The following is a 57,432-nucleotide window of genomic DNA, read 5'->3' on the forward strand; positions in this document are numbered from 1 at the left end:
AAGACAAAAGTCTCAGGTAGCAAAAGACCTTCCGGAAAAAATTGAGAACGTTAAATTCTCCCGTATGACAGCCTCTCAGGAAGCCGAATATGAAAAGGTAAAGTCAAGCTATAGAAACATGATCCTTGAGTCTATAGAAGAGAAGGGCGTAGGCAATTCTCAGTTCCTGCTACTTCAGGGTCTTACAAAGTTAAGACAACTTGCCAATCATCCTTTGATGGTGGATGAGAACTATGATGGAGATTCCGGCAAGATGGAAGACGTGCTTTATATGCTTGAAAACGCCATTAGCAAGAATCACAAAATACTTATCTTTAGTCAGTTTGTAAAGCATCTTAGTATCCTCAGGAACTACCTTGATGAAAAGAAGGTAACTTACGCTTATCTTGATGGTTCTACCAAAGACAGAAAAGCTCAGGTTGATTATTTCCAGGACAATGAAGAGGTGCGAGTATTTCTGATAAGTCTGAAAGCCGGTGGTGTTGGTCTTAACCTGACAGCTGCAGACTATGTGTTTATCCTTGATCCTTGGTGGAATCCCGCAATTGAAGCCCAGGCAGTAGACAGAGCTTATAGAATAGGTCAAAAGAATAAAGTATTTACCTACAAGTTTATTTCTCAGAACACGGTAGAAGAAAAAATTCTAAACCTTCAGAAGAATAAGTTGAAGCTGGCTGAAGAGCTTATTACCACAGAAGAAAGTTTTGTGAAGAACCTGTCGAGAGAAGACATACAGTCGATATTTGACTAATGGAAGTTAAAAGTTAAGAGTAGAAAGTTCCAAGCATTGTAAAGCATAAAGTTGTATGCATAAAGCGAAAAGCTTTTCCTCAAATAGAATCCATTTACTGGTGTTTACCTGTCGATTGGTAAGCATTAACTTTTGTCTGAATTATTCTTAGTTAAAGACATTTTAACTTTAAGACATTAAGTAATCTCAGCATTAGAAACTTTTAACTTTCAACTTTTTACTTTCCGCTTACAAAGAAATATCAACTCCTTTTCTCCAAGCCCATATTTAACAGCAGCTGCATTCCCCACTTCTTCGGCCACATCAATTATTGAAACATCAAAACCTCCTCTTTGAAGGCTTTCATGGAAGTCTTTCCCATGTTTTCTAAAGATTTCCTGGTCCTCTGCATTGGACAATTCGGAACCTTCAAGAGTGGCTGAAATATCATTATAGATTTTAGTCATAATAATCACAGAGCCATCTGGTTTTATTACTCTTCTTAACTCTGATAATGCCTTTACCTCATCAGGAACATGCCCTAGAACATGACTACAGATAATAACATCAAAATGGTTGTCAGGAAAATCAATGGATTGTATGTCAACTTGCTTCATAGCAACCTGAGGATTGATATCTCCAGAGATATAGTGAAGGTTTTTCATTTTGCGGAATATTTTTTCCAGTCTGTTTTCCGGAGCAAAATGAAGTACGGCTAACTGATCATGAAAGAAATTTGTTTTATCTCTCAGATAAAGATATAGTACCCTGTTCCTCTCCAGGGTATTGCAGGAAGGACAAGCGGCATTTTCTCTTTTTACCTTTCCATAAGGAAGAAATTTTGTAAAGCTTTTATTGCAGCAGACACATGTTACTTTAGATCCGGAATAAAAATAACCTCTTATGGAGAATCTTATGTAATGAAGTTTTATCCGGGTTTTTTCGGAGAGGATAGATTTATAGATCTTCTTTATTATGAGCAACATTGACCAGAGACAAGAATTGAATTGTTAAGTTACTCGAAAGATCATCAAAAACGAAGCAATATGTGTTTTTAAACCAAATTTTAAGACAGCAATTATTGGTTCAGACTTCTAAGAATATCTTTAATAATTGGGGCTCCCAGGCCAGGTATAAAATATTCGATAAAATAATTAGAATTTTTTCGATTGTGGTTTGTGTATGAAAAAGTTGAAGTCCTGAAGTGGCATAACGATTTCCCTTGAAACTCATTTTTTATAGGGAAAGCAACGTACTGCTGCTGTTTATTAATATGGCTTTTAAATACTATTTTTTTTGAATATAAAAAATCATACTGATTCTTTATAAAAAAATTGTCATTAGAGTTTATCGTTTGAGACTGTACCCTGGCAGCAAAAAATAAGCTTATATAAATAATAGATACGATTTTTTTCATGGCTGTAAAAACCTGAATATAGGTATATATAAATATAAGTCCTTTTTTGTTAAAAGGTTACAAGTTTTGTTTTAAAATTCTATATTAATAAGAGGCAAGAGGGTCCATTAAACAACACCTAACGGATCATTTTATTTATTACCGGTTTTCCTTCCAGATTAAAGTCTCCCTCCAGATCAACCCAGGACTTGCAGCCGCCATACTCAGGTAGCAATGCAATAGTTTGAGGTTCGTTCAGTTTGTATATCTGGACAATCAGCAGATGTGCTCTTTTCTCCCATCTCTCAAAGCGTTCTTTGATAATAGATTCGTTCCAGGCATGGAAGGGAAATAACTTTGCAAGCTTATCCCATTCAGTTATAATTCTGCTGTCTGCAATTTCAGCAAAATACTCAATCCTTACCTTATCCTGTTCTTTATGAAATTTTTCAGGATCAAAAGCTTCAAACCAGTCACTTTTAACCAGGTCCTTTGCCTGATGGAACAGGGTAGGGAACAGTAAGAATTTTTTTGATTTAATTTCAAAATCAGAACCTTCTTCATGGATTCCTCCTTTACGTATGATGATGTTCTGTTTGCCTGTTCCAAGTGCTTCCACTATGTAGGACCATTCTTTAAATGCAGGAGTCATGATTTAAACTTTATAAGATGTTTACGAAAACTTAAGCATTAATTTTAGGCAATCGTTCTATAATGCAAGAATAAAAATAATAGAGGAAATGCAGATTTAAGTATTTTTATTCTCTAATTTATTTTTGAAATAGTAAGTTTGATTCATTAATACCTGTTCATCAAAACATTGAAAGATATCATCATCATAGGCGGAGGGCTCGCTGGGCTCATTAATTCTATATGTCTTGCAGATAAGGGATACAGTGTTTTGGTGATAGAAAAGAAAGAATATCCTTTCCATAAAGTCTGCGGAGAATATATCTCAAACGAAGTAAAGCCTTTTCTACTTTCAATAGGACTAAATCTTTCTGACCTCTGCCCATCTGAGATCAGCAGGCTTAAGGTTACTAGTCCTCTGGGGGCAGAAATAAATATGCACCTTGAGCTTGGCGGATTCGGGCTCAGTCGTTATAAGCTTGATTATGCTTTGTATGAACTTGCAATATCAAAAGGAGTAAATTTTCTCTTAAAAAGCCAGGTTGAAGATGTAATCTTTGAAAGAAATATCTTCAATGTAAAACTTCAGGATGGCTCTGGCAACTTGGCACATCTTGTAGTGGGTAGTTTTGGAAAAAGATCAAACCTCGACAGACAATTCAACCGTAAGTTTTTCTTTAAAAGGTCACCTTACATAGGAGTAAAATACCATATCAGAACTGACTTTCCTGATGATCTTATAGCTTTGCACAACTTCAAAGACGGGTACTGTGGTATATCAAAAATTGAAGATGATAAGTATTGCCTTTGTTATCTTAGTTCAAGAAGTAATCTGAAAGAGCATGGAAATATTGAGGATATGGAGAGAGAGGTCCTTTTCAGGAACAAGCATTTGAAAGTCATTTTTGAAAACTCTGATTTCCTGTATAAAAAGCCTGAAGTAATAAATGAAATAAGCTTTGAAAAGAAAGAAGCAGTATATGATCATCTCTTATTTTGCGGAGATGCTGCAGGTATGATTTCTCCTCTTTGTGGTAATGGTATGGCGATGGCTATTCATTCTGCAAAAATTCTGTCAGAGCTTATCTCCCTGAATTTTGTAAACTCATCTTTAAATAGAAAGTTGATTGAAGATCAATATTCTCGAAAGTGGAATGAAATGTTTTCAACCAGATTGTTTTTGGGAAGGCAAATACAAAAAATATTCGGGCAGGACCTGATGACAGAGCTTTCTCTACAATTCCTGAACAGTGTAAAGCCTCTTTCAAGACGGCTTATCAAAATGACGCATGGGGAGCCCTTTTAAATGTATTTTAGAATAGTAAGAAAGACAAAGAATGCAATAAAGCCCAATGACGACAGCATATTCAGCTTCATTGTAGATTTAAAGTTTGCGGCTTTTTCATCCTTTAGCACTTTTATAAACCAGGTTAAAAAGTATACCAACGTTGGCAGCATAAATAAAGGAAAAGCATATAGAGCCACGGTAAGATTTTTTGTTATGAAATAATACGAAAATCCTCCTGCCCCAATCGTAAAGACTGATGCAGTCCAGATGAAAGTTCCTTTGATTCCTATCATCCTGCTGAATGTCTGATCTCCTCTTCTTCCGTCTTCATTGTGCTGATATACTTGGGTCATAGGATATGATCCTAAAAGGATCAAAGTACAAAGGGAAGCCGGGAGCAATAATTCGTATAAATTTACTTCGGAATACGATAGACCGTTTATGGCCAGATAAGACATCAGATAAGTCCATATACCCTGGAAGAAAGAAACAATAAGGAGTCCCCCAATGGGATATTTTTTTAATCTTGTAATGGGATGACTGTATGCTTTACTTGCCATTGCTATTATAAAAACCATTAAAGCAAACTGCCAGTTAACGATAAACGCAAGACCAATTGCAATAAACTCAAATAGTAATGAAGTGTAATACAATTCTTTAGAAACAGGAGGTGGGTTTTCAATGCCTCCAATACTCTCTTCATCTTTATCAAAATAACTATTATAGCCATTGCTTGAAGGATAAAAAAAGAGATGAATTATAATGAATGAAAGGATCAAATAAGGTATATTGGGATTCGGAGACTGGCTTAAAGCAAAGATGAAGAAAGGCATTAAAAATATAGAGAAAGGAATTCTCAGATGAATTAATGTTGACTTTTGAATCATCTTTATTTAAGAGTTTTTTAACAAGATAGATAAATTTTTGTTTTTAAGGAAAAATGAGAAGTTTCATTACTGCGATAGGTACTGCAAATCCTGCACATGGTTTCCCTCAGTTAAAGATTGCGGAGTTCATGTCGGATGCTGTTTCCATGACTGAGGAAGAAAGACAAAGGTTATTTACCTTGTATCGCGCTACAGGTATTAAGCATAGATATTCTGTCTTACCAGATTTTGGTACAGCTTTTGAAGATTCCGATTTTTTCAAACCGGGAGAAAAAGCAGCAATGCCTTCTGTAGCTGAAAGAATGACTCTTTATAGGAAAGAGGCCCTTCCCCTAAGTATTGCAGCAATTGAAAATTGTCTTGATCAGTTAAAATCCTTTTCCAAAGACAAAATTACTCACCTGATCACTGTTTCATGCACTGGAATGTATGCTCCGGGCCTTGATCTTGATATTGTTCAGTCCCTTGGATTACCTCATTCGGTGAATAGAACCTGTGTTAATTTCATGGGATGTTATGCAGCATTCTCAGCGTTAAAAGTTTCTGACGCTATATGTAAATCGGATAAAAACGCTGTTGTATTAATGGTCTGTGTTGAGCTTTGCACTATTCATTATCAGAAAAGTATGAATTGGGATCACATTCTGTCTAATGCAATATTCGGAGATGGAGCAGCAGCAGTTGTCATTCAAGGAGACAAACCTAAAGGGGTGGCTTTAAGTCCGGAATTGTTTCATTGTGATTTGCTTCCGGAAGGTCGTAAGGACATGGCCTGGTCAATAGCTGACTTTGGCTTCGAAATGATTTTATCTTCTTATGTTCCTTCAATGATTAAAGGTGGAATAAAAGAATTAACCAGTAAACTTTTATCGAAGCTTAGTTACAATGTTGATGAAATTGATTATTTCGCCATCCATCCAGGAGGAAAGAAGATACTTGAAGTAATAAAAGACGAGCTGGAAATTAAGAAGGTAAAGTGTCAGCAGAGTTTCGATGTTCTTGCTGAATATGGGAATATGTCTTCTCCATCTATATTGTTTGTTTTGAAAAGGATTATGCATGATTTGCAGAATGATTTTTCCTCTAAAAGAATTTTATCATTCGCTTTCGGTCCTGGGCTTACAATGGAATCAATGGTTTTAGAAGTTGTGACATCTGGGTTTGCCAAGACTCTTGAGGGTGATAAAGAATTAATAAATATAGGAGCAGTATGAGCCGGTTTTTGCAAAGGTCAGCGGATCCGGAAATTATGGATGACCTTGAGTTTGAAGGGGAGGTTCTCGGTCGGACCCTGGATGAAATAGAGTTTATCAATAAGTGGTTGGGGGGAAATGCTGTAACTTTGGATGCAGTTAAAAAGGTCGTTAAAGCACGGCAATTACAAAAAACGGATGTTCCCATAACCATTTCTGATCTGGGATGCGGTGGTGGGGAAATGCTTTCCCTGATCTATAAATGGGCAGAGTCAGAAGATATAAAAGTTAAACTTACGGGCATAGATGCGAACGATTATGTGGTGAATCACGCAGCGAAAAAAGTGCCTTTGCAGGACTGTATTTCATTTAAAAAATACAATGTGCTTGACATAGCTTTCAAAAAGGAATCATTTGATATAAGTACATGTACACTTTTTTGTCATCATTTTGAAAATGATGTGCTGATAAATTTTTTGAAGCAGTTGAAAAGCCAAACTCGCTTCGCTATTATAATCAATGATATTCATCGGCATTGGTTTGCTTATTATTCCATTAAATACCTTACGAGTTTGTTTTCCAGATCATATATGGTAAAATATGATGCTCAGCTTTCTGTATTGAGAGCTTTTAAAAAGAGTGAACTGGAACTTATAATCAGTAAGGCTGGTTTTAGCCGATTTGAAATTCGCTGGAAATGGGCTTTTCGTTTTCAGGTGATTTTGTGGTGTGACTAATTTCCTCTTGATTGCTTTCCTTTAATTCATTTTTTTAAAAGATTCTATTTATTACTTTCTACTATAAGAATGCACCTATTTTCGTTAATCTTGGTTGATTATTAAAGGAACTAAAGGGAAAGATCGTATGAGCAAGGTGCATTTTATAGTTGGGTTAATAGGTGTCATTGTACTGATCATTGCAGGCGCTGCAACTGGAATTGTAACGATAGGTGAAGCCGCGATTATAGGTATCTTGGTACTCGTGGCTTCTCCTTTCATTATGAAGTTTGTTCAAATGACCAGAAAACATGATGAGCGATGACAGCTGTAAATAAGGTTTAATTATTGAAGATCATTCAATAATTGACCACTTAATCTTTGCAGCTCAATTTCGGCAGTTTTTGCTGTAAATTGGGCTGAAAGAAGGTTGTTCTCTGCATCAGTAAGTTTTTGCTGGGTAATTCGTAAATCTATATCATTTATATTACCTAGTTTATATCTGCCAACTGCAATATTCAGATCTTTGCGGGCAACTTCCACGTTTCCAACCTGGATGTTTACCAACTGTATGCTTGTGAGGTAATTGTTATAATATTTATACAAGTCATTTTTTAGAGACAGTTTCGTGTCTTCGTATTGGGAAGAACTTGATTGGTATAAAATCTTTGCATTCTGAACATTTAAATTAGTAACTCCACCAGTGAAAATATTCATGCTTGCAGTCACTCCATATGTTAAACCATTTGATCGGTTTAGTCTTGCGGGACTCACAGGGTTTTGAGTTTTTGTATAGTTATATCCTCCAAATACGCCGATTGTAGGTAAATATTGACTTCTATAAGACTCTATGTCATATCTTGCAATATTGGCATTTGCCCTGGATGTCAGCAACATTGCATTTTGACTTTCAAGTTTCTGAATGAGATCATTATATTCAAGTTTTGAATTAATTGGTATTTCTGGTCTTACTTCGAAAGAAGTGGTGATTTCACGTGCAAGAAGTCTGTTCATATCTGCTTTGGCATTCCGTATAAGAGCAGCTTGTTGAAGGAGTCTTGTACTGTCAGCATTAGCGTCTACCATTGCCTGGTAAATGGCCTGCTCTGACCCGGTTCCGATACTTTTCATGCTTTGGGCCAGCTTTAGTCTTTGAAGCGAAAGGCCGATTGCCTCCTGAATTACATACATCATCTTTTGTTGCTGCACAATTGAATAATATGTATTGATGATATTTGCAACAGTCACTTCAATATCTGTTCGAGCCTTTGTTTGTCCGGCTTTTTCAAGCTCCTGCAGTTTATTTTTTGTAATAAACATGTTAAAGCCATCAAATATAGTCCAGTTGACAAGTGCGTTAGCAGCAATGCTTTTAGGTCTGAGGCCGTTTGCATCTCTTGGAGGTGTAGGTGGCTGATATTCTACGTGAGTATTCACAAGATTGCCGGTATTATTAAAGTTTAAGTCAACCGTAGGTAAGAATCCGGCGTTCCCTAGAGTATTACTGTTTTCTGCTATCTTCTGAGTATTCCTTGCTATGATAATTGTATAATTATTTTCAAGTCCAATTTCAATAGCCTTTTCAAGAGTCAGAGTATCCTGAGAGAAAGCAGTTAAAAAGCTGGCTGTCCATATAACAGCCAGCATAAAAAATTTAATTTTATTCATAAGAGTATTCTATCTTTTTAGGCTCTTCTTTTATTTCTGTTTTTTTGATTTTTTTCCTTGACAGGTAAGTATACATCGCTGGAATTACATAGAGTGTCAGGATTAGAGAGAACAATAATCCTCCTATAATTACAAGTCCCATTGGAATACGGCTTTTAGCGCCGGCACCAATAGCAAATGCAATTGGAACAGCTCCAAGTATGGTTGCAAGGCTGGTCATCAGAATTGGTCTTAAACGTGCTGCTGCTGCTTCACGTGCTGCATCCATTACAGATAGTCCTTCTTCTATTTTATGATTCGCAAATTCCACAATCAAAATTCCGTTTTTGGTAACCAGACCAATTAATATAATGATACCAATCTGGCTGAAAATATTTATTGTCTGACCAAACGCATACAAAGTTATAAAAGCTCCGGCAAGTGCTAGTGGTACGGTTAACATAATTACCAAAGGATCTATAAAGCTTTCAAATTGAGCAGACAATATCAAATAGATTAGTACCAGTGCCAATGCAAAAGCAAAGAGAATATTCGATGAACTTTCAGCATAGTCCCTCGATGGCCCGTTCAGGCTGGTGCTGAAGCTATCGTCAAGGAGTTTTTTGGATATCTGATCCATTGCTTCAATTCCATCACCTATCGTTTTACCTGGAGCAAGTCCGGCAGATACAGTTGCAGATTTATATCTGTTAAAGTGATAAAGTTGTGGAGGACTATTGGTTTCTTCAATCTTCACTAAGTTGTCCATTTGAACCGGAACTCCATCTTTGTTTTTAACATAAAGCGAGCTTAGGTTTAGAGGTTGATCCCGGTTTGCCCTATCGAGCTGACCTATCACCTGGTACTGTTTTCCATTCATGTTGAAATAACCAAACCTTTGCCCACTGAACGATAATTGAAGCGTTTGAGCAATGTCGCTCACAGAAACTCCTAAAGCTTTTGCTCTTTCTCTGTCTGGTTTTACAATCAGTTCAGGCTTATTGAATTTAAGGTTCACGTCATAGCCCATAAATGTTGGATTTTTGCCGACTTCTTCCATAAACTTAGGAAGAACTGCCGATAACTTTTTAAAGTCAGAAGACTGAATAACATATTGTACTGGAAGTCCAGATTTAGAAGCACCTCCACCACCACTGATTGTCTGTTCCTGCACAACAAAGAGTTTGGCAGAAGGGAACGATTTCAGGTTTTTGGATAGATAATCAGCAATCTCCTGCTGAGATCGATTTCTGTCATTTGGATCAGTCAGTGCGATTCTAAATATACCGGTATTCATAGCTCCTGTCCCTGAAAACCCTGGTGCAGTAATGGTCATTGCAATTTTATTTTCCGGGACTGAATCTTTGATAAACTTAGATACATTGTCCATGTAATTAAGCATATAATCAAAAGAGGTGCCTTCAGGTGCAGTTGCAGAAACTCTTAATACGCTTCTGTCATCAAGTGGGGCAAGTTCTGATTGGAGATTTCCATTAATGTACCAGATGGTTCCAAATGACACAAGAAGTATGACAATTGCAATCCATCTTATGTTCAGGAATTTCCCCAATGAGTTTCGGTATGCATTGGTCATTCCCACAAAGAAAGGTTCAGACCATTCGTAGAAGCGAGTTCTCTTAGTATGATCTTTTCTTGCCATTTTTACATTCAGCATAGGTGTAAGTGTAAGAGACACAAATGCTGAAATGAGCACAGCGCCCGCAACTACAATACCGAATTCCCGGAATAGTCGTCCTACAAATCCTTCAAGAAAAATAATCGGGAGAAACACCGCTGCAAGAGTAACGGAAGTGGAGATCACCGCAAAAAAAATCTCTTTAGATCCTTCATGAGCAGCAGTTACCGGATCCATTCCTTCTTCTATTTTTTTATAAATATTTTCTGTAACAACTATACCATCGTCAACCACGAGACCTGTCGCAAGAACTATAGCAAGCAGTGTAAGTATATTAATAGAAAATCCTGCAACATACATGATAAAAAATGCTCCTATGAGGGAAACAGGAATATCTATCAATGGTCTGAAAGCAATTAGCCAGTCTCGGAAAAACAGATAAATGATGAGCACCACGAGTACGAAGGCGATGATTAATGTTTCCTGAACTTCAAGGATAGAAGTTTTTATGAACTTCGTGTTATCAAGCGCAATGTCTAACTTGAAATCCTCAGGAATATCTTTTTTTATCTGGTCGAGTCGCTTGTAAAATTCATCAGCAATTTCAATATAATTTGCTCCGGGCTGAGGCACTACACCAAGACCTATCATGGGGATACCAGATTCCTTAAGCATGGTGTTTTCATTTTCAGCACCTAAAGTAGCCCTTCCTATATCCGCAAGTTTTATAATTCTGGTCCCGTCATTTTTAATGATAAGGTTATTGAATTCATCTTCTGTGGTAAGTCTTCCCATAGTTCTTACTGACAGTTCTGTAGCATAACCTTCAATTTTACCACTTGGCAATTCAACATTTTCTTTGTTCAGAGCGCTCCAAACGTCGGCAGCTGTGAGTTGGTAGGAGGCAAGTTTGAAGGGGTCCATCCAGATACGCATGGCATATTTTTTCTGTCCCCATATCTGCACTGTACTAACTCCGGGTATCGTCTGTAGTCTTTCCAGCACTACGTTTTCAGCATAGTCACTCACTTCCAGCTGGCTTCTGGTATTGCTTTGCAAGGTAAGAGCTATGATAGCATCAGAGTTTGCATCAGCTTTGGTAACAACTGGTGGGCCATCTATATCTAATGGAAGAAAGCGCACAGCCTGAGAGACTTTGTCCCGCACGTCATTCGCAGCAGTTTCGAGATCTTCATCAAGGTTAAATTCAACAGTGATACTGCTTGTTCCAGTGCTGCTGGATGAAGAAATTGATCTGATACCGGCAATCCCGTTGATACTCTTTTCTAATGGCTCCGTAATTTGAGATTCAATAATATCAGCATTGGCACCGGTATAGGTAGTCTTAACTGTAATGACCGGAGGGTCTATGGACGGAAACTCCCGTACGCCCAGGTACTTATAACCGATGAGTCCGAATAGTACAATGACTATAGACATCACAGTTGCCAGAACAGGGCGGTTTATACTTACTGAGGAAATATTCATAGCAGATTACTTGGATAAGGTTATGTTTACCTTCAGGCTGTCTTTTAACTGCATGATACCTGAAGTAATTAAGGTATCTCCTGCATTCAGGCCATCAGTGATCTGAATGGCGGAGTCGTTACGCACCCCGGTTTTTACAATCTTGGAGATCGCATAACCTTGTTTATAAATAAAAACTTTTGAACCGTTTTGCATTGGCACAATTGACTGAGTAGGGGCCATGATCGCTTGTGCATCCTTTTGCAGCAGTAGATCAATTTTAATAAATGATCCAGGTCTCAGACTGAAGTCTTCATTGGAAGATCTTGCCCGCACTTTTAAAGTTCTTGTAGCTACATCTACCATGGGTTCTGCAGCATATACTGTACCTTTGTAGATCTTGTCGGATCCTGTTACAGTGAATTTTATATCAGAACCTTTTTTTATAAAAGCTCCATATTTCTCAGGGATATCAAATTCCAGCTTGATTGGGTCTATTTGCTGAAGCGATGCTATAACGGTAGTAGGAGAGACGATTTCTCCTTCACTCACATAGCGCAACCCAATGATGCCGTTGAACGGAGCTTTAATCTCGGTTTTGCGCAATTGTGCAGATAATAAGTCAAGGTCAGCATGTAGGGTACTTGCCTGGTTACTGGCAATATCGTACTCCTCCTGGCTGATACCACCTATTTCTAAAAGTTTTCTTTTGCGCTCCTCTTCTCTATTGGCCAACTCCTGTTGAAGTTTGATCTTTTTATATTGAGCTCTGAGCTCTTCATCAAAAATTTTTACAAGAAGTGTCCCTTTGGAAACTTTTGCATCTTCTTTAAAATGGATACCGGTTACTCTTCCGGAAACCTCACTTCTAAGGTCTACTTTTTCATTTGAAAGAATAGTTCCTATAATTTCTATTTTATTGTCCATTTCCTCAGGCTTCAATATCATGCCATTTATAGATAAAGGAGGCGTATCTTTTGGTGCACGGATTTCTTTGGCTTTGTTGCCAGAGAATGTGCAGGACCAGACAATGGCCAAAATAAAAATTGCGGAAAATGTGGTGGTTCTGGTACTCATTGTATTTGGTTTTACTTTACTTTTTTTATTCTGAGTTTTATGTCTATTTTGCTTGTATGCAGGTTTTTTAGATTGTTTCTTATCAGATCAAGAGTATTGTAGAAATTATCTATTTCCATTTCACTCATTCCCTTAAAAGCTCCCTGCTCCAGTTCAGTATATGTTTTCCGGATTTGAGGAATTAACTTTTTTCCTTTAGTGGTAACCTGCAAAAGATGTTCTCTGCGGTCTTTCTGGTTTATGACTCTTTCCACGAGTTCAAGTTTAGATAAATGGTCCAGATTGCGCAGGGTGGTAACTTTATCGCAATGAAGTAGTTCAGAAAGTTGCTGTTGTGTTATTTTCCCTGAGTTTTCATCCAAAACCAACAGCATATAGAAATATCTGTCCAATCCTGATTGCTCGAGATTTTCTACAAGAAATGCCAGGTAATTTTTAGCCAGATCAGTGCAGCATTTTCCCAGCGGTGGCTCTTTCGATGAAATAATTCTCATTTAAATTTAATGCAACAACAATAGTAAATTATGTTAATTGTTGACAATATTAACTAATTGGTTTTACAACGTAAATAAACAGACTAAAATTTAATTGTTTATCATGGTTCGTCTTTGATTTTCGTGAATTGGAATTCGAAAAAGTAGGAACACCAAATAAGAGGTAATAGTTTGAAAATATTTAGAGGGAATAAAATTTATAGAGAAGAGTTCAGATGTTTCGTTTTTTTACTTTTGCTCATTTTTTTAGACATAAAAATCACTTTAAAGATCAAAAAACAGACAATTGCGATTATAAAGAATAGTAGCATAACCAAAAAATTAAAGTGTTTAGGTATTTATACGTTATTTTTAATGGTAGTAACCTAGTTTTTTTGTAAAATTTATTTCTTTGATATTAATCACTTTATCTAATGCAGTGATTAGGGAGAACCTGTGTTAATACTTTTGCTTGAAGTCTTGTATACGTTGACTTTTAATTTTTTGATTATTAAACGATTATATAGTTTGCCTTTCGTGGTAATACTAAAATTTATTACAATTGGTCAATTTGTTTTGTTTTTAACATTTCTCCGATTAATTTTGAACCCTCCAAAGTCAATTACTCTGAACATGTAATTGATTTATAAAGAAGAGGGGAGAGAAAAGGCTCTTTGAACCTCTAGCAACCTATCCTTTTGAGATAAGGTGCTAATTCCTTTCCTAAGATATTAGGGCATATAAATTAATTATGATGAAGAAATTAATTGAATATTATTACACCTTTCTTTATACCTCTTTCCTTAAGAGTAAAGGCTTGTCTTTTAATTTCCTTTTTGTCTGTTGTTAGTTTTGTGCTGAATTTGGTGGTTTAATCTGGAGTTTACAAGTGGAAAATAAGACCTTTACATATAAGAATAATTTTGTTTTAGAGTCAGGGCAGGTTCTTGAAAACCTTACGATTCAATATTCTACTTTAGGAAAACTTAATAGTAGAAAAGATAATGTAATTTGGGTTTGCCACGCTCTTACCGCTAATTCTGAAGTTCATAACTGGTGGTATGGGTTGGTAGGTGAAGATAAATTTTTTAATCCTGAGAAGCACTTCGTTATATGTGCCAATATCCTTGGTTCCTGCTATGGAACAAGTGGCCCACTGGAAGTTAATCCTAAGACAGGAAAGCAGTATTTTCTCGAATTTCCTCAGGTTACAATAAGAGATATGGTAAATGCTCATATTGTTCTTAAAGAAGAATTGGGTATTACTAAAATACATTCTTGTATCGGCGGTTCTTTAGGCGGACAGCAGGCAATGGAGTGGGCCATCATGGCTCCTGATACTATTGAAAATTTGATTTTGCTGGCTACAAATGCCTTTCATTCTCCATGGGGAATTGCTTTTAACGAATCTCAGAGAATGGCAATAAAAGCAGATAAAACCTGGCAAGAGTGCAGAGAAGATGCAGGGCAGGAGGGCTTAAAAGCAGCAAGGGCAATCGCTCTTCTTTCTTACCGGAATTATAATACTTACGTTTCTACACAGAAAGAAACAGACGAAAACAAGCTTGATAGTTATAAAGCATCCTCTTATCAAAATTATCAAGGGGTTAAGCTTGTAAACAGGTTTAATTGTCATTCATACCTTTATCTTTCAAAAGCAATGGATTCTCATCACGTAGGTCGTGGTCGGGGAGGAGCTGAAGTTGCCCTGAAGGCGATAAAGTCAAATACACTGGTGGTAGGTATTAAAACAGATATTCTTTTTCCTGTTTGTGAACAGATTTTCTTGGCCCAAAACATAGTGGGAGCAGAATATCAGGAAATTGATTCCCTGTATGGTCATGACGGCTTTTTAATTGAAACTGAAAAAATTGCGCATATCCTCCAGGATTTTTATAAAAGAAAAACCGCAACCGGCCTTTTTTGATAATTTTTCTCTTATCAAGCATTAGGCATTGAAATTATTGTTTATCAAAAGAATTAATCACCTGATCATAACTTGTAATGGGGATTTACTTTGTTTTTTTTTTACATACCAAATTCCGATTTATTTTTCTTCCCTTAGCTTTCTCTGCAATATCTTTATCCGATAAATCGTATAGAAAAAAAACCTATATTTAGGACTCTTTGTATTTATAGTATTTATACAGAAATCTGACAGAAATCAATTAATTCAATTCAAATGAAAAAAGGCATTCTTATTTTTCTGGGGATAATAGCATTTTTATTTATCCTCCTGTTAACAATTCCATTCCTTTTTAAAGATCAAATCAAAGCTAAAGTAGATGAGCAGATTGCCAAAAGCGTTAACGCTACTGTAGTTTTTGATTCAGACAAACTAGGATTGTCACTTATCAGAAACTTTCCAAACGTAACTATTTCCATTGATGATTTTGGCATTATCGGGAAGCAGGAAGAGTTTAAAGGCGACACTCTTTTCTTTGCCAAGAGTTTTAAAGTGGTAGCCGATATCATGAGCGTTATTTCAGGAGATCAGATAAAAGTTAAAAGCATTTATCTGAATAAGCCAATTGTTGCAACATATGTAACAAAAGATGGAAAAATGAGCTGGGACATTGCCATATCAACTCCTGAGGATACTGTTCAAAAAGCTCCTGAAGAACCTTCTAAATTCAGTATCGCACTTGATAAGTGGCAAATTGAAGATGGTCTTATCATTTATGAAGACAAATCTCTTCCTATGTATGCTGAACTAAGAGGCTTTAATCATACTGGCAAAGGAGATATTACTCAGGACATTTATGATGTTGAGACCTACACTAAGTCTAAAGAGACTGTTGTTATATTTGATAATGTTGCTTATCTGAACAAACATCAGGTTGAAGCAAACCTTAATCTGAATATTAACATGCCAAAGTCAGAATATAAGTTCCTCGAAAACAATATCAAGATCAATAATTTTGATTTCGGTTTTGACGGACTTGTTGCTATGCCAGGTGATGATATCATCTATGATCTTACTTATGAGGCAAAGGAAACAGATTTCAAAAATCTTATCTCTCTTGTTCCTGCCATTTATACTAAAGATTATAATGATCTGAAGGCTGAAGGTAAAGTCGGATTTAACGGAATTGTAAAAGGTAAACAAACAGCTACTACTCTTCCCGGATTTACATTCAATCTTAAAATCGATAACGGAAGCATGAAGTATCCATCACTTCCTTCCGCTATTAGCAATATTGCTACTGACCTGAGTGTTGTTAACAATGATGGTATCATTGATAATACGGTTATCAATCTGAAGAAATTCCACATGGATATGGATAAGAACCCTGTAGATGCCCGTGCTCTTGTAGAAGGATTGAATCCATATAAAATTGATGCCAATCTACTTGCGAAAGTAAAACTTGATGATATAACTAAATTTTATCCTATTGAAGGAACAACTTTGAAAGGTCTTTTTGGGGCAGATGTAAAAGTGAAGGGTATGTATAGCGATTCTCTGAAACTTATGCCAGTGGTTGATGCAAAGATGTTCTTACAGAATGGTTATGTTAAAACGAAAGATTTCCCTGCTGCATTAGAGCAAATGAGTTTTAATGCTGCCGTACAAAGTTCAGGTGATATGCCGACCTCTAAAGCATCACTGGAGAACTTTAAAATGGTGATGGACGGAGAACCGTTTGAAATGAAGGCATATGTTCAGAATTTTGATAATCCTGCTTACGACGTGAACCTTAAAGGTATTATTGATCTTACAAAGATGACGAAGATCTATCCTCTTGAAGATATGACCGTTGCTGGCAGAATCATTGCAGATATTGCAACGAAAGGGGTATTGTCTGATGTGGAAGCCGGAAGGTATGATAAAACTTCTACAAGCGGTACGATGAAGGTTTCCAACCTGAAGTATTCAAGCAAAGACTTTCCTCAGGGAATGGCTCTTTCTTCAGCAAGCTTTACGCTTTCTCCTGATAAAATGACCATTGATAATATGGATGGCTATCTTGGGAAAAGCGATATCAGTGTAAAGGGATTTTTCTCTAATTACATGGGCTATATGTTCGGAAAGCAGGATACAGTGCTTCGCGGAAATATGAGCTTTAACTCAAAGAAATTTGATGTGAATGAATGGATGACAGACGAAGAGGCCCCAACTGCTCAAGCTCAGGCTGAACCTGTGGATAGTGGACTTGTAGAAATTCCGAAGAACATTGACTTTTTCCTTGCGTCCCAGATCGGAGAAGTTCTTTATGACAATATGAGCCTTAAAGATCTGAAAGGTAACATTATCATGAAAGATGGAATTGCAAGGCTGGAAAATCTTGTTTTCAATTCTCTTGGCGGAAGTTTCTTACTGGCAAAAGGAGAGTATAATACTAAGGATTTAGAAAAGCCGTCATTCGATTTTGATATGAAGATTACAGAAATTCAGATCAAAGAGGCATTCAAGACATTCAATACAGTACAAACATTTGCTCCAATGGCAAAAAATATGGAAGGTGTAGTTTCTTTATCCCTGAAGACAAATGGTCAGATGGATAAATATATGAATCCGCTTTATCCTACCATGTCAGGAGCTGGAAGCCTTGCAATTCCTAATGCAACTATTAAAGACAACCCTGTTTTGGCTACAATGAGCAAGCTTACTATGGTAAAAGAGCTTAACCCTCTTGGAGTAAAAAATGTGATTGCGAATTTCAAAATCGAAGGAGGTAAGTTAAAGGTTGAACCGTTTGATGTAAATGCTGGTAACTTCAAAATGAATATTGGCGGCGCCTCCGGATTTGATGGTGGTCTTGATTACATTGTAAAAATGGATGTTCCTGCAGGAGCTTTAGGCTCTGCTGTAAATTCAGCTTTAGGAAAGATCACAGGTCAGCCTTCATCAGGTTCGGACAACATAAAGCTTGATCTGAAAATAGGGGGAACCAACAGCGATCCAAAAGTTGGTATAGCAGGGAGCAGCGTTCAGCAGCAAGGAAAAGAGCAGGTAAAGACTGCTGTTGAGAACAAAGTAAAAGAAGAAATTAAAAACAATGCTCAGATCCAGGAAGCTCAGAAGCAAGCTGAAGAGGCTAAGAAGGCTGCTGAAGAAAAAGTAAAGGCAGAGCAGGAGAGAATAAAGAAAGAAGCCGAAGAAAAGCAGAAAGCAGAACAGGAAAGACTGAAGAAAGAAGCTGAAAAAGGCGTTAAAGATCAGCTTAAAAAGCTTCCCAAATTTTAATTAAAAGTATAACAAAAAAGAAAGAGGTTGTTTCACAAGAAGCAACCTCTTTTTAGTTCTAAGTGATAAGTTTTAAGTTATAAGAAAATTACTTATTACTTTAAGCTTTCCGTCTTTCGCTTTCCGCACTTTTCAAAAAGAGCAAAGTATTAAATTCTTAGAAAATCACTTATAACTTACTACTTAAAACTTACTACTTTTATATTTCCACAAGAGCTACTTCAGATACATAATAACTTTTCCCACTCTTGCATTCTTTACATATATATCTTGTCCGATTAAGTTTGCCTTTAATGAAAAATTTTCTTCCCAATCGGAATCGCTGCCCCTCTGTAAGCTCGGATAGATAAACAAGGTTATCATCTTTGTCAAATTCCCTTAAAGCCATCATGAGATTTGTATCTGAGCATGTAGAAGCTTTAGGGTCGGCGATATAATCTTTTAAAGCTTTTGATAAGGAAGCAGGGAAATCATGCCTTTCGAATATAGGTATCAATAATTCTGAGAATATGGCTTTCCATTGTTCACCGTGAGGTTTTATCCTGTTTCCGTAACGGATCTGTGCTTTGAGGTGTGCAACCTCATGCAGATAGGTGACAAGAAATGAATAAGGATTTAGGTCGTGATTAAGAGTTATAGTATGTTCCTTTGTGCGAGGGTCGTATCTATAGTCACCGAGTTTTGACTCTCTTCTTCGGGTTAATCTGAAGTAAAAGTGATTTTCATACCAAAGCTTGTAACAATATGAAACTGTTCCTTTCGGAAGATGTTTTTCAAAAACTGAAATAAGTAAATTATCCTGCATTTTAGGAGTAAATAGAATTTTAAAATAAGAATTTACAGGAACAGTGGCATGGGAATGTAAGGATTTTTTATTCCTGGTAATAATGGGACTTTTCCGCTTATTTTTCATACCCTTTTTTTGAAATTACATGCCAGAGCGGGAAAAGTTTTGCAAAAAATGGTCTAAATTTTCAACTTATGGTGTATCTATGATATAAGAAAGCTTTAAAATTGTTATATTAGCTCCTTAAGAATTTTTAAATTAAATAAGTATGGTTGAAAATATAAAAACATCCGCTCTAAATGGAGTTGTAGTAGGAGATCAGGTTCAGGAGATTTTCGAAGCAGCAAAAAAACATCAGTTTGCACTTCCTGCAGTGAACGTAGTAGGAACTAACTCTGTGAATGCTGTTTTGGAAACTGCAAAAGAAGTTAACTCTCCTGTAATTATCCAGTTATCAAACGGTGGTGGACAGTTCTACGCTGGAAAATCTCTTCCAAATGACAAACAGCAGGCTTCTATAGCAGGTTCTATTTCTGCAGCTCACCATGTACACCAATTATCTTTGGTTTATGGTGTTCCTGTAATCCTTCACACTGACCATGCAGCAAAAAAACTTCTTCCATGGATAGACGGTATGCTTGCAGCAGGTGAGGATTTTTTCAAAGCATACAAAAAACCTTTGTTCTCATCTCACATGATCGACTTGTCAGAAGAGCCTCTTGAAGAGAACATAGAAATCTGCAAAGAATATCTTAAGAGAATGTCTAAACTAGGAATGACTCTTGAAATCGAGCTTGGTGTAACAGGTGGAGAAGAAGACGGAGTAGACAATTCAGATGTAGATAATTCTAAACTTTATACTCAGCCTGAAGAAGTTTCTTACGCTTACGAAGAACTTATTAAAATCAGTGACAAATTTACAATTGCAGCTGCTTTTGGTAATGTTCACGGTGTTTATAAGCCGGGTAGTGTTAAGCTTGAGCCAAAAATTCTTAATAAGTCTCAAGAATATGTTAAGAAGAAATTCAATCTGAGCGCTGAAAAACCAATCAACTTTGTATTCCACGGTGGATCTGGATCTAGCCAGGAACAAATCAGAGAAGCAATCTCTTATGGTGCTATCAAAATGAATATCGACACTGATATTCAGTGGGCTTATTGGGATGGAGTGAAAAACTACTACAAGAAGAATGAAGGATATCTTCAAGGCCAGATCGGTAACCCTAAAGGGGAAGATCAGCCTAACAAGAAATTCTACGATCCGAGAGTTTGGTTAAGAGAGGGTGAGAAAACTCTTGTAGCTAGATTGAAGCAGTCATTTGAAGATTTGAATGCAATCAATGTCAATGCTAAATTGTAATTCAGATGAATTCTTCTTCTTTATTTGAAGGATTTAAAATATAAATAAAAAGCCCCTGACATGTCGGGGGCTTTTTATTTAATAACTATGCTTTAATATTTTCCTGCGGTACTTCGGTAACTTTACCTTTAAGAATGATCAGGAGATCAGTTAATTTTGATTTAAGTTCTTTTCTGTCAACAAGAAAATCAAGGAATCCATGTTCCAATAAGAATTCCGCAGATTGAAAGCCTTCAGGAAGGTCTTTTCCAATAGTTTCCCTGATTACCCTCGGTCCGGCAAACCCAATCAAAGCTCCGGGTTCAGATATATTGAAATCACCAAGCATTGCATAAGAAGCAGTTACCCCTCCGGTCGTTGGATCTGTCATTAATGAAATGTAAGGAATTTTTTCTCTGTCAAGAAGTGCAAGTTTAGCCGAAGTTTTAGCCATTTGCATAAGTGAAAATCCGGCTTCCATCATTCTGGCTCCCCCAGATTTACTGATCATTAAAAATGGGATTTTATGCTTTCTTGAATAATCGATAGCTCTTGAAATTTTTTCACCTACCACAGACCCCATTGAACCACCAATGAACTTAAAATCCATGCAGGAAATAACAATTTCAATTCCATTCATTTTTCCTACAGCAGACCTTACAGCATCTTTAAGGCCTGATTTTTTTTGTGAAGCTTTAATCCTGTCTGGGTAAGCCTGGCTGTCTGTAAACTCCAATGGGTCAGAAGAGCTAAGAGTAGGATCTAATTCAGTAAATTGATTATCATCAAAAATCAGTTCGAAGTATTCTTTGGAGCCTATTCTGGCGTGATAATTACACTCAATACAAGTATAGGAATTAAGTACATGAGCACTGGTCTGCATGACTTTTTTGCATTCGGGACACTGATACCAAAGCCCATCAGGAACTTCCTTTTTCAGTTCTGTAGGTGTTTGAATTCCCTTTTCTGTTCTTTTAAACCAAGTCATCCCCTTATTCGTTTAGTTTGTTTATTTTCACTGTTAATTATAATTCTTAAGCTAAGTCTATTTCTTTGGTCAGGTAGACATCCTGAACCGCATTTAAAAGTTCCACTCCTTGAGAAAATGGTTTTTGAAAGGCTTTTCTGCCTAAAATAAGTCCAACCCCCCCGGCTCTTTTATTAATGATTGCTGTTTTTACAGCTTCTTTTAGATCATTATCACCTTTTGATTCTCCTCCTGAATTGATCAAACCTATTTTGCCTGAATAACAATTAGCTACCATATATCTGGTAAGGTCAATAGGATGGTTTGATGAAAGGTCAGTGTACATTTTTTCGTCGTATTTTCCGAAATTAAGTGCCTTAAAGCCTCCATTGGTCTCTGGTAACTTTTGTTTGATAAGGTCAGCCTGTATGGTCACTCCTATATGGTTTGCCTGACTGCTCATATCTGTTGAATTGTGATAGTCAACACCGTCCTTTTTGAAAGAATTGTTTCTAGTATAGCACCATAATATGGTCGCCATTCCGAGTTCATGTGCATGTTCAAAGGCTTCGGAAACTTCAATTAACTGTCTATTACTTTCTTCAGATCCGAAATATATGGTAGCTCCTACCGCAACTGCTCCAAGATTCCATGCTTCTTTTACTTTCCCGAACATAATCTGATTGTATTTATTCGGGTAAGTAAGTAGTTCGTTGTGATTGATTTTTACTATAAAAGGAATTTTATGGGCGTATTTTCTGGCATTGATGGCTAACGTCCCGAAAGTACTTGCTATGGCGTTGGAGCCCCCTTCAATTGCTAGTTTAATAATATTCTCCGGATCAAAATAAATTGGATTAGGAGCAAATGAAGCTCCAGCTGTATGTTCTATATCCTGGTCTACAGGTAAAATGGATATATAACCGGTTCCGGACAATCTTCCATGTCCAAGCATTGCGGCAAGACTTCTAAGGACAGGCGTTGGGCGATTAGACAATGCAAACGATTCATCTACATAATCAGGCGTAGGGTTTCGGATCGATTGCTTTTTTATTGTCTCACATTGATGCTTCAGGAGGTAATCCGCATCATTTCCGAGCAGACTTAATATCTTATTGTAGGACATTTCTTCTTCTATTGTGATGAGAAACTTTTTATCCAATACAGAAAAGCAAAGATATCTTTTTTTTCAAATCCTCCAAATTTAGACGATTTACAAACACCTGACTGAAAATCAGTTGATTATCAGGCAGGTGTTTTAATGATTTCAGAGTATTTTTTTAAAAGGATAGCTTTACTTTACTTCCTCATAGTCTACATATTCCCCCTCAGAAGGCGATCTTCCCGATTTCTTCTGATTTTTAGGAACATAATCAATGTCTATCGTCCCTTCTTTTTTTCTGGGACGTACCGGCTCCTGGTTATTTGTGGTAAAACCTTGTTGTTCAGCCATTTTTTTAACCATTCGCTCAATAGCGTACCTTAACAATGGCTTTGTGAGCCATCTAATTGCCAGATAAATAAGAAATATTGAAATTAAGACTTTAAACATATATCTATAAACTACCTGCTGAGGTATAAGTTCCTTTCAGAGTAAAGTTTTAAGAAATAGTCGTCCTGCAAATCATCAATGAAGTAGATTGCTTCGCCTGTTGATTTCATTTCCGGACCAAGTTCCTTATTTACATTAGGAAATTTGTTGAATGAAAATACAGGTATTTTGATAGCATATCCCTGCTTTTTAGGATTAAAATTGAAGTCTTTAACCTTATTTACACCAAGCATTACTTTTGCTGCATAATTTACATATGGCTCGTCATAAGCTTTGCAAATAAAAGGGACAGTCCTTGAAGCTCTTGGATTTGCCTCGATTACGTATACTACTTCATTTTTTACAGCAAACTGGATATTTATCAATCCTACAGTATTTAAAGCAATTGCAATTCTTTTGGTATAATCCTCAATTTGCTTAATTACATTTTCACTTAGGTTAAAAGGAGGCAGAACAGAATGAGAATCTCCGGAGTGAATACCTGCAGGTTCAATATGCTCCATTATTCCAATGATGTAAACATCTTCTCCATCACATATTGCATCTGCTTCAGCTTCCAAAGCATTTTCAAGGAAATGATCAAGCAGTACTCTGTTTTCCGGAATATCTCTCAGTATGTCCACTACATGCTGCTCCAATTCTTTCTCGTTGATAACGATCTTCATGCTTTGGCCACCCAATACATATGAAGGTCTTACAAGAAGCGGGAATCCCAGCTCTTTGCTTAATTCAATAGCATCATCAGCAGTTTGAATAACGCCAAATTTAGGGTATGGAATATTGTTTTCTTTCAGAAGAGTTGAAAAGCTTCCTCTGTCTTCAGCAAGATCAAGCGATTTATAGTTTGTTCCGAGGATTTTTATTCCGTAACGCTCCAGTTTTTCCGCAAGCTTAAGTGCAGTCTGACCTCCAAGCTGAACTATTACCCCTTCAGGCTTTTCATGCTGAATGATATCATACAAGTGTTCCCAGAAAACAGGTTCAAAGTATAGTTTATCGGCTATGTCAAAATCAGTAGAAACGGTTTCAGGATTACAGTTGATCATGATAGTTTCGAAACCAGCTTCTTTGGCTGCAAGGATTCCATGAACACATGAGTAGTCAAATTCAATACCTTGTCCAATCCTGTTTGGTCCTGATCCAAGCACAATGATCTTTTTCTTATCAGAACGGACAGATTCGTTCTCTCCTTCAAAAGTGGAATAGTAGTATGGTGTTTTCGCCTCAAATTCCGCAGCACAGGTATCTACTACTTTAAATACTCTTTGAATATTGTAATCAGTTCTCTTTTTGTGTACCTCACTTTCAAGACACCTCAAAAGATGTGCTATTTGTCTGTCTGCATAGCCTTTTTTCTTTGCAGTAAACAACAGGTCTTTTGAAATATTATCTATTGTGTGTTTTTGGATCTCTTTTTCAAGTACCACAAGCTCCTCAATCTGATTCAAGAACCATGGATCTATTTTAGTAAGCTTATGGATAGTTTTAAAAGGAATTCCCATAGCAAATGCATCGCGCACATGGAATATTCTATTCCAGCTTGGATTTTCAAGGCTTTCCAGAATTTGATCCTGTTTTGTTAGTTCCTTACCATCTGCTCCAATTCCGTTTCTCTTTATCTCAAGTGATTGACAAGCCTTTTGAAGTGCTTCCTGGAAGTTTCTTCCGATACCCATAGCTTCTCCAACAGACTTCATCTGTAAGCCCAGGTGCCTGTCTGCTCCTTTGAATTTGTCAAAGTTCCAACGAGGTATTTTAACAATTACATAGTCAAGTGCAGGTTCGAAAAATGCACTTGTAGTTTTTGTAATAGCGTTACTTAATTCATCAAGGTTATAGCCTATTGCAAGCTTAGCAGCTATTTTAGCGATGGGATAACCGGTTGCTTTTGAAGCAAGAGCAGATGAACGAGAAACCCTTGGATTGATTTCAATGGCAATGACTGACTCGTCTTCAGGATTAACAGAGAACTGTACATTACATCCGCCGGCAAATTGGCCAATGCCGTTCATCATTTTGATGGCAAGGTCTCTAAGGTGCTGGTAGGTGGTATCAGCCAGGGTCATTGCCGGAGCAACAGTGATAGAATCTCCGGTGTGAATACCCATAGGGTCAAAGTTTTCGATAGAGCAGATGATAATTACATTGCCCAGGTTATCTCTCAAAAGCTCAAGTTCGTATTCTTTCCAGCCCATGATGCTTTGTTCAACAAGAACCTCATGAATAGGAGAGGCATGTAATCCTCTTGTAAGCGCTTCATCAAAATCTTCTGGTCTGTTCACGAATCCACCGCCTGTACCACCAAGCGTAAAAGAAGGCCTGATGACAAGTGGAAATCCTATTTCCTGAGCGATTTCTTTTCCCTCAAGGAAGGACGTTGCTGTTTCTCCTTTACAAACACCAACTCCAAGTTCAAGCATTTTAAGCCTGAACTTCTCTCTATCTTCAGTCGTCTCAATTGCTTTAATATCAACCCCGATGATTTTTACATTATATTTTTTCCAGATACCTGCTTTGTCACAGTCAATTGCCAGATTCAGTGCAGTTTGTCCGCCCATTGTTGGAAGCACAGCATCAATTTTGTGTTTTTCTAAAATCTCAATAATAGATTTTTTCTCAAGCGGCTTTAGATAGACATGGTCTGCAGTGACCTTATCAGTCATGATTGTAGCCGGGTTAGAATTAATGAGTACGACTTCTATACCTTCTTCTCTCAGGGATCTAGAGGCTTGGGAACCGGAATAGTCAAACTCACAGGCTTGTCCGATAATGATTGGACCGCTACCTATGATCAAGACGGTCTTGATACTATTGTCTCTTGGCATTTATGATGGGCGTTTTTATAATCAAATATTTTGAACCGACACAAAATTAGGAACTTAAGATTCCAAAGGATTAAGAAAATTCCAGGTAGGAATTTCAAAAATCCTACAAATGTAGGGCAAAAAGTAATTAAAGTGAAAAAATGTAAGAGAAATGTGAATATTTAATGAGTTCTTGGAATATTTTAATTTGGAAGAAATATTTCATAATTAGTTTTTTAGGAAAAATTAAAACCAGTAGATTCGTTGTAAAATTATTTCAGTCAGATGTATTCAAATATTTTTTTTAGTAAAAGGGCTGCTTTTGTGAGCATAGTATTACTAACATTATTGATTTCGCTTTACCATATAACTTCAATAGAGGTAAATCTTTGGGATGAATCAAGGCTAGCTGTAAATGCTATAGAAATGTATCAAAATGGCAACTTCATCACTACTTATTTTGATGGAAGTCCTGATATGTGGAATACCAAACCGCCATTTATGATTTGGTGTATTGTATTGTCGATGAAAATATTTGGAATAAATGAGTTTGCTCTAAGATTCCCAAGCATTGTTTCTTTTATTACTCTCTCTTTGTCGATCTTTTGGTATATCAAAAGGAAGACAAATGATCAATATGCTGCTTTTTTCTCTTCTTTGGTGTTGATTACCATCACTGGTCTTGCTTCAATTCATGTGTTTAGGACAGGCGATTATGATTCAATGCTTGTATTATGGACTACTTTTTATTGCTTTGCTTTTTTTGAATATTTGGAATCTAATAAGGTTAAGTATCTAAATTATTCTTTCCTATTCTTTATATTAGCTTGTTTAACGAAGGGTATTGTAGCTTGCATACCACTACCTGCTATTGGAGTATATATTTTAGCGACACGGAATTTTAAGATTTTCAGAGAAGGCAAATTCTACTCTCTAATTTGCTATACAATATTAATTATACTGGGGTATTATTTTCTTAGAGAAAAGCAAAATCCGGGATATATTAATGCAGTAAGTATGAATGAGTTGGGTGGAAGATTTCTGGGGACAATAGAAAATCATAATCAACCTTGGAATTACTATTTTGATTTAATGAAAAATGTCCAGTTAAAATTTTGGATATATTTCCTTCCTTTAATTTTTGTACCAATATTTTTATCAAAGGAGAAAATTGTAAAGCAGATTATTTATTATAGTCTTCTTTTGTCGGGTTTTTATCTGCTGATCATTTCCATTTCTCAAACAAAACTGCAATGGTATTCTGCTCCGGCTTATCCCTTTATTTCAATTTGTCTCGGTCTTTCTATCAGCTTTGCTTTAAAATTTCTAAGCAAAAAGTGTATATCAGATGAGCCGATTGAAGGTAAAGAGAAAATAAAGCAAGTTGCGTTTTATACGATAATATTTGGGATAATTATATTCCCGGTTTTCAATATATTGAAAACCATAAAGAAGGGAAATGAAGAAACTAATAATGTATTTGTTCCTGTGAAACAAGCGGTAACTGACCTTCAAAACTTTACCAAGCAGAATAAGGGAAAATTTATTGTATACTCGAATAACTATAATGCAACACTAAGTTTTTATCTCAAAAAACTTAATTTTGAAAATAAGGCTAATGTGTATTTGAATGTTGGAGAGCCTTTAAATGCTATGGATACGATAATCGTGATTAAAAATCTTAATGAGGGACTCTTGAAAACTTATGGTTCCACGGTGCTTTTTGAATCTCCCAATGTTAAAGTTATAGCTACGATCGGAAGCCTTTTTGATTTCGAGCTGAGTCAAAAGGATTTGATACTGCTGAAGCTCATGAAAGAAATAATGAATTCAGAAGAACAAATGCAATGGCAAAGAAAAAAGTGTGTTACCAATAAAATTCCTTTACAAGTTCAGATTATCTGGGAAGCTGGGTACCTGATGAAAATGAATGGTCAGGCCTCGCAAGAAGAAATAGATCAATTAGTTAATAAATTCACGGATGAATGTAAAAAAGGGAATTTGTTACAGCTTGATCCCAACTTTAAGAAGTTGTTAAAAAATGACAAACACTTTGATTTCCGCTTAACAGATAAGGAATTAACGTTTTTTAGCCGGATGTCGGATATAATGAATTCTGAGGAACAAATGGAATGGCAGAGAAAGAAGAGTGCTTCAAATAAGATTCCATTAACGGTTCAGATTATGTGGGATGCAGGATATCTGATGCAAATGAATGGCGAGGCTTCCAAAGAGGAAACAGACCGTATCATAAATAAGTTTACAGAGGAGTATAATAAAGGAATTTACTTTAACCATTAATATTTTTACCTATTTTTATGCAAATTAATAAAGAAGAGCTACTCCATTTGAAATGGTATTACCTTCCTTTTATATTCATTTTTTTAAGTTTTTCGCTTCCAACGATAAACTTTTCCTCAGATATGTATTGTTGGACAGTTTGGTCCAATGCTTTTTTTGAACACGGTTTTGTTAAGGGGTACGAAATTAGTGGGTGTAATTATTTACCACTTTACATGTACGTTTTAAAAATATATGGTTGGTATAATGGTTCGGTTGAAGAAATAGGAAGAAATATTAATTACCTTAAATTATTTACACTGGTATTTGATGTTCTGACAATTTATCTCCTGATTAATCTTTTGGTTAAATTTAATATCTCACCTTATAAATCATTTTTAGTCCTCTTTAATATTGCGTTTTTATATAATTCAATTATTTGGGGGCAGGTAGATTCCATTTTTACTTTTTTTGGGTTAGCCTCAATTTTATTCGCATTAAATAAAAAAGTCTTATGGAGTATAATTTTCTTGGTTTTAGCACTAAATGCTAAATTACAGGCAATTATATTTATCCCAATTGTGGTAATTGTCCTGCTTCCCGCGGTTTTTGAAAATCCGAGATCATTAATTAATGGATTAATAGGAGGATTAATTATTCAAATTGTTATTCTCCTACCATTCTTGTTGGAGAATAAGTCAGATTTGGTTCTGAAAGTAGCTTTTGGCTCTGTGGGATATTATCCGGTTGTTTCAATGAATGCTTTCAATTTTTGGTATTTAATTATGGATGGGAATTTGAGAGAAGTTAGCGATGAAATTTTATTTTATGGAATAAAATATAAGACCTGGGGGTTGATTTTATTCTTTTTGTTTTCATTTATTTCCCTGTTACCTCTGCTTCTTTCTACATTGAATATTATAATCGAAAAGAAGGAAAAGTCAATGGAATATTACAAGATAGTGTTTCTGGCTGCCGCTGCTATACCCTTGGTCTTTTTCTATTTTAATACTGAAATGCATGAAAGATATTCGCATGCAATGATTATTTTCATAGGATTCTATGCCTTGATATCTTCTAACTATCTGACCTATTTTCTTCTTTCTGCAGGATATTTTTTAAATATGGAAAAAGTATTAACATTCTTAAGTTTGAAAAATTATAATACAATTATATTTGATGTTTCATTTATCTCACTTTTATTTTTGGTTGGACTGATTTCTATACAATTTCAGCTGTATTCTAATATTACTGGAAATGAATTGTCATTCTTAAAAAAAATAAAACTGAAACTAAGATATTCATAATATGCCGGAAATTTCAGTCATTATACCAATATATAATGAGGAGAAAAATATACTCCTTCTTTATAAAAGAGTATCAGATGTCCTCCAAAATTTAAATGTGGAGTATGAGTTGGTATTTGTAAACGATGGCAGCAAAGACAAATCGATTAATATAATTTGTTCTTTAGCCAAATCAGATTTAAGTGTAAAATATATTGATTTTAGTAGAAACTTTGGTCATCAGATAGCGGTAACTGCCGGACTGGATAAATGTACAGGTAATTTTATCGTAATTATTGACGCTGATCTTCAAGATCCTCCTGAGCTAATAATAGACTTATATGCAAAAGCAAAACAGGGATTCGAAGTTGTCTACGCAAAAAGGAAAACAAGAAAAGGTGAAAATGTTCTTAAAAAACTAACAGCATATGTTTTTTATCGATTGCTTGCGAAAATCACCTCTTGCGAAATACCTGTTGATACTGGCGATTTCAGGATTATGAGCAGAAAAGTTTTGGATGTATTAAAAAATATGCCGGAGCAACAAAAGTATCTTAGAGGTCAGATTGCCTGGATTGGATTTAACCAAACTTTCGTGGAATATGATAGGAATGAAAGACATTCTGGAAAAACCGGTTACACTTATAGGAAAATGCTAAAATTTGCATTTGATGGAATTACTTCATTTTCAAATTTCCCTTTAAAGGTAGCTTCAATAGCTGGATTTATAGTTTCTGGGATTGCCTTTATAATTATGTTATATACATTATATTCCAGGTTTGTATCAAAAGATTTCGTTCCTGGCTGGACTTCATTGATGTTGAGTGTAATGTTTATAGGAGGCATTCAATTGATTTGCATGGGAATAATCGGCGAATACATTAGTCGGATAGCGAATAATGTAAGGAACAGGCCCCTCTACATAATCAATGAAACTAACCTGAATACTATCGAAGTTGAATCTCCTAAAGTATTGGAATAAAATAATTAGGTTAGGCCGGACTCATTTTGTCAATTGTTGATTTGCAAAAGTATCGACTTGTTTGTTTTTTATTTGTTAGTTTTTTCCATGGTTATTTTTGAATTTATCCATGTTTCTTTTATTTTTTTTATCTCTGAAGAAATTAAAGGATTCTGTTTGGGTTAGAGTGTGGATTTAAAATAGTTTTCCTGAATTTTTCTAAAACTTCCTGTTCAGCTAAAAAAAGATTAAAAATTAGTTGCCAATTATTTTAAATTTGTCCTTTGTGTCAATTTTAATATCTAAAGGATAATGAGAAAAAAAATAGTTGCCGGAAACTGGAAAATGAATAAAACTTTTGAAGAAGGTTTGAAGCTGGCTTCAGAAGTTGTAAATATGGTTAAAGATGAGGTAAAATCTGATGCTGGTATCGTTCTGTGTCCGCCTTTTATTGAGCTTCATGCTGTGAGCAAGTTAGTGGAGGGAAGCAAAGTAGCACTTGGCGCTCAGAACTGCCATTCAAAAGCTTCCGGAGCCTTTACAGGTGAAGTTTCAGTAGAAATGTTGAAATCTGTAGGAGCTGGATATGTGATTTTAGGACATAGTGAAAGAAGAGAATATTTTAATGAGTCAAACCAGTTTTTGGCAGAAAAAGTAAATATATCGCTTCAGAATGGTCTTACGCCAATATTCTGCTGCGGTGAGACGTTAAGCCAAAGAGAAAAAGGCATACACCTGGATTTTGTTAAAAGCCAATTAACTGAAAGTCTTTTCCACCTTTCTGAATCTGATTTCCTAAAAGTAGTTATTGCATATGAGCCAATCTGGGCAATAGGCACCGGTGTTACAGCTACTACTGCTCAGGCTCAGGAAATGCATGCTATCATCAGAGACCATATCAAATCAAAATATGGAGCCAAAGTAGCAGATGCCACTACAATTCTATACGGTGGAAGCTGTAAGCCAGACAACGCCAAGGAACTCTTCGCATGTCCTGATGTTGACGGAGGATTGATAGGCGGTGCAAGCTTGAAAGCAAGAGATTTTGTTGATATAGTTAAATCATTCTAAAACAAATAGTAAAAGGCTGGGTTGGTAGTATTTACGGATTTTAAGTCCGAATATTAGAAGTCCAGCCTTTTTAAGTAATATAAATATTTAGTATTTTAAATAGTTTATTTTGGACTTTCTTCAAATAATAATTCCGGCAACAGAGGATATAAAAGAGATGCTGATAGCTGAACTTGATTTTTTAGGTTTTGATTCTTTTCAGGAAACCGAAGAAGGAATCGAGGCATATGTACAAGATGATATTTTTCAGGAAGAAGAGTTGAAAGAGGTATTATCCAAATATCAAGATACTCCTTTTTATACTGTATCTAAGCTCGAGAAAAAGAACTGGAATGAAGAATGGGAGAAAAACTTTGACCCGGTCAGAATTGATGACCAGGTACTCATCAGAGCATCATTTCACCACCCTGATAAGAATTTTCCGTATGAAATTCTGATCAACCCCAAAATGGCATTTGGGACAGGGCATCATGAAACTACTTCTTTGATGATTAAAGCTCAATTAGGCCTTGATCATCAGGGGAAAACAATACTTGATGCCGGAGCAGGAACTGGTGTATTGGGCATATTTGCCGGAATGCTTGGTGCTAAAGAAATTACAGCAACTGATATTGATGAATGGGCATTTTCCAATATGATTGAAAATGCTGAGATCAATAACATTTACAATATGAAATGTTTGCAGGGTACAATGGCAGAACTGAATCTAACTAAATATAAATACGATATTATCCTTGCCAACATTAATAAAAATGTATTACTGGATGAAATCAAATTATATGCATTAGCATTAAATAAATCCGGATACCTGCTTTTAAGCGGATTTTATACAGAAGACATTGAAGATATTAAATCCGAAGCAATTAACAGGGGCTTAAAATTCGAAACGAGCTTGCAGAAAAATAACTGGGCTTGTTTAATGTTTCAACATTCCTGATAGAAATTACCATGATGAGGCTTAAATTTTACCTTATTTTTTTAGTTGTTACCGTTCCTCTCATTTGCAGGGCGCAGTATAAACTTGCATCTGAACCCGCACAATTTGTTGTGGACGTTAGTACAATGCTCAACACCACTAACAATCAGGGTGCAATGCTTGTGGCCTCAAACTTTAATAATGCCTGGTCAGGATTTTCAGACGACCAGAAGAAGAAAATTATTGAAACCTGCCAGAAAATGTTGAAGTCTAAGAAACTAAAGACTAATCCTAATTTTTCAGATTTCTTTGCGACTCTGGCGGCATCCAAAAATAACAATCTTTCAGCTTCCAATCTTGATACTCTACTAGCCATTACACAATATGCTGTTGAAAAATATGATGGACAAAAATTGAACACTTTTTTTCCTACAATCAGACTTGTTGTTGAGAAGGGTATGATTTATTCCTCCGGTTATAATAGACTATATTTTAAAGGTGGATCATATAATTTTAGAATGGTGAAAGCAAAAGAAGAAGCTTCTATAATAGATCAATATGACCAGCAATTAGCTTTAGAAGAACAGCAGGATCAATCTCAGAATCAAAGTAATGATGATGGATGGGGAAATGCGAAGGATATGGATAAGAAGAAAAAAGAATTCTTCAGCGACTGGGATAATGCGGAAGCTCAGGAAAACAATTGGGGAACACTTGAAGAAAATCAACAAACTCCTGAAGCCCAGAATATTTATGAAGTTGGTTATGTGCCTAATCCTCAGCCTCCAATAGACGGAGCGATTATAGAATTCAAAGATGTGGACTTTACCTTTGTGACAGCATATGACAGCACATCCCTTAAAGGTACAAGCGGGAGTCTTATGCTGAAAAATAATCTTTTTGTTGGTAAGGGCGGTACGTTTGACTGGACTATGGCTGGTTTAAATCCCGGTGAAATAACTGCAGAATTGAAAGACTATAATTTCCCGGTTAAATCTACCAAGCTGGTTTGCGAAAATGCAGTACTCACTTATCCAGCAAAAACAGATGCGAAAGTAGAAGGGATCTTTGAATTTAACAGTAAAAAGCACAAAAGTATTGAAGAAAATCAATATCCACGATTCAAATCCTATGGAAGTAATATTGATATCAAAGGCCTTGGAGACAATATAAGATACCATGGCGGATTATCTCTTGCTGGAAGAAGAATGTACAGTTCATCCATTGATGAGGGTTCAGCGTCGATTGAAATTCTCCATGAGGGAAAAACCAAAATAAGGTCCGTCTCTCCACGTTTTGCGATGACAGACTCAACCATCACTTCCGATGTTTCGAGCATAGTTCTTTACCAGACAGAAACAGATTCAATCTTCCACCCAGGAGGAAGTCTGAAGTATAATAAAAATAAAGCTACAGTTCGTATAACCAAGCCTAATGGATACAGACATTCTCCATTTCTTGATAGTTATCACAAAATAGAAATAGTAGCAGATGCACTTTCATGGAATCTCGCAGGATCTCAGATAGATTTTAATATTACTAATGGAAGAGATCAGATAGCCGCTCTTTTTGAATCCGAAGAATATTTTAGCGGTGACAAATATTCAGGAATGCAGGGAATGTATAAATTTCACCCACTCCAAATGATTGTGGCACATGCTGATAAAACAAAATCAGATGTTATGTTCGCTGATGATGTTGCAAAGGCTTATAAATTGGAGCCATTGACGGTGCGGGGAGCCATGGTTCAATTAATGAAAACTGGCTTCATTGATTTTAGTCCAAAATCTGGAGAAATTAAACTTAGAAGGAAAGCCAGACACTACGTCCTTTCTCGCAGAGATAAGAAAGATTATGACAATATCACCTTCGTTTCGATCAGTCCCGGCGGCGCTAATGCAACTCTTGATCTGAATACCAATGAGCTTGTTGTAAGGGGGGTTGATAAAATTTATATAAGTGATTCGCTTAACGTAAACTTTGTCCCTGACAAAAGAGAGCTTAAGATTTTGAAAAACCGCGACTTTTCTTTCCACGGAAAAATCAACACTCAGAACTTTCAGTTTATTGGTAATGACTTCAACTTTGTTTATGACAGTTTTCTTGTACACTTAAAAACTATTGATCAGATAAGACTTGCTGTGGAGTCTAAAGAAAAAACTGAAAAGGGGAAAGCAAGAGTACTAGGTAATGAATTGAGGTATTCATCCGGAACACTTTATATAAATAAACCGGACAATAAATCAGGAAGAAAAAGAATTCCTGCTTACCCAATATTCGATGCTACATCCGGTGCAACAGTATTTTTTGACAAACCAACAATTGCAAATGGAGCTTATGATACCACTATTAAGTTTAAAATTCCTCCATTTAAAATAGATAGCTTAAGCAGTGATGACCCCCAAGCTATAGGATTTGACGGTAGTTTTGAAACTGGTGGAATTTTCCCCGAGTTTAAGGAGAAACTCATTGTGATGCCAGATTATTCTCTTGGTTTTATTCATGATGTGCCAAAAAATGGTTATCAGCTTTATACAGGAACCGGAACATATTTCAACAGAATATCTCTGGATAATAAAGGAATTAGAGGAGATGGAGATATTACATATTTAAATGCCACACTCAAATCCAAGGATTTTGCCTTTTTTAAAGACTCTGTTCTTACGGAAGGAACATCTGTTGTCAATAAAGAAGGAACCTGTGCACAAGCTGCATCTCAGGAAGTTAATTATCCTGACATGGTTGTCAATGATTACAGATTGAAATGGTTGCCGAAGGCAGATAGTATGTTCATTTCTAATGCAAAAGAGCCTATCAAATTTTATAAAAATACAGGTGATATGCATGGAACGGCAATCCTGACTAAGAATGGTATGTTTGGAAAAGGGGTGCTTATCACCAGGGGGTCTGAATCTGAATCTCCCAAATTTCACTTTGAGCAAACCAAATTTGCAGCAAGAGAAACGCTTTTTAAAGTTAAATCTGATAACCCTGATAAGCCTGCACTGAAATGCGAACAAGTAAAACTGAATTTTGATCTTGATCAAAGTATTGCTCAATTTAGTCCTGAGCAGCAAGGCTTTGCAAGTAATGAGTTCCCATATGCTCAGTATAAGACTTCTCTGGATGAAGGAACCTGGGATCTGAAAAAGAAAAAGATTTTCATGAAAATGCCTGAAGGAGGAAATATTAATAAATCATATTTCTACTCTACCAGACGGGATCAGGATAGCTTGGTCTTTAATGCAACCGACGCGGTTTATGACATGGAAAAGCTAACGCTGAACGTATTTGGTATACCTTATATTAAAGTAGCAGATGGATTGGTATATCCTGACAGCAGCAAAGTAATAGTGGAAGAGAATGCTGTTATGCGTACATTGAAAAACGCGAAAATAGTGCTTGATTCCGTAACCAAATATCACCAATTATATGATGGTATTATTGATATCGAAGGTAGAAAGAAATTTGCAGGGGAGGCGACTTATCAATATGTTAACCTTGGAGCAGATACCCTTTCTTTCAAATTCCAGGATTTCAGACTTGTAGAATCTGAGAAGAAGAAGGAAGGGGCTCATACAGTAGCAATGGGGGCTATAAGAGAAGAAGATAGCCTGGAAGTGGCACCGAAAATCCTTTATAAAGGTAAAGTTACTCTGTTTGCTGAAAAGAAATTCCTTGCTTTTGACGGGTTCCTGAAGCTGGATCTTAAGGGAGCATTAAGCTATTCACAGTGGCTTAAGTATAATAATGACGGATCCAAAGCTGACGTAGTAATCAACGTAGACAATGCTGTCGCAGGTAATGGAACACCGTTAACAACAGGTATGTACTTTGATACAAGATCCAATGAAATGTATACGACATTTATCTCTCAAAAGAGAAATCAACTGGATCATGATATCTTCAGTACAAAAGGAGTTCTGGAGTATATTGCGCAAAAAGGATTGTTCAGGGTTGGTGTTCCGGATAGACTTGCAGGAAAAACTAAACAGGGTAGCATTTTCTCATATGATGATGCAAATTCAACCGCAGAATATTCAGGAAAATTTAATCTTCTTAAAGAAAATAAGAATATTACCCTTGACGCTGCTGGTTTTGGGAAATCAGATCTTACAAATTTTAAGTATGAATTCAATACTATTTTGTCATTCAACTTCAAAGTAACTTCTTCAGTACTGGCTGCAGTTGGCAAAAATATGAAGACAATGGCTTCAGCTTTCCCATTGGATACATCTGAAACTTCAGAAAAAATATTTGCCAGAGATACTGTTTTAGTTTATAAGCTGGCAGAACTTATAGGAAATGCTGGTGCGGAAAAGTTTAAGAGTCAAAAATCTCTTGGTTATGCCCCATTACCAATGATTGACAGTGATTTTGGAAAAAATGTAGTTTTCTCGGATGTAAATCTGAAATGGTCAGCAGAATACAAAGCCTTCTACAGTGTAGGTACTATTTATGTGTCTAATATTTTAAAGGATGATATAAATAAAGCAATGCCAGGACATATTGAAATTAAGAAGACGCCGAAAGGAGATGTGATAAACATCTATCTGGAAGCAGGTCCACACTCCTGGTATTATATAACCTATGATGACAATAGATTTGCTGTGACATCTTCCAATGATGAGGTAAATTCGATATTGGCTGGAAAATCAAAAGGCGAGCTGCCAGATCGTTCCAAATTTTATTATGTCAAAGCGGAAAATGGTGAAAAAACAAGATTTGTAACAATGTTTAAAGAAAGGTATCTTGGAATTCAGGAAGACTTGAACGAATCTATACCTGAAAGTCAGGAATATGAACAGGAGGACGACGCTCCTGGGGAGATTCAGGAGGATGCTCCGGGCGATGAAATTCCAAGTGTCGGAGAGGAACTAATAGAAGAAACTCCGGCAAAGAAGTCATCTAAGCCAGCCAAAAAAGGAAAAGAAGACACCAGAAATTATGATAAATACAAGCTGCCAGATCAAAATTTGGATCAGGGAAGGGAGCAGCCTGCTGGAGGTGATAAGCCTGATCCTTCAATAGAAGACAGGAAAAAACAGCAACAGGATCAGCAAAAAATGAAAAACTTGTTCGGAAATTAACATTTCTGGAACTTTTGTTTGAAGATTTTGGTTCGCGCAAGAGATTAAAAATCAATCAGATTTTTAATCTCTTTTGTTTTATTAATCAAATTTGGTATTTTTCAAAAATTAACATTTTGCTAAGGTTACACGTAAGTAAGAAATATGAGCATATTATTTATAACAATCGGAATTATTTTTGCCTACCTGATAGGGTCCTTACCTACCGCTATTTGGTATGGTAAAGCCTTTTTTGGTCTGGATGTGAGGGATTTCGGAAGTGGAAACGCAGGTGCAACCAATACATTCAGAGTTATGGGAAAAAGAGCCGGCATTATAGTGATGCTGGTAGATATTTTAAAGGGGTGGACTGCAACGAACAGTGCTTTCTTTCTTGCATATTTTAATTTGATTGATCATCAGGATCTTGTTCTATACAAGTTATTTTTCGGATTGGCAGCTGTGGCAGGACATATTTTTCCTGTTTATGAAAGATTTAAAGGAGGAAAGGGTGTAGCGTCTCTTTTGGGAATGATATTATCTATCCAATCTGAAGCCGCCCTTCTTTGCATTTTAGTATTTCTGGTTGTATTTCTGATATTCAAATATGTGTCCCTTGGCTCAATGACCTCTGCATTGGCATTTCCTATTTTGCTTTGTCTTCCAAGATTTAGCCCGAATCAGCCAATTGTAGTGCTTTTTGCTTTTGCATTATTTGCTCTGGTTGTCATCACACATCAAAAAAATATAGTTCGTCTTCTTCACGGAGAGGAGAATAAAGCAAAAATCAGAATCAGAAGACGTTAATTTATATAATTAGGGGGCCAGATAGATGGCCCCTCCGCAATTATCCTTCATGGAGCCTGTTACTGAGCTCAAGCTATTTATTTCATTTCTCCACCTTAATGTTCCTAAAAAGGCAAATATTAATGCTTCTTTAAATGAAACTATTTTAGGTTCAGGAACAATGAATTCAATTCCAACACCAGACTTTTCCTGAAAAAGCTCTACAAGGAATTTATTAAATGCTCCTCCTCCAGTAATCAAAACTTTAGTGCGATCTGAAATTTTATTCTTTTTGATAATATCTGTTACTTTTTCTGCAATATGATGGCAAAAAGTATTCAATAAGTTTTCAATGCTGTCTTTTGTGTTTTCGATCAAAGGAATGAAAAGGTCGTCAACGTGTTCTTTCCCAAGAGATTTTGGAATCGATTTAGAATAGTATTCAATTTTTGAAAGTGTTTCCAGAAGGTTTTTGTTGAGCGAACCCATCTTAGCTAACGCTCCGCCTTTATCAAATAAATGTCCCTTTTGTCCGGCAAGATAATTTAAAACCATATTTGCAGGGCAAACATCAAATGCAATTCTTTTCCCCGTATTGTCATCGTAGGAGATATTTGCAATACCACCAAGATTCAGACAAAAGTCAAACTCCTTAAATAATAATTTATCTCCGATAGGAACCAAAGGTGCTCCCTGTCCTCTGAGCGCTACGTCCAGGGATCTGAAATCGCAGACTACCGGAAGACCGCTTACAGCAGCAACTGCCGCACCATTTCCTATTTGAGTAGTAAATCTGTTTTCCGGCTGGTGAAAAATTGTATGACCGTGAGCGGAGATAAAATCAACAGGAATATTTAATTTATTAAGGAAGTTTTTTACTGCGCTACCTTGAAAATAACCAAAGTCAAAATCCAGACTGGCAAGACTTTCTGCAGAACCCTTCATCACATTTTTTAAACTATTTCTGCGGGCTTCATCATATTCGACAGTGGCAGCTTCCAGAATTTCATAGCTCCATTTAAGCTCTTTCAGCTCAAATTTACAAATTGCTATATCCAGTCCATCAAGAGATGTTCCCGACATTAGTCCTGCAACTATATAAGTATTTTTCATGATTCAATCTTCAAACAAATAGGATAAAATGAAACAGCTTCGCAAATTTTATTATTATTTTTGAATTTATGAACCTGGTCATAGATTCCGGCAATACATCAATAAAACTCGGATTATTTAAAAATGGTACTCTTGAAAAAGTTTTTACTACTAATGATTATAATCAACTGGCAAGAATAATTACCGGATTTGATATAAAAAGGTCAATAATTAGCAGTGTAAGGAAAGATCAGGACATCATTAAAGAAAAAATTTTATTTAAAGTCAATCCTCTTTTGCTGAGTTCGGGGCTTCAACTCCCCTTTAAGAACAATTATGAAACTCCCCAAACGCTTGGTCCAGATAGAATTGCCGGAGTTGCAGGAGCGTACTACCTTTATCCAGGTAAATCCAGTCTGGTCATAGACGCAGGTACTTGTATCACCTATGATTTTATTGATAAAGAAAAAAATTATTACGGTGGCGCAATTTCTCCCGGGATTTCTATACGATTTAAAGCATTAAACGCGTTTACAGCAGGCTTACCTTTGGTAGAGAAAGAAGAAGATATATCTTTTATTGGGAAAAGTTCAAAAGGGTCTATTTTGAGCGGGGTTTTAAATGGAGCCACAGCAGAAATTCTGGGCATGATCGGGGAGTTTAAAAAAAATGATCAGGAATTGAATGTAATAATGTGTGGTGGTGATGCAAGATTTTTTGAAAGAAGATTAAAAGAAACCATCTTTGTAGTTCCCGATTTGGTTTTAATTGGGCTAAATAGCATTTTAGAATATAATGAGAGATTTTTATAGAATTTTACTAGCACTTCTGACGTTTTTAACAGCTTTTCAGGCAACAGCTCAGTTAACGGAAAATTCACCTTATTCGCGATTTGGTTTAGGAGACCTTTCCCCCTCGGGCAGTATTAGGAATATAGGGATGGGAGGTGTTGGGGTCGCATCGCCGAACCTTGAGTACATTAACTTTCTGAATCCTGCTTTACTCACAACAAACAGAAGGTTAAACCTGGATACAACAATCAAATACACCATGTTTGAAGGAGCATTGTATGGGGTTGGCAGATCAATTAATGATGGGACGCTTAAACAACAAAGTAAATCTGTAAATTTTCAGTATCTGAATATTGCTTTTCCTGTATCCAATCGCTGGACATCAAGTGTTAGCCTAAGTCCATATAGCAATATGAGTTATGATTATTATAGCAAGGTTGCTTTTGGTACCAGTGGAATTGTATCCAGTACTTCCAATATAGGAACCGGAGGGCTTTATAATGCCAGCTTTGCTAATGGAGTTGATTTAACCAAGAACTTCTCTGCTGGTCTAACAGCATCATATGTTTTTGGTTCAACAAATGAGGATTTTTTTACCCAGGTAACATCTCTTGACGTCGATGTGCAGGATCAGCAATACGGAATTCGCCAAAGAACCTCTTATTCTGGATTTAATTTCAAGCCAGGTGTTGCATACAGAAATATTCTGAAGCCATCTACTAAAGAGGAGCAAGAGCACATTTATTATAATCTTGGTGCGACCTATGATTTTTCTGCAGGTTTAACATCCAGAAGGGAGTTGACACGACAGAGAAAAAATGATAAAAATTTTGTTGATACCTCTGCTGTTACTGTGATCAGTAATACTAAAATGCATGCGGTACTGCCATCTATTTTTACAGTTGGTTTTAGTATCGACAAACCTGTTGATTGGAGTATTGGTGTTGATTTGACGTATTTGAACTTCAGTAAATACAAAAATTTCGATGCAGAAACAGATAATTTTAAAAATGGATATAAGATTGCCCTTGGTGGCGAATACAAACTAAAGGGTCAGGAAGTACTGAAAATGCCTATTGTAAGGGCTGGATTATCCTATCAAAGAACGCCATTTTATTTTAATGGAACTCAGTTAAATGATTTTTCTGTTTCTTTAGGCGGTTCACTGCCAGTTGGCCGCAAAGATGCAAGATATAAGTCCAAGCCATTGTCGAGGCTGAATGTTGCTTTGGTTGCCGGACAGAGAGGTTCAACAAATGATGGACTTATTCGTGACAGGTATTTCCAGGTATACCTAAGTTTCCAAACGATAGACAAATGGTTTGAGCGTCGAAGAATTGAATAATATTAAATGAGAAAAATCCTTTTATTCTTAACAGTTACAATAATTTTCTTTTCCTGTCAGAAGGTTAAAACCTATGAGCAGCTAAAGCCATATGATGGTCCGGTAATGGAAGTGAATGATATAGAAACTATATATTCAGATTCCTCTGTTGTAAGAGTTAAATTAAAAGCTCCTAAAGAAATAGAATTAAAAAACGGAGATCGCGAATTCCCCAATGGAGTGTATATTGAGTTTTTTGATAAAAACGGAGTTAAAACCTCCACATTAAGAGGAAATTCTGGCCGCTTGGAAAAAGAAAAGAATCTCTATAATGTTAAAGGAGATGTCGAAATTAAAAGTATAGAACAGCAGAAGAAAATGAATAGTGAGGAACTTTTCTGGGATCCCGGAAAAGATGAGGTTTATTGTGATACAAACACTTTTGTGAGAATCCAGACGCCTACTGAGATTCTTATGGGAAAGGGACTTAAAACAAACCAGAATTTTACATCTTATAAAATTCTTCATCCTACAGGAGTTATTGACGTTACCGAATAAATTGATTATGAAACTTCTGGGTACCATAATATTTTCTTTAGGAGTTGTGTTCCTGCTTACTGGCATTCATCAGACTATGACAGTGGGGTTCAAAGAAAGCTACTGGCTTTTCATGTTATGTTTCATGATGCTGATGGTTTTTCAGTGGGCAAAGGGAAAAAGTCCTGAAAAGCAAGACAATAATGTTAAGTCAGAGCCTACAAAGAAAGTTAGGGTTAAGAAATAAATAATTTTATTTCAGAGGTTTATTGATTTTGATTTTGAAAATTAATAATAGTATTTTTGCGGTTCTTTAAAAGAAATTATAATTAAGCAATGGCAATTTTTAACAAAATTAATCAGCATTCCGGGGTTGTTGTAGGAATCGTGGCCGTCGGTCTGGTTCTTTTCTTGGTGGGAGGAGAGGTTTTCGGACCAAATTCCTTTTTACGTAACAGATCCAGAAATGTAGGAGAAATCGCCGGAAAAAGTATTTCCGCTGAAGATTTCCAAAAAAAGGTAGATGAAACTGAAGCTGACTATGTTCTGAGAACAGGAAGAAATGTTGGTGAGAGTGAAAGGCCTTCTATTATTGAACAGGCATGGAATGCAAAAATATTTGATATTGCTTATGCAAAGCAGTTTGAAAAACTTGGTCTTGCAGTAACAAATGACGAGTTATATGACATGGTGCAAGGTGAAAATATTCACCCTACAGTAATCCAGTTATTTTCCAACCCTCAGACTCAGCAGTTCGATAGAGCTTTCCTGAAAGAGTTCTTTAAAAAATTTAACGAAAGAGATCCTCGTGATCAGCAGCTTTGGTTTAGCATTGAGAGAGGTATAAAAGAGGAAAGACTTAGAACCAAATATCTAAACCTATTCAGAAAATCAGTTTATGTGACTTCTGAGGAAGCAAAGAGAGATTATAATAATCAGAATACAAAAGCTGAAGCTAAATATCTGTACGTTCCTTTTTATGCTGTTGCCGACAGCCTTGTTAAAGTCACTGACGAAATGTTGTCTGATTACCTTAACAAGCATAAGAATGAGTTTAAGGTTGAGGCAGGAAGATCATTTGACTATGTTACTTTCAGCGTTAAACCAACTGCAGAAGATAGTGCAGCTTTTAAAGAGGAACTTGCAGAAGTTAAAAAGGAATTTGCGTCTTCTCAGAATGATACCTTGTTTATACAAGCAAATTCTGACAATCCGGTTCCTCCTTCATTCAAAACTTTTGGAGAATTACCTGAAGAGTTGAAAAACATTGCTAACAAGGTAGTTATTGACAGTATTTATGGGCCTTTTGTTTCTGCAGGTAAAGTGCAGTTGTACAAAATTAATGATATAAAATCAGATTCTGTATCTTATGCAAAGGCAAGCCATATTCTTTTTGATACAAGAAACAAATCTGCTGCAGAAAAAGATTCTTTAAAGAAAAAAGCAAACGAGGTGCTTAACCAGATCAAATCCGGTGCAGACTTTGCTCAAATGGCGAGAATGTATGGATCTGACGGAACAGCTTCAAGAGGCGGAGATCTTGGATGGTTTAGCCAGGGACAAATGGTAAAGCCTTTTAATGATGCAGTATTTCAAGCACCTTCAGCGGGATTGCTTCCAAAATTAACTGAAACAGAATTCGGTTATCACATTATAAAGGTTACTGCTCCTAAAAACAATAAAAAATATCTTGTAGCACTGGTAGAAAAGGATATTATCGCTTCTGAAGCTACTAAAGATGCAGCTTTCAGAAAGGCTGACGAATTTGCTAATTCTATTAAGGATACTGCAGATTTCAATGCAAAAGTAAAAGCTGATTCATTACAGAAATTCACGGCTAACAACATCAGAAAATCTGATAGATTTGTAAACAATCTTTCAAATGCAAGAGCAATTGTAAAATGGGCTTTCAATGATGCAGATGTAGAAGAAGTTTCTTCTGTATTCTCTATGGATGATCAATATGTTGTTGCGATTTTAACAGGAGAAAGAGAAGAAGGTGTTGCATCAATTAATGATGTAAGAGACGAGCTTACTGCTAAAGTTAGAAATGAAGAAAAAGCAAAACTCATTTCTGAAAAACTTTCTAAACTATCTGGTACTTTCGAGAAAGTTGCTGCAGAGTTTGGTTCAGGCGCTACCTCAGGTGTTGCTCCAGATGTTACCTTATCTTCTAACTCAATCGCTGCTATCGGATATGATCCTATTGCAGTAGGTAAATTATTCGGATTGAAGAAAGGCGCTAAAACCGGTCCTTTTAAAGGTGAATATGGTGTAATCAATCTTGAGCTTGTAAATTTAACTCCTGCTCCTGAAATAGCTGATTACGCTAAATATAAAAATGATCTGATCAATCAGAGAATCGGAAGAGTTGATTACAGTGTGGATGAGGCTATTAGAAAGAATTCTGATATCGTAGATGACAGAGTTAAATTCTTTTAATAATTAGTTGAAAAAGATATGCATAAAAAAACCTGAGAATTTTCTCAGGTTTTTTTATGGACTTTTACGAAAGTCTTAGTGTGATATTTTTCTTTACAGTTTCATAAAACTGAAGTGGTGGCATTGTTCTCCAGTTAATAATTTCCAGAGTGCCTCCAAAGTTGATATAGTAGTCAAGCTGGAATTTTTTCCATTCATCAAGAACAAAATCTCTGAAGTTTACTGCTGCAATCCATCCATCTTCCACATCCTCAAACCATTCCTCATAGTAGCAATCATCTGAACCATGAAAATTAAGTATATTTTCTCCTAAAAGAATAAACTGAGTTATTCCTTCCCCTAGCAGATGATCAATAACATTGCGTTTAAAATGCATGATGTCATTGTGCAGAGTATCGTTCCATTCTCCGAACATTTCAAGGATTGCAATACCCTTTTCATAACTAATAAAAAGGATTTTTATATAAAGTGTGTCTGAACCTATGTAATCCCATAACGGATGAATAAAGTATCCATAGATGTTATTGGTATATCCTTGCATATTGTATTCTACTCCGTGGAAAGGAGATCGCTCGTCATCTGCAGGGTTGTAGTAGTTTTCCCAGTTATAAAATGGTTCTATCTCATGCATGTTTCCTGTACCAGTCTATCGCTTTTCTCACGCTTCCCTGCTCTTTCAGTAGGCGTGCAGCTTTTTCTGTTTCAATCTTTAACTCATCAGCGATCATTTTAATTCCTCTTTCGATGAGTTTTTCATTACTAAGCTGCATATCCACCATTTTGTTTCCTTTAACTCTTCCGAGCTGGATCATTACTGATGTGCTGATCATGTTAAGAACAAGTTTTTGCGCGGTTCCCGCTTTCATTCTGGTGCTTCCGGTAACAAATTCAGGGCCTGTAATTACTTCTACAGGAAAATGGACTTGTTTTGCAAGCGGTGAATCAGGATTGCACGTAATGCATCCTGTTATCATATTATTGTCGCGTGCAGTTTTAACGCCTCCCACAACATAAGGTGTGGTTCCGGATGCAGCTATTCCTATTACTACATCTTCAGAAGTAACATTATAAGTCTGCAGGTCAATCCATGCCTGTTGTTCGTCGTCTTCGGCAAACTCTACTGCTTTCCGCAAAGCAATATCCCCCCCTGCAATAAGTCCTGTTACCCAGTCTTCCGGAACTCCGAAAGATGGAGGGCACTCTGATGCATCCAAAACACCAAGTCTTCCGCTGGTGCCTGCTCCTATGTAAAAAAGCCTGCCTCCGGCTTTCATTTTTTCAACGATTGCAGAGACAAGCTTTTCAATTTGAGGGATTGCCTTTTCAACGGCAATCGGAACAGTTATATCTTCTTTATTTATGTTTCTAAGAAGTTCACCAACAGACATTTTTTCAAGGTCGTTAAACCTTGAGGATGTCTCAGTGATGCGCATGCACGTATTCTTTTTTGTAATGATAGTCTGTAAGAGATTCCATTGGGTCACCTACTATATTTCCAATTTTTACGCCTTTATCTGCTGCTACTTTATATAGTACATCGCTCAGATAGTGAGCAATAGAACCCACGAAATTAACAGGAAGGGTTTTAGCTCCTTCATATCTTAAAATTGATCTGTCAAACATCAACTCAAAGTTTTGGTAGGCCAGGTTAAATAAGTATGGATCTTTTTGATTTTCGGCAACAAATCTAGCGAAGGAAGCCAGATATCTATTAGGAAAAGGTTTTGTATAAACTTTGTCCAAAATGTCTGCCTGCCTGTCTGGGGTAAATTCTTCAAACTTCTTTGTGATATGAGCAGGCATTGCTTCTCTGATATATTCTCTGACAACCATTCTGCCCAGGTATCCGCCACTACCTTCATCACCAAGAAAAAGACCTAGGCTGTGTATGTTTTTAACAACATCTTTTCCATCATAAAGGCAAGTGTTAGAGCCGGTTCCTGAGATACAGGCAATACCAGGAGTATCTCCGAGGGCAGCTTTTGCAGCAGCAAGAAGGTCATGATCAACCATTACTTCCGTTTGAGGAAATGCTTTACGAATTGCAACGGCAACTTGTTCTCTTTGTTCCAAAGCTTCGCATCCTGCTCCGTAGAAGAATATTTTTTCAATTTTTTTGGAACCTAACTGTGGAATCAGGTCATTTATCAAAGTCTGATAAATATCATCAGTGCTTTGATAATACGGATTGAATCCAACAGTTTTTGCTGTAGACCTGCTATTGTCTTTTTCGACAATAACCCAGTTTGTTTTGGTTGAACCGCTGTCTGCAATTACTATCATCGTTTATTTTTTTATTTAATGGGAATTTATACAAATTATCAGGGCTTCAATATACCTACAATTTTAAATTTATCAAAAACATTCTCATTATGAGGAGCGTCTTTCATTTCTTCTGTTAAATCCTGTCCTGCCCAATGTTCATAATGTTTACCGCCTCTCCAAAGCCTTGACTTATTCAATTCGTAAATAAGGCCATTGTAGGCGCACCAGATCTCTTCTTTATCCACTCCGTTTCTCAAGGCAAGCTGCGAACTTGTAAAAGTCGGGTAATCAGATGAATTCATAAAGACTAAAAAGCTGAGGTAGTTTTATAGTAATCTTTAAGAACAGTTCTCAATAACACTATCGGGTCCATTTGTGTTTGAATATTGAGTGCTGTTTTTATCTTCTTCGAAAGCTCCCCGGCAGGTATCATGTTTCCGGTTGTCTCATAAACTTTAATAGCCTCTTTGATAATTTCCATATCACGGTCATTCAGCTTGTCAACACCTGAAAATACAGGTACATAATTATTTTCAGAATTCACAAAAAGAGTGTTATCAAGATTGTTTTGTTTTTTCAGTTTAATTATAGTTGTTCCTGCTAGAAGATCCCCAAGCCTCTGTCCTTTTTTAGTCATGGCAATTGTAACCATTGCAATGCCTCCATAAAACATAATTACATCAATAGGTCTGAGTACCCATCTTAAAAAGTAATCCAAAAAATTACATTCTTTGCCATCAATTCTAATGACTTTTAAACCTCTGCTTTTCATCCCCGGTGACTGACCATTCATAAATGATTCAAACAGTAGCTGATATAAAAAGGGAGGAACAGCAAAAAAAATAAATAGCATAGGATTATTAATATCATAATATGCTACAATTGAAACTAAAAGGATAATGTATGAAAAGATGATAAGATAATCCCGGAAATTTGCGACAATTCTATCCCAAATGGATGCAATTTCGTATTCTATAACTACATTTTGCGGGGTTTGAATCCTAATCGTTTGCATCTCAGCAGAAAATTTATAAATTTTATGAAATATACTTATTTTTTATGAGGGAAGCGGCTTTTATAAAGCAAAATTCGGAGAAGTGGAAAAGTTTTGAAAACCTTCTGGGAGAAAGATTTACAGGCGATCCTGACAAGTTATCAGAATTATTTATAGAACTTACTGACGACCTTTCTTATGCACAAACCAATTATCCTTCAAGTAAGATAACTATTTACCTTAACGATCTCACGCTAAGAGTTCATGGAAATATTTATAAGAATAAAAAAGAAAGAAGTGGAAGGTTCTTCACATTCTGGAAGACTGAGCTTCCTTTAACTATCTATAAAAACAGAAATGCCCTTCTTGCTTCTCTTGTTATCTTTTCAATCTCTATTGCGATTGGTGTGATATCAGCTTATTATGATGACTCATTTGTAAGAATTATTCTAGGGGATAGTTACGTCAATATGACCATAAGCAATATAGAAAGGGGAGATCCCATGGCTGTCTATAAAGGGGAAGGTGAAACCAGCATGTTTCTTTTTATTACTTTTAATAATATAAAGGTAGCATTGATGACTTTCGCAGCCGGTGTCGCATATGCCTTAGGAACTGTTTACTTCTTGTTTACTAATGGGATTATGCTTGGGTCTTTTCAGACATTTTTTTACAAGTATGATTTATTACTCCATTCCGTACTATCCATCTGGATTCATGGGACAATAGAAATTTCTTCTATAGTAATTGCAGGAGGAGCAGGGTTGGTGCTTGGTAATTCACTTTTGTTTCCTGGCACTTATTCAAGAGGAGAATCATTACTAAGAGGTGCAAGAGAAGGTGCAAAGATCAGTATAGGGCTAATTCCTTTATTTATTATCGCGGGTTTTTTAGAAGGCTTTGTTACAAGACATACAGAAATGCATGATCTCATAAAACTTTTTATTATTCTTGCTTCAGCTGCGTTTATCATTTATTATTTTATTTTTTATCCTATAATCATAAACAATCAATTTAAACATGCAACAAAAAATTAATTTTCGTCAAAAAAGAGATATAGGTAATATTGTTAACGATACTTTTCTATTTCTGAGGGAGAACATAAAACCCTTACTAAGGGCAATCTTCTTTATTTCTGGTCCATTTATCCTTCTGGGTGGAATTGCTTTTGGGCTTTATTTTTTATTTATAATCAAGACCCCAACAATTGAAAGTACTCCTGATATCCTTATACGTAGAATGAGTATACAATTTATCTTGATGTATTTATTGTTAATCGCGGGCTCTATGGTGTTTTTTGTTACGATTTATACATATATACATATTTACATAAATGATGGAGATGTCTCTTTAGGGGAGATCTGGAAAGGGGTAAAAAAGCGATTATTTCTGGCATTTAAGGTATTCCTAGGGTCTGTTTTTCTAATCGCTTTAACCTTTAGTATAATCAGCGGACTGTTTTTTCTGGTAGCCTTGCTGGGAGGCCTTATGGGGTTTTTCATTGGAGGTGGTATCATGGCAGTTATTTTAGGATTCCTCTCAAGCCTTTTAACTATGGCCCCTTTTTTCTATGTAGCGGTAACTCTTTCCATACTGATGAGTGTTTGTGTGTTCGAACAAAAAGGTTTCTGGTCAGGAGTTGGTCGGGCGTTTAGCTTGATATCGGGAAGATGGTGGAGAACTTTCGGAATAGTTTTAGCCATGTCATTTATCTGCATAGGAATCTCTATGGTGTTTTCTTTGCCAATGTATGTTACCCTGGGAATTGGAAAGGCCTTTTCAAACGATGGCGCTGAACAAGCCCCCGCAGTCTTTCAAATTGTGACAACAGTTTTTTCTGTACTCTTTATGGTTGGGTCTTATGTAGTATCCTCAATTCTTCTGATCGGTATTAATTTTCATTATTTCAGTTTAGTAGAAGAAAAAGATGCCTCAGGCTTATTGGAAAGAATCGATTCTTTTGGAACCGTATCAGCAGAATCCAGAAATGCCGAAGAATATTAAGATTCATATTTTATCAGTTTTATTTGTTTTCTTTTTGCCTGTGCTCATCTGCTCTGATTGCTTTGGTCAAACGGATACCATTGCCTTACAGCTTAATCACAGGCACTTTGATACACAGGACTGGAATGAACTGATATCAGAGTCTGAATATAACTACCATCCTCAGGAAGATGCTTTTTATGATTGGTTGGGAAAAATCATTGGCTCTTTTCTCAAAACCTTATTTGACTGGGATTTTAAAATGGTAAATACTAAATGGATAGAATATGTCATCTATGCTGTAGCTATTGCTATTTTCCTATGGTTTCTGATAAAGGTGATGAAGGCAGAAAAGGGATGGCTGTTCTATAACAGTAAAGATTCGGTTAAACAAAATCCTATATTTACTGAAGAGGATATTAAAGAATCTGATCTTGATGAAGCTATAGAAAGGGCCATTAAAGATGAAGATTACAGATTAGCAGTCAGATATTTGTTTCTTTCAAACCTGAGTAATCTGAATAATCTACAGTTGATTCAATGGGCACCTGATAAAACAAACAGAGATTATTCCAGAGAACTGAAGAAAAGGGAGTATGCTGAAGCGTTTAATGAAAATGCAGGTTTTTTTGAAAGAATCTGGTATGGAGAATATATTCCCGATAAGCAGTTATTTGAAAAACTGAGTGAAGGCTTCAGAAACTTTGACAGGAGGCTGGTAAGATGAAGAAGAAAGAGGTGAAGTATGGATTAGGTCTACTGTCATTGTTTATTCTGCTGGTCATTGTGGAATACAACCAGCCTGAACCTATTGACTGGTCTCATAATTATTCTGTGGAAAAGAAAAGTCCTTTTGGGTCTTATGGTTTGTTTAAATTATTACCAGGGTATTTTAAAAATTCAAAGATTACTACCTCCAGAAAGACTATCTATGAAACAGAAAAGGAATTTGCTGATTCAACCTTTAATTATATTATTATAGGCGATCAGTTTAATCCTTCAACGGAGGATATTGTTGCACTAAAGGATATTCTAAACAAAGGTAATGATGTATTTATTGCAGCATCCTATTTTTCAAATGAGGTAGAAGATTCCTTAGGTTTTTATGCTGGTTCAAAACTTTTCAGAGATCTTCATATAAGCAGTGATTCATTATTCAAAAAAGCTCCTGATACTATTGAAGTTGCTTTTGTAGCTCCATACTCTGAGAAGCCAAACACATACAAATTTGAAAACAATCATCTTTCCTCAGTATTTGACAGTTTAAATAAATATCCTGAAAACAGAGTGTTGGCCGCTACTTCTAAAGGGGATCCGGTTATAATATATAAGCGTATTGGAAATGGGAGGCTTTTCCTTTCTTCATTTCCGCTTGCTTATACCAACTATTATTTCACTCGCCCTTCAGGAAAGTCATTTATTGAAAAGAGCTTTAATTTCTTTCAGCCAGACAAAACTATCTTATGGGACATTTATTATCATGGTGAAGTAGTGGTGTCAACTAATCCTTTAAGGTTTGTTCTTGGGAATAATGCTCTGCGTTATAGCCTTTATCTGACCACGCTTGCTGCTGTTCTCTTTATAATGTTTGAAGGAAAGAGAAAACAGCGGATCATTCCTATTATTGAACCTGTAACAAATAATTCACTTGAGTTTATTAGAACAATCAGTAATCTCTATTTTTCAAAAGGTAACCATAAGAATATTGCTAGTAAGAAGATTGTTTATTTCTTTGATCACATCAAAAATCACTATTACATACAAGTATCTGATCCAGATTTTAAAAAAAGGCTGATCGCAAAATCCGGTATGGAAGAAGTAAAGGTTAATCATTTGCTGAATTATATTGATACAATAAAAAGTAAATCTTCTCTGAGTGGAGAAGATCTGATAAAATTAAATAACCTGATAGAAGACTTTTTAAAAAATTGCAGATAATATGCAAAACGAAATGTTTGAGAATAAAATAGATCTTAGCGTAGTTGCCAGTTCAATTGCAAAGATAAAGGATGAAGTAAGGAAAGTGATAGTAGGTCAGGAAACAATGGTTGAGCTTCTTTTGGCATCTATCCTCGCTGATGGACATGTCTTGATAGAAGGAGTCCCTGGTGTGGCAAAAACTCTAACTTCAAAAGTCCTTGCAAGAACAATATCAGCGGACTTCAGCAGGATACAATTCACTCCTGATTTAATGCCTTCAGATGTAACAGGTGTTTCTGTATTTAATCAGAAAACTACAGAATTTGATTTTAAGAAAGGACCTATATTTTCCAATATAGTATTGATTGATGAAATCAACAGAGCTCCTGCAAAAACTCAGGCAGCATTATTTGAGGTGATGGAAGAAAGGCAAATCACTGTAGATGGCAATACATATCTGATGGATCCTCCATTTATGATTCTTGCAACACAGAATCCCATAGACCAGGAAGGTACATATAAGCTTCCCGAAGCACAACTGGACCGTTTCCTGTTTAAGATCGTCGTCAGATACCCTCAGGCTGATGAAGAATTCTTAATACTAAAAGATGCCCACCAAAATGGCAGCAGATCAGACTTGTCAAAGGTTACAGCTGTTTTATCCAAATTGGAAATAAAGGAGATAAGAGAAGCTGTTCATAAAGTACACGTTGAAGACCATCTTATCCGCTATATTACTTCGATTATACAGGAAACAAGAAACAATGCATCGCTATATTTAGGAGCATCTCCAAGAGCATCTGTTGCAATATTAAGAGCATCTAAAGCTATAGCGGCGATCAGAGGCAGGGATTTTGTAACACCGGAAGATATTCAGGAAGTAACCTCTCCAGTGCTTGAGCACAGGGTAGTTGTTACTGCTGAAAAAGAGATGGAAGGTGTTACAGTCAGTGATGTACTGAAACAAATTATAAAAAAGATTGAAGTACCTAGATAGATGAAATTATTGAAGTCTCTTTATTTTAATTTATTATTTTTTTTCCTCATTGGAAGCAATGTAGTATTCTATATACTGGCATTCTTCTTTCCATTTCTATTGCTGCCGGCATCGTTCACATTAGTTTGTTTGCTGATAATTCTGAGTATTGACATAGCAATCTTATACAGGATGAAAGCAGGGATAGAGGCTGGAAGAATATGTTCAGAAAGATTTTCAAATGGAGACGAAAATCAGATAGTAATAAAAATAAAGAACAAATATCCTTTTACAATAAAAACAACAATCATTGATGAAATTCCTTTTCAGTTTCAGAAAAGAGATTTTGAAATTCATGAAACTCTAAAGTCAGGACATGATAAGGAAATTAGCTATTCTTTAAGGCCTGTAAAAAGAGGAGAGTATAATTTCGGATCTTTAAACATTTATGCTCAGTCTCCTTTCAGACTGATCAAAAGAAAGTATATGTTCGATGGTGCGCTTAATGTAAAGGTTTATCCTTCTTTTCTTCAGATGCACAAATATGAATTGCTCGCCTTTACAGATAAACTCAGAGATCAGGGAATAAAAAAGCTCAGGAAACTAGGGCACAATCTTGAGTTTGAACAGATAAGGGACTATAGTCTCGGAGATGATATCAGAAGCATTAATTGGAGGGCTACAGCAAGAAAAGGGCATCTTATGGTTAATCAGTATCAAGACGAAAAGGCACAGGATATATACAGTATCATTGACAAAGGAAGGACAATGAAGATGCCTTTCAACGGAATGACACTGCTTGACTATTCTATCAATAGCAGTCTTGTAATGTCTAATATTGCAATGAAGAAGGATGACAAGGCTGGCCTGGCCATCTTTTCTAATAAAGTAACAGCTTTTGTTAAAGCGGACAGGGTGTCCACTCAGTTAAATACAATATCAGAGACACTGTATAAAGAAAAGACAGCCTACCCGGAACATGACTTTGCATCGCTTTATGTCTATCTCAGCAGAAAGATATCAAGGAGAAGTCTTTTGATGATTTATACAAATTTTGAAGGCATTACTTCTGCAAGGAGGCAGCTTTCATATTTGAAGAAGCTTTCATCCAGACATCTTGTGGTAGTAATATTTTTTGAGAATACAGAATTAAGTAAGGTTGTTAATGCAACAAATTCGGCATCTCTTGAAGAGATCTATACAAAGACAATTGCTGAGAAGTTTTTGTATGAGAAAAGGCAGATCACTATTGAGTTCCAGAAGTATGGTATCTATACAATTTATACAAGTCCTGAAGCACTGACTGTAAATACAATTAATAAATATCTGGAGTTGAAGTCGAGGAATTTAATTTAATGAATAATCTTAGCCAAATATTATATGGATAGTAAGTCATTTTGGAATGACTTAGTTTAGTTATAAAGTTATTTTTGCAAATAGTTATATAATGAAAATGTCGTTAAATGCACATGCTTCGTATTTTATTTTTTACAATAACTTTAGACTTGATTTTTAAACTATGAAACCATTAAAATTATCGCTTTACCTTTTGTTCATATTGACCACCATGACCAGATGTTGTTGTGAGCGATTTCCTGCACTGATATAAGTAAGGAAGAGCAGGATTGGCTTCCTTATGTTATAAATGATACACTAAGATTTAGAGGGAGTGCTGGTGATACACTGGTATACATTATTCGAGAAAGAGAGTTTATCGAAGAGATAAATGTTTATGATGTAAGTAAGTGTAGCAGACTTTACGTAAATGTACTGAAGGTTGTCGGATACCCTATTCAGCCGGATAATGACATTTTGTACACTGCAGTATCGAAATTGGATGATAGTACTTGCTTGTTGTTTGAGAGTCCTGGTCACCATTTCTTTTATAGAAAGATGGACACCCTGGAAGTTAACGGAAAAATTCTTAAAGATGTATATGCCTTTGATGAAAATACTGTGAGTAATATAAGTATACATATGGGTATCCATAAAAGATACTATAAGCATGGCATAGGCTTGGTACGTTTTGAGACAACAAAAAAATCTAAGAAGTACGATCGGATTTTCTAAAATAAGTTTTAAATAATAAAGCCCCGATTTCGGTGCTTTATTATTTATCTAACAATTTTTTCCATCCGCATCACATGACTCTCCCTGAAGAGGAGTCTCTCCGGCAATATCTTTTAATGCTTTCACAAAAACATCAGCAGGCTGTGCTCCGGAGATGCCATATTTATCATTGATTATATAAAAAGGAACTCCTGAAACTCCGGCACCTTGAATAAATCGTTCAGATTCTTTTACTTCATCCAGGCCTTCGTCAGATTCTAAAAGAGCTTTTACTTTTTCAGCTTCAAGACCAGCTGAGGCCGCGACAGAGATAAGATTTTCCTTTTTGGTCAGATCAACTCCATCTTCAAAATAGGCTTTAAAGAAAGCTTCTACAGTCGCTTTTTGTTTACCTGTTTTATCGGCAAACCAGATGATTCTATGAGAATCTAAAGTATTAGGAGATCTGAGTTGTTTACTGAAATCAAACTTCAGACCATCTTGTGCCGCAACACTGGTTACATTGCTTGTGATTTGCTCGTATCTTTCTTCTCCGCCAAATTTGTTTGAAAGGTATTCTTTCTGGTTATAGCCTTCTTTGGGTGTCCCTGGATTTAATTCAAAAGGCAAGTAATGAATATCAAATTCATATTCATTTTTAAGGTGGTCCATCGCTTTTTCGATTCTTCTTTTTCCGATATAGCACCATGGACATACTACATCAGATGCAATGGCAATTTTTATTTTTGGTTTCATAAAAACAGTTTATTCTATTAAAGATAAGTAGGAGACAGAATAGTTCCCATGATTATTTAAATAACAAATAACCACTGTTTAGCGACTTTTAAAAGGATTTTATAAAAGATTTATTTTAAGGGAACTCAATTTTGTTGAAGAGGTGTATTGAGGCTTTTTATTGTCTTAGATCAATGTATAATATTGCCTTAGATCAATGTTTAATAAAATCAAACAAACTAGTTTTACATCATAAATAACAATTAAAGTTATGGCAATGAGAAATATAGAAATTGTAGCATCTCCAAACGTACCACATATGGTAGGAGATGGTTTCAGGGTACATAATTTCATTCCAAGCAGATTCCGTCTGGACATGCAAAGAATGGATCCATTTATTATGATGGATTATAATTCTAAGTTTTATTTTCCTCCGACACCAAAACCTAAAGGAGTGGGCGTTCACCCGCACAGAGGGTTTGAAACTGTAACTATAGCATATAAAGGCAAAGTAGCGCATCATGACAGTTCCGGAAATAAAGGTATTATAGGAGAAGGTGATGTACAATGGATGACAGCAGCTTCTGGTGTATTGCATAAAGAATATCATGAAGAAAACTTCAGTAAAACTGGTGGTGATTTTCAGATGGTACAGCTTTGGGTGAATCTTCCTGCAAAGGATAAGATGTCTAGACCGAAGTATCAGGCTATTACCAATGCGGATATAGCTAAGGTGAAGCTCCCTGATAATGCCGGGATGATTGAAGTAATTGCAGGAGAATATCAGGGAGTCAAAGGTTCTGCGTCTACCTTTACACCTGTTCATCTGCAAAATGCTAAACTTAATAAGGGTGGCAAGGCTTCGTTTTCATTTCCTTCTGATTATAATACTGTGGTACTGGTAATTGAGGGAAGTGTTAAGGTGAATGATAAAGAAAGTGTTCCTACTGATCACCTTGTACTTTTTGAAAACAACGCCGATGACTTCACTATTGAGGCTCTTGAAGATTCAATAGTTTTGGTTTTAAGTGGTAAGCCAATCAATGAGCCTATCTATGCTCATGGTCCATTTGTGATGAATACCAGAGCAGAAATAATGCAGGCTTTTGAAGATGTAAATAGTGGAAAATTCGGATATTTGGAAGACTAAGATTCCTGACTATGTCCAATATTAAACTTATTATAGAAGAACGTCCGACACACATAGGAAAATTTATGGTCGGACGTTTACTACCATTCAGAGAAAAAAGGATGGTTGGTCCCTTCATATTCATTGATCATATGGGACCTGCAAAAATGAGTGAAACAGAAAATATTGATGTGCCCCCTCATCCGCATATAGGGCTTTCTACGTTGACATATCTTTTCGAAGGAAGCATCATGCATAGAGATAGTCTTGGAGTGGAAATGGAAATAAAACCAGGCGCAGTCAACTGGATGACAGCAGGAAAGGGGATAGTGCATTCCGAAAGAACTCCTGAATATTTAAGAGGTTCAGATAAAGTTTTGCATGGATTGCAGATCTGGGTTGCTTTGCCAAAAGCTCATGAAAAGGATGAACCTTCGTTTGTGCATGTAGAAGAATCCGGAATTCCTGAATGGAATAAAGATGGTGTTCATTTCAAACTAATAGCGGGAGAAGTCTTTGGTAAGAAATCGCCGGTGCCTGTTTATAGTCCACTTTATCTTTTGGAGCTAAAGACGACGGTATCAGGGGCAAAATTATCCATAGGTAACGTGCTTTTTGGAGAAAGTGCGATGTATATACTTGAAGGAAGTGTAAGCAGCGAAGGCAATAACTTCGGGCCAAAGCAAATTCTGGTTGCTAAAGATGCTTCACTTTGTGAATTTGAAATGGGTGAAAATACCACTATATATATTTTTGGTGGAGAGCCTTTTGATGAAGAAAGATTTATCTACTGGAATTTTGTAGCTTCGGACAAAGACACTATAGAAAGGGCCAAGGAAGATTGGAAAGAGATGAGGTTTCCTAAGATTAAGGGGGAGACGGATTTTGTGCCGTTGCCGGTGAGGTAAGTGCTTAAAAGAGCAAGGGTGTGAGAAAGAGCAACAGGTTGTAGCTTTTTTAATGAATTGTCTTGCTGTTGCTCATTTCTTTTGCTGTCCAAGCCCTCACGTCCAAGCGGCCATCCCGATGTTAAATCGAAACGTGTCTAC

Annotated in this window: 48 protein-coding genes and 1 riboswitch (1 of these 49 running past the window's edge); of the genes, 29 read left to right on the forward strand and 19 right to left on the reverse strand. The window is 36.2% G+C overall.

Features of this window, described 5'->3' with window-relative positions:
- Nucleotides 1–751, forward strand: the final stretch of a protein-coding gene (locus MYP_RS21450; RefSeq protein WP_045468136.1) for a DEAD/DEAH box helicase. The gene continues 2,189 nt to the left of window position 1, outside the view; the window shows 751 of its 2,940 coding nt (coding positions 2,190–2,940); its start codon lies off the left edge, out of view; its stop codon occupies nt 749–751.
- Nucleotides 752–960: 209 nt separating this feature from the next.
- Here the strand turns inward: MYP_RS21450 and MYP_RS21455 are convergent, their stop codons facing one another.
- The gene (locus tag MYP_RS21455) at nt 961–1,716 is read right to left on the reverse strand and encodes a class I SAM-dependent methyltransferase (protein ID WP_052430422.1); all 756 of its coding nucleotides are present in this window, start codon (nt 1,714–1,716) and stop codon (nt 961–963) included.
- Nucleotides 1,717–2,265: 549 nt separating this feature from the next.
- Nucleotides 2,266–2,778 carry a DUF1802 family protein gene (locus MYP_RS21465; protein WP_045468141.1) on the reverse strand — a complete coding sequence of 171 codons (513 nt, stop codon included), beginning with the start codon at nt 2,776–2,778 and terminating at the stop codon, nt 2,266–2,268.
- A gap of 168 nt (nt 2,779–2,946) precedes the next feature.
- Between MYP_RS21465 and MYP_RS21470 the strand changes: the two genes are divergently transcribed.
- A complete protein-coding gene (locus tag MYP_RS21470; protein ID WP_045468144.1) occupies nt 2,947–4,062 on the forward strand; it encodes an NAD(P)/FAD-dependent oxidoreductase in 1,116 nt (371 codons plus the stop codon).
- Here the strand turns inward: MYP_RS21470 and MYP_RS21475 are convergent.
- On the reverse strand, nt 4,059–4,931 hold the full coding sequence (locus MYP_RS21475) for a UbiA family prenyltransferase (protein WP_045468147.1): 873 nt from the start codon (nt 4,929–4,931) through the stop codon (nt 4,059–4,061). The two genes, MYP_RS21470 and MYP_RS21475, sit on opposite strands and share 4 nt — an antisense overlap.
- A gap of 53 nt (nt 4,932–4,984) precedes the next feature.
- Here MYP_RS21475 and MYP_RS21480 point away from each other — a divergent pair, with 53 nt between their 5' ends.
- The 3 genes from MYP_RS21480 to MYP_RS21490 all read left to right on the forward strand — a co-directional run bounded on the left by MYP_RS21480 (nt 4,985) and on the right by MYP_RS21490 (nt 7,165).
- Complete coding sequence (locus MYP_RS21480) at nt 4,985–6,145, forward strand: type III polyketide synthase (protein ID WP_045468150.1); 1,161 nt, start codon at nt 4,985–4,987, stop codon at nt 6,143–6,145.
- Nucleotides 6,142–6,861, forward strand: a complete 720-nt coding sequence (locus tag MYP_RS21485) for a methyltransferase domain-containing protein (RefSeq protein WP_045468153.1) — start codon at nt 6,142–6,144, stop codon at nt 6,859–6,861. The genes MYP_RS21480 and MYP_RS21485 overlap by 4 nt, the downstream gene beginning before the upstream one ends.
- Nucleotides 6,862–6,988: 127 nt before the next feature.
- Nucleotides 6,989–7,165 carry a hypothetical protein gene (locus tag MYP_RS21490; protein WP_156140782.1) on the forward strand — a complete coding sequence of 59 codons (177 nt, stop codon included), beginning with the start codon at nt 6,989–6,991 and terminating at the stop codon, nt 7,163–7,165.
- Nucleotides 7,166–7,185: 20 nt separating this feature from the next.
- Here MYP_RS21490 and MYP_RS21495 read toward each other — a convergent pair whose 3' ends face one another.
- Genes MYP_RS21495 through MYP_RS21510 form a run of 4 tightly spaced genes read right to left on the reverse strand, consistent with a single transcriptional unit; the run spans nt 7,186 to nt 13,161 of the window.
- On the reverse strand, nt 7,186–8,508 hold the full coding sequence (locus tag MYP_RS21495; protein ID WP_081990633.1) for a TolC family protein: 1,323 nt from the start codon (nt 8,506–8,508) through the stop codon (nt 7,186–7,188).
- On the reverse strand, nt 8,501–11,611 hold the full coding sequence (locus tag MYP_RS21500) for an efflux RND transporter permease subunit (protein ID WP_045468161.1): 3,111 nt from the start codon (nt 11,609–11,611) through the stop codon (nt 8,501–8,503). The genes MYP_RS21495 and MYP_RS21500 overlap by 8 nt, the downstream gene beginning before the upstream one ends.
- 6 nt (nt 11,612–11,617) lie before the next feature.
- Nucleotides 11,618–12,667: an efflux RND transporter periplasmic adaptor subunit gene (locus MYP_RS21505; RefSeq protein ID WP_045468164.1), complete on the reverse strand. Its 1,050-nt coding sequence runs from the start codon at nt 12,665–12,667 to the stop codon at nt 11,618–11,620.
- An 11-nt stretch (nt 12,668–12,678) separates the two neighbouring features.
- Nucleotides 12,679–13,161 carry a MarR family winged helix-turn-helix transcriptional regulator gene (locus MYP_RS21510; RefSeq protein ID WP_045468167.1) on the reverse strand — a complete coding sequence of 161 codons (483 nt, stop codon included), beginning with the start codon at nt 13,159–13,161 and terminating at the stop codon, nt 12,679–12,681.
- A gap of 620 nt (nt 13,162–13,781) precedes the next feature.
- Nucleotides 13,782–13,887: riboswitch (SAM riboswitch) on the forward strand.
- 142 nt (nt 13,888–14,029) lie between these two features.
- On the opposite strand from MYP_RS21510, the gene metX reads away from it, so the two are divergent.
- Nucleotides 14,030–15,067: a homoserine O-acetyltransferase MetX gene (gene metX / locus MYP_RS21515; protein WP_045468170.1), complete on the forward strand. Its 1,038-nt coding sequence runs from the start codon at nt 14,030–14,032 to the stop codon at nt 15,065–15,067.
- Between the two features lie 255 nt (nt 15,068–15,322).
- Nucleotides 15,323–18,328, forward strand: coding sequence for an AsmA-like C-terminal region-containing protein (locus MYP_RS21520; protein WP_045468173.1), 3,006 nt, complete (start codon nt 15,323–15,325; stop codon nt 18,326–18,328).
- A 199-nt stretch (nt 18,329–18,527) separates the two neighbouring features.
- On the opposite strand, the gene MYP_RS21525 is transcribed toward MYP_RS21520, so the two are convergent.
- A complete protein-coding gene (locus tag MYP_RS21525; protein ID WP_081990634.1) occupies nt 18,528–19,241 on the reverse strand; it encodes a SprT-like domain-containing protein in 714 nt (237 codons plus the stop codon).
- A 142-nt stretch (nt 19,242–19,383) separates the two neighbouring features.
- On the opposite strand from MYP_RS21525, the gene fbaA reads away from it, so the two are divergent.
- Nucleotides 19,384–20,475: a class II fructose-bisphosphate aldolase gene (fbaA, locus tag MYP_RS21530; RefSeq protein ID WP_045468176.1), complete on the forward strand. Its 1,092-nt coding sequence runs from the start codon at nt 19,384–19,386 to the stop codon at nt 20,473–20,475.
- An 85-nt stretch (nt 20,476–20,560) separates the two neighbouring features.
- On the opposite strand, the gene accD is transcribed toward fbaA, so the two are convergent.
- From accD to carB, 4 genes are all read right to left on the reverse strand, one after another.
- Nucleotides 20,561–21,442 carry an acetyl-CoA carboxylase, carboxyltransferase subunit beta gene (accD, locus tag MYP_RS21535; RefSeq protein WP_045468179.1) on the reverse strand — a complete coding sequence of 294 codons (882 nt, stop codon included), beginning with the start codon at nt 21,440–21,442 and terminating at the stop codon, nt 20,561–20,563.
- A gap of 46 nt (nt 21,443–21,488) precedes the next feature.
- Nucleotides 21,489–22,547 (reverse strand): class I fructose-bisphosphate aldolase, encoded by a 1,059-nt coding sequence (locus MYP_RS21540; protein ID WP_045468346.1) that lies wholly within the window; start codon nt 22,545–22,547, stop codon nt 21,489–21,491.
- Between the two features lie 168 nt (nt 22,548–22,715).
- Complete coding sequence (locus tag MYP_RS21545) at nt 22,716–22,973, reverse strand: DUF4834 family protein (RefSeq protein WP_045468182.1); 258 nt, start codon at nt 22,971–22,973, stop codon at nt 22,716–22,718.
- A gap of 11 nt (nt 22,974–22,984) precedes the next feature.
- Complete coding sequence (gene carB / locus MYP_RS21550; protein ID WP_045468184.1) at nt 22,985–25,798, reverse strand: carbamoyl-phosphate synthase large subunit; 2,814 nt, start codon at nt 25,796–25,798, stop codon at nt 22,985–22,987.
- 303 nt (nt 25,799–26,101) lie between these two features.
- Here carB and MYP_RS21555 point away from each other — a divergent pair, with 303 nt between their 5' ends.
- The 7 genes from MYP_RS21555 (at nt 26,102) to plsY (ending at nt 38,167) form a co-directional block, all read left to right on the forward strand.
- A complete protein-coding gene (locus MYP_RS21555) occupies nt 26,102–28,078 on the forward strand; it encodes an ArnT family glycosyltransferase (RefSeq protein ID WP_197060155.1) in 1,977 nt (658 codons plus the stop codon).
- 215 nt (nt 28,079–28,293) lie between these two features.
- Nucleotides 28,294–29,364, forward strand: coding sequence for a hypothetical protein (locus MYP_RS21560; RefSeq protein ID WP_156140783.1), 1,071 nt, complete (start codon nt 28,294–28,296; stop codon nt 29,362–29,364).
- Nucleotide 29,365: 1 nt separating this feature from the next.
- The gene (locus tag MYP_RS21565) at nt 29,366–30,325 is read left to right on the forward strand and encodes a glycosyltransferase family 2 protein (protein WP_045468196.1); all 960 of its coding nucleotides are present in this window, start codon (nt 29,366–29,368) and stop codon (nt 30,323–30,325) included.
- A gap of 291 nt (nt 30,326–30,616) precedes the next feature.
- Nucleotides 30,617–31,375: a triose-phosphate isomerase gene (gene tpiA / locus MYP_RS21570; RefSeq protein WP_045468205.1), complete on the forward strand. Its 759-nt coding sequence runs from the start codon at nt 30,617–30,619 to the stop codon at nt 31,373–31,375.
- Nucleotides 31,376–31,484: 109 nt separating this feature from the next.
- Nucleotides 31,485–32,312 (forward strand): 50S ribosomal protein L11 methyltransferase, encoded by an 828-nt coding sequence (prmA, locus tag MYP_RS21575; protein WP_045468208.1) that lies wholly within the window; start codon nt 31,485–31,487, stop codon nt 32,310–32,312.
- 11 nt (nt 32,313–32,323) lie between these two features.
- Nucleotides 32,324–37,381, forward strand: coding sequence for a hypothetical protein (locus MYP_RS21580; protein ID WP_045468348.1), 5,058 nt, complete (start codon nt 32,324–32,326; stop codon nt 37,379–37,381).
- A gap of 144 nt (nt 37,382–37,525) precedes the next feature.
- Nucleotides 37,526–38,167: a glycerol-3-phosphate 1-O-acyltransferase PlsY gene (gene plsY / locus MYP_RS21585; RefSeq protein WP_045468211.1), complete on the forward strand. Its 642-nt coding sequence runs from the start codon at nt 37,526–37,528 to the stop codon at nt 38,165–38,167.
- 9 nt (nt 38,168–38,176) lie between these two features.
- On the opposite strand, the gene MYP_RS21590 is transcribed toward plsY, so the two are convergent.
- The gene (locus MYP_RS21590; RefSeq protein WP_045468214.1) at nt 38,177–39,259 is read right to left on the reverse strand and encodes an anhydro-N-acetylmuramic acid kinase; all 1,083 of its coding nucleotides are present in this window, start codon (nt 39,257–39,259) and stop codon (nt 38,177–38,179) included.
- Nucleotides 39,260–39,327: 68 nt separating this feature from the next.
- Between MYP_RS21590 and MYP_RS21595 the strand changes: the two genes are divergently transcribed.
- From MYP_RS21595 to MYP_RS21615, 5 genes are all read left to right on the forward strand, one after another.
- Entirely contained in the window at nt 39,328–40,050 is a 723-nt protein-coding gene (locus tag MYP_RS21595; protein WP_045468217.1) for a type III pantothenate kinase, read from the forward strand.
- Nucleotides 40,034–41,374, forward strand: a complete 1,341-nt coding sequence (locus MYP_RS21600) for an outer membrane protein transport protein (protein WP_045468220.1) — start codon at nt 40,034–40,036, stop codon at nt 41,372–41,374. The genes MYP_RS21595 and MYP_RS21600 overlap by 17 nt, the downstream gene beginning before the upstream one ends.
- 6 nt (nt 41,375–41,380) lie before the next feature.
- Nucleotides 41,381–41,911 (forward strand): LPS export ABC transporter periplasmic protein LptC, encoded by a 531-nt coding sequence (gene lptC / locus MYP_RS21605; RefSeq protein ID WP_045468222.1) that lies wholly within the window; start codon nt 41,381–41,383, stop codon nt 41,909–41,911.
- Nucleotides 41,912–41,918: 7 nt separating this feature from the next.
- A complete protein-coding gene (locus MYP_RS21610; protein WP_045468225.1) occupies nt 41,919–42,137 on the forward strand; it encodes a hypothetical protein in 219 nt (72 codons plus the stop codon).
- Between the two features lie 89 nt (nt 42,138–42,226).
- The gene (locus MYP_RS21615) at nt 42,227–44,332 is read left to right on the forward strand and encodes a peptidylprolyl isomerase (protein ID WP_045468228.1); all 2,106 of its coding nucleotides are present in this window, start codon (nt 42,227–42,229) and stop codon (nt 44,330–44,332) included.
- A gap of 64 nt (nt 44,333–44,396) precedes the next feature.
- On the opposite strand, the gene MYP_RS21620 is transcribed toward MYP_RS21615, so the two are convergent.
- Genes MYP_RS21620 through MYP_RS21640 form a run of 5 tightly spaced genes read right to left on the reverse strand, consistent with a single transcriptional unit; the run spans nt 44,397 to nt 47,612 of the window.
- Entirely contained in the window at nt 44,397–44,963 is a 567-nt protein-coding gene (locus MYP_RS21620; protein ID WP_045468231.1) for a hypothetical protein, read from the reverse strand.
- Nucleotides 44,956–45,765, reverse strand: a complete 810-nt coding sequence (gene murQ, locus MYP_RS21625; protein ID WP_045468234.1) for an N-acetylmuramic acid 6-phosphate etherase — start codon at nt 45,763–45,765, stop codon at nt 44,956–44,958. The genes MYP_RS21620 and murQ overlap by 8 nt, the downstream gene beginning before the upstream one ends.
- Complete coding sequence (locus MYP_RS21630) at nt 45,752–46,615, reverse strand: BadF/BadG/BcrA/BcrD ATPase family protein (protein WP_045468237.1); 864 nt, start codon at nt 46,613–46,615, stop codon at nt 45,752–45,754. Before MYP_RS21630 ends, murQ begins: the two co-directional genes overlap by 14 nt.
- Nucleotides 46,616–46,653: 38 nt before the next feature.
- Nucleotides 46,654–46,899, reverse strand: coding sequence for a cytochrome b5 domain-containing protein (locus tag MYP_RS21635; RefSeq protein ID WP_045468240.1), 246 nt, complete (start codon nt 46,897–46,899; stop codon nt 46,654–46,656).
- Nucleotides 46,900–46,904: 5 nt separating this feature from the next.
- A complete protein-coding gene (locus tag MYP_RS21640) occupies nt 46,905–47,612 on the reverse strand; it encodes an RDD family protein (RefSeq protein WP_045468243.1) in 708 nt (235 codons plus the stop codon).
- Between the two features lie 44 nt (nt 47,613–47,656).
- Here MYP_RS21640 and MYP_RS21645 point away from each other — a divergent pair, with 44 nt between their 5' ends.
- The 7 genes from MYP_RS21645 to MYP_RS26240 all read left to right on the forward strand — a co-directional run bounded on the left by MYP_RS21645 (nt 47,657) and on the right by MYP_RS26240 (nt 54,540).
- A complete protein-coding gene (locus MYP_RS21645) occupies nt 47,657–48,628 on the forward strand; it encodes a stage II sporulation protein M (RefSeq protein ID WP_045468246.1) in 972 nt (323 codons plus the stop codon).
- Complete coding sequence (locus tag MYP_RS21650) at nt 48,612–49,595, forward strand: hypothetical protein (RefSeq protein WP_045468249.1); 984 nt, start codon at nt 48,612–48,614, stop codon at nt 49,593–49,595. Before MYP_RS21645 ends, MYP_RS21650 begins: the two co-directional genes overlap by 17 nt.
- Nucleotides 49,579–50,301 carry a hypothetical protein gene (locus tag MYP_RS25510; protein ID WP_052430425.1) on the forward strand — a complete coding sequence of 241 codons (723 nt, stop codon included), beginning with the start codon at nt 49,579–49,581 and terminating at the stop codon, nt 50,299–50,301. The genes MYP_RS21650 and MYP_RS25510 overlap by 17 nt, the downstream gene beginning before the upstream one ends.
- On the forward strand, nt 50,298–51,512 hold the full coding sequence (locus MYP_RS21660) for a DUF4350 domain-containing protein (RefSeq protein WP_045468251.1): 1,215 nt from the start codon (nt 50,298–50,300) through the stop codon (nt 51,510–51,512). Before MYP_RS25510 ends, MYP_RS21660 begins: the two co-directional genes overlap by 4 nt.
- Nucleotide 51,513: 1 nt before the next feature.
- Complete coding sequence (locus tag MYP_RS21665; RefSeq protein ID WP_045468254.1) at nt 51,514–52,491, forward strand: AAA family ATPase; 978 nt, start codon at nt 51,514–51,516, stop codon at nt 52,489–52,491.
- The gene (locus MYP_RS21670; RefSeq protein WP_045468257.1) at nt 52,492–53,826 is read left to right on the forward strand and encodes a DUF58 domain-containing protein; all 1,335 of its coding nucleotides are present in this window, start codon (nt 52,492–52,494) and stop codon (nt 53,824–53,826) included. It abuts the gene before it with no gap.
- Nucleotides 53,827–54,363: 537 nt separating this feature from the next.
- A complete protein-coding gene (locus MYP_RS26240; protein ID WP_156140784.1) occupies nt 54,364–54,540 on the forward strand; it encodes a hypothetical protein in 177 nt (58 codons plus the stop codon).
- Between the two features lie 48 nt (nt 54,541–54,588).
- Here MYP_RS26240 and MYP_RS21675 read toward each other — a convergent pair whose 3' ends face one another.
- Entirely contained in the window at nt 54,589–55,275 is a 687-nt protein-coding gene (locus MYP_RS21675) for a DsbA family oxidoreductase (RefSeq protein ID WP_045468261.1), read from the reverse strand.
- A gap of 250 nt (nt 55,276–55,525) precedes the next feature.
- Here MYP_RS21675 and MYP_RS21680 point away from each other — a divergent pair, with 250 nt between their 5' ends.
- Together MYP_RS21680 and MYP_RS21685 are read left to right on the forward strand one after the other, a co-directional pair.
- Entirely contained in the window at nt 55,526–56,404 is an 879-nt protein-coding gene (locus MYP_RS21680; protein ID WP_045468264.1) for a pirin family protein, read from the forward strand.
- Nucleotides 56,405–56,415: 11 nt separating this feature from the next.
- Nucleotides 56,416–57,291: a pirin family protein gene (locus tag MYP_RS21685; protein ID WP_045468267.1), complete on the forward strand. Its 876-nt coding sequence runs from the start codon at nt 56,416–56,418 to the stop codon at nt 57,289–57,291.
- Nucleotides 57,292–57,432: the final 141 nt, after the last annotated feature.

Origin of the sequence: Sporocytophaga myxococcoides (assembly GCF_000775915.1) — a bacterium.
Classification (GTDB): domain Bacteria; phylum Bacteroidota; class Bacteroidia; order Cytophagales; family Cytophagaceae; genus Sporocytophaga; species Sporocytophaga myxococcoides_A.

What these genes read in the sequence shown, in the direction of transcription:
- MYP_RS21455 (WP_052430422.1), bottom strand. Translation starts at nt 1,716, where the DNA reads ATGTTGCTCATAATAAAGAAGATCTATAAATCTATCCTCTCCGAAAAA.
- MYP_RS21465 (WP_045468141.1), bottom strand. Translation starts at nt 2,778, where the DNA reads ATGACTCCTGCATTTAAAGAATGGTCCTACATAGTGGAAGCACTTGGA.
- MYP_RS21475 (WP_045468147.1), bottom strand. Translation starts at nt 4,931, where the DNA reads ATGATTCAAAAGTCAACATTAATTCATCTGAGAATTCCTTTCTCTATA.
- MYP_RS21480 (WP_045468150.1), top strand. Translation starts at nt 4,985, where the DNA reads ATGAGAAGTTTCATTACTGCGATAGGTACTGCAAATCCTGCACATGGT.
- MYP_RS21485 (WP_045468153.1), top strand. Translation starts at nt 6,142, where the DNA reads ATGAGCCGGTTTTTGCAAAGGTCAGCGGATCCGGAAATTATGGATGAC.
- MYP_RS21490 (WP_156140782.1), top strand. Translation starts at nt 6,989, where the DNA reads ATGAGCAAGGTGCATTTTATAGTTGGGTTAATAGGTGTCATTGTACTG.
- MYP_RS21495 (WP_081990633.1), bottom strand. Translation starts at nt 8,508, where the DNA reads ATGAATAAAATTAAATTTTTTATGCTGGCTGTTATATGGACAGCCAGC.
- MYP_RS21500 (WP_045468161.1), bottom strand. Translation starts at nt 11,611, where the DNA reads ATGAATATTTCCTCAGTAAGTATAAACCGCCCTGTTCTGGCAACTGTG.
- MYP_RS21505 (WP_045468164.1), bottom strand. Translation starts at nt 12,667, where the DNA reads ATGAGTACCAGAACCACCACATTTTCCGCAATTTTTATTTTGGCCATT.
- MYP_RS21510 (WP_045468167.1), bottom strand. Translation starts at nt 13,161, where the DNA reads ATGAGAATTATTTCATCGAAAGAGCCACCGCTGGGAAAATGCTGCACT.
- MYP_RS21520 (WP_045468173.1), top strand. Translation starts at nt 15,323, where the DNA reads ATGAAAAAAGGCATTCTTATTTTTCTGGGGATAATAGCATTTTTATTT.
- MYP_RS21525 (WP_081990634.1), bottom strand. Translation starts at nt 19,241, where the DNA reads ATGAAAAATAAGCGGAAAAGTCCCATTATTACCAGGAATAAAAAATCC.
- fbaA (WP_045468176.1), top strand. Translation starts at nt 19,384, where the DNA reads ATGGTTGAAAATATAAAAACATCCGCTCTAAATGGAGTTGTAGTAGGA.
- accD (WP_045468179.1), bottom strand. Translation starts at nt 21,442, where the DNA reads ATGACTTGGTTTAAAAGAACAGAAAAGGGAATTCAAACACCTACAGAA.
- MYP_RS21540 (WP_045468346.1), bottom strand. Translation starts at nt 22,547, where the DNA reads ATGTCCTACAATAAGATATTAAGTCTGCTCGGAAATGATGCGGATTAC.
- MYP_RS21545 (WP_045468182.1), bottom strand. Translation starts at nt 22,973, where the DNA reads ATGTTTAAAGTCTTAATTTCAATATTTCTTATTTATCTGGCAATTAGA.
- carB (WP_045468184.1), bottom strand. Translation starts at nt 25,798, where the DNA reads ATGCCAAGAGACAATAGTATCAAGACCGTCTTGATCATAGGTAGCGGT.
- MYP_RS21560 (WP_156140783.1), top strand. Translation starts at nt 28,294, where the DNA reads ATGTACGTTTTAAAAATATATGGTTGGTATAATGGTTCGGTTGAAGAA.
- MYP_RS21565 (WP_045468196.1), top strand. Translation starts at nt 29,366, where the DNA reads ATGCCGGAAATTTCAGTCATTATACCAATATATAATGAGGAGAAAAAT.
- tpiA (WP_045468205.1), top strand. Translation starts at nt 30,617, where the DNA reads ATGAGAAAAAAAATAGTTGCCGGAAACTGGAAAATGAATAAAACTTTT.
- MYP_RS21580 (WP_045468348.1), top strand. Translation starts at nt 32,324, where the DNA reads ATGATGAGGCTTAAATTTTACCTTATTTTTTTAGTTGTTACCGTTCCT.
- plsY (WP_045468211.1), top strand. Translation starts at nt 37,526, where the DNA reads ATGAGCATATTATTTATAACAATCGGAATTATTTTTGCCTACCTGATA.
- MYP_RS21590 (WP_045468214.1), bottom strand. Translation starts at nt 39,259, where the DNA reads ATGAAAAATACTTATATAGTTGCAGGACTAATGTCGGGAACATCTCTT.
- MYP_RS21595 (WP_045468217.1), top strand. Translation starts at nt 39,328, where the DNA reads ATGAACCTGGTCATAGATTCCGGCAATACATCAATAAAACTCGGATTA.
- MYP_RS21600 (WP_045468220.1), top strand. Translation starts at nt 40,034, where the DNA reads ATGAGAGATTTTTATAGAATTTTACTAGCACTTCTGACGTTTTTAACA.
- lptC (WP_045468222.1), top strand. Translation starts at nt 41,381, where the DNA reads ATGAGAAAAATCCTTTTATTCTTAACAGTTACAATAATTTTCTTTTCC.
- MYP_RS21610 (WP_045468225.1), top strand. Translation starts at nt 41,919, where the DNA reads ATGAAACTTCTGGGTACCATAATATTTTCTTTAGGAGTTGTGTTCCTG.
- MYP_RS21615 (WP_045468228.1), top strand. Translation starts at nt 42,227, where the DNA reads ATGGCAATTTTTAACAAAATTAATCAGCATTCCGGGGTTGTTGTAGGA.
- MYP_RS21620 (WP_045468231.1), bottom strand. Translation starts at nt 44,963, where the DNA reads ATGCATGAGATAGAACCATTTTATAACTGGGAAAACTACTACAACCCT.
- murQ (WP_045468234.1), bottom strand. Translation starts at nt 45,765, where the DNA reads ATGCGCATCACTGAGACATCCTCAAGGTTTAACGACCTTGAAAAAATG.
- MYP_RS21630 (WP_045468237.1), bottom strand. Translation starts at nt 46,615, where the DNA reads ATGATAGTAATTGCAGACAGCGGTTCAACCAAAACAAACTGGGTTATT.
- MYP_RS21635 (WP_045468240.1), bottom strand. Translation starts at nt 46,899, where the DNA reads ATGAATTCATCTGATTACCCGACTTTTACAAGTTCGCAGCTTGCCTTG.
- MYP_RS21640 (WP_045468243.1), bottom strand. Translation starts at nt 47,612, where the DNA reads ATGCAAACGATTAGGATTCAAACCCCGCAAAATGTAGTTATAGAATAC.
- MYP_RS21645 (WP_045468246.1), top strand. Translation starts at nt 47,657, where the DNA reads ATGAGGGAAGCGGCTTTTATAAAGCAAAATTCGGAGAAGTGGAAAAGT.
- MYP_RS21650 (WP_045468249.1), top strand. Translation starts at nt 48,612, where the DNA reads ATGCAACAAAAAATTAATTTTCGTCAAAAAAGAGATATAGGTAATATT.
- MYP_RS25510 (WP_052430425.1), top strand. Translation starts at nt 49,579, where the DNA reads ATGCCGAAGAATATTAAGATTCATATTTTATCAGTTTTATTTGTTTTC.
- MYP_RS21660 (WP_045468251.1), top strand. Translation starts at nt 50,298, where the DNA reads ATGAAGAAGAAAGAGGTGAAGTATGGATTAGGTCTACTGTCATTGTTT.
- MYP_RS21665 (WP_045468254.1), top strand. Translation starts at nt 51,514, where the DNA reads ATGCAAAACGAAATGTTTGAGAATAAAATAGATCTTAGCGTAGTTGCC.
- MYP_RS21670 (WP_045468257.1), top strand. Translation starts at nt 52,492, where the DNA reads ATGAAATTATTGAAGTCTCTTTATTTTAATTTATTATTTTTTTTCCTC.
- MYP_RS26240 (WP_156140784.1), top strand. Translation starts at nt 54,364, where the DNA reads ATGGACACCCTGGAAGTTAACGGAAAAATTCTTAAAGATGTATATGCC.
- MYP_RS21675 (WP_045468261.1), bottom strand. Translation starts at nt 55,275, where the DNA reads ATGAAACCAAAAATAAAAATTGCCATTGCATCTGATGTAGTATGTCCA.
- MYP_RS21680 (WP_045468264.1), top strand. Translation starts at nt 55,526, where the DNA reads ATGGCAATGAGAAATATAGAAATTGTAGCATCTCCAAACGTACCACAT.
- MYP_RS21685 (WP_045468267.1), top strand. Translation starts at nt 56,416, where the DNA reads ATGTCCAATATTAAACTTATTATAGAAGAACGTCCGACACACATAGGA.